We start from the raw sequence: 57671 nt of genomic DNA, 5'->3' as shown, positions 1-57671 counted from the left end.
GCGCGCCGGCCGTACGCTGGCCCTGCGCTGCACCAACGGCAAAGCGGTACGCCTCGTCAACAACCCCACAGAGAACTACGACACCAGCGTGCTGTACGAGTACGTGGCCACGCTGCCGCGCATTCACCACTGGCTGATTGCGGTGCGGCTGTACGAAGGCGGCTATTACCTCTTGGTCGATCAGCAGACCGGCCGGCAGACGGTGGTGTGGAGCCCGCCCTCGGTGTCACCTGACGGCCGCTACTTCATCTGTGGCTCCTCCGACGTGCTGGCCCGCTACGAGCCCAGCGGCCTGCAGGTATGGAGCATGAAAACCGGCCGCCCGCAGCTGCTCTGGGAGCGGCAGACGGAGTGGGGCGTGAGTCAGCCACGCTGGCTGAACGGCCATTCGATTCTGTTCGAGCAGGACTTTATCCACAACGGCGACGTGGATACCCGCATCATGCGCCTGACCCTGCCGGACTAAGAAGCCCGCAAGCACCGGCTCCACCCGCCGTCATTGCGAGGCGCCGCCGAAGCACCCGCAGGAAGACGTAGCCAATCCTTCCTCCAGCAGCACCGCCGCCACAATCCATTCTACCCGAAAACAGCACCGCCCGAAACTGTTCAACGACGGTTTCGGGCGGTGCTCATTTTACGCTTGGCTAGTTGGCCAGGACCGATTGCTTCGCTTTGCTCGCAATGACGACCAGTGCAGCCGTTTGGCATTCCTCATCTCAGCAAAAGCAAAAAAAGCCCCGCCGGACAAATCCGACGGGGCTTTTTCAATCTATGGGCAAAGGGCTAGTCGCCTTGTTTGCCGGGGCCTTTCTGGCTGCGGTCGACCGACATGGGGTGGTTGCCCTGTGGGTTGCTGCGCGGCTTGTTGGAGGCATTCGACCGAATTTCGGCCTGATTGCCACCGGCGGCGTTGCCTTTGATTTCGTTGCCGGCTTCCGTAATGTGGTTGCGGCTCACGTTCTGCACCTTGGTGCCGCCGCTGTTCGACGAGGGCACCTTGCTGTTTTCCAGATTGGAGTTAGGAATCAGGGGCTGTTCTTGGTGGTTATGCTTGTGTGACATGGCTCAGGTGCGTTGTGGGGAAACGATACCTCTTTTACCCCCAAGTCCGTCGCCGGGTTGCCTTAGGCCAGCACTTCTTCCACGCGCACCAGGTCGCCGAACTGCTTTTCGCGCTCCTGAATGTCCTCCTGGGTCAGATTCAGCAGCCGCTCGGTACCGAATTTTTCCACGCAGAACGAGGCCATGGCCGAGCCGTGAATCACGGCGCGCTTCAGGTTCTCGAACGAGCAGTCGTCGGTGGCGGCGATGTGGCCGATGAAGCCGCCCGCGAAGGTGTCGCCGGCGCCGGTCGGGTCGAATACTTCTTCCAGCGGCAGCGCCGGGCAGAAAAACACCTGCTTCTTGTGGAAGAGCAGGGCGCCGTGCTCCCCCTTCTTGATGATGAGGAACTTCGGCCCCAGGGCCAGAATCTTGCGCGCCGCCTTCACCAGCGAGTATTCGCCCGAGAGCTGACGGGCTTCCTCGTCGTTGATGCTGAGCACGTCTACCATCTGAATGGTTTCGAGCAGCTCATCCATGGCCACGTCCATCCAGAAGTTCATCGTGTCCATCACGATGAGCTTGGGGCGGTTGACGAGGCGCTGAATCACCAGACGCTGAATCTGGGGCGTGAGGTTGCCCAGCATCAGGTACTTGCAGTCCTGATAGGAGTCGGGGAGAATGGGGTCGAAATCGGCCAGCACGTTCAGTTCGGTGGCCAGCGTCTCGCGCGAGTTCAGGTCGGTGTTGTACTTGCCGGCCCAGAAAAACGACTTCTCACCCTGCTTGATCTGCAGGCCTTCCACGTCCACGCCGTGCTCCTGCAGCAGCATGATGTCTTTGTCGTGGAAATCGTCGCCGACGACGGAAACGATTTTGACGGGCTTGATGGAGTAGGAAGCGGCCAGCGAAGCAAACGTGGCGGCGCCGCCCACGATTTTGTCGGTTTTGCCGAAAGGCGTTTCGATGGCATCGAAGGCCACGGTACCGATTACGACCAAGCTCATAGCAGGAAAGTCAGAGTGTTACGTTAAAACGACGTTGCGGGCTGTTAACCCCGTTCAGCAAAAAAAAGTCCCCGGAGCGAAAGTTCCGGGGACCTGAGTGGGTAAGTAATGGGGCTCGAACCCACGACCTTCGGAATCACAATCCGACGCTCTAACCAGCTGAGCTATACCTACCGTGTTGGGTTTGGTGCTGCAAAGATAGAACGCCGGCGGTTTCTTCCAAAAAAAATCTGCGTGCGGCCCCGTTTCCCACACTTTAATACTGCTTCATCGACAACTTCTGCAGCTCCTGCCAGTCCACCGAGCCGGCGTTGACGGGCGTGTTGCTGCCGTAGTAATGCCCCTGACGGTCAGTGTACACGTGGTTGTAGCCGGCATCCACCTTCACCCGCTCGCCGGTGCTGGGGTCCGCGTACTTTTCTTTCTCCCGAATGGCATCCACGAAATACTCGTGCTGTTGGTCTTGGCTGTTCGTGCGGGCATCAAAAGCGGCTTTGTCAGCATCCATAGCGGCCATGTGGTCATTGTAGCGGGCGGTGCTGGCCGCGCCCTGGCGCTGGATGTCGGCCATGCGCTGCTCGTGGCCCTGCCGCTGAATCTCGGTCATGCGGCGCTGGGCGGCCAGGTTGTCTTCGCCGGTCTGGTAATTGGCCCGCTGCCCGCGCTGCACCACGTCGTTGTTCAGCTTCACCCAAGTGGGGTTCATGGTGATGGACTCCTGCGCAGCTTTGGCGTGGGCGTAGCTGGCGGCCAGGTCGGCGTTGGTCTGGGTAATGGAAGGTATGACGTTCCAGGCGTAGTACGTTTCGCCGTTGGCCTGCATGGTCTGCTGGCTCAGGCGGCACTCGATGCGGGCGCGGCGCCCATTGCCCAGCTCCCCGTCGACGTAGGCGCTGGTTTTGGTGACCTGATTGGCGGCCTGCTGGGCGGGCAGCACGGTTTCGTTGGTCACGTTGCGCAACACCAGCCCGCGCTGGGCCAGGGTGGGCAGCAGCACGCGCTTGATGTAGGTCAGGGCGGGCATGGGCGGCAGCTCACTTTCCATGCGGGGCATACCCATGCTTTGCATTTGGGCGCGCATGTTTTGCGCCATCGGCCCGTCGGCGTAGGTGTATTCCACGGCCGGCAGGTACTCAATTTGCTGGCTGCCGTCGGGCGAGCGGAACGAGAGGTAGACCTGCGGCGAGGGAATGGCGCCGTTCCACTTGCGCTTGAAGGACTGCTGCACCTGCCAGTCGCGCGGCACTTTCAGGGCAAAGGCCACGATGTTGTTCATGTCCGGGTCGATGACGCCCAGCAGGCGGTACTGCTGGCCCGGGGGCGGGTCGGAGGGGTTCTGAGCTTCGGAGGGCGACATGACGTTGGCCGGTACTATGGTGGGCTGGTTGGGAGTCGACTGAGCCGGTGGCGGTGCGGCTACCGTTTCGTCGCCGACTTCGGTAGCGGCCGTTTTGGGACTTTCGCAGGCGCTCAGGCCGATAGCCAGCACCAGCAGGGAGTAGGCAAAAACACGCATACGCGGGCAGGTTGATTACGACAAAATGTACTATGTTTTTATTTTATAACAACATTTCAATATCAATTATTACACCTCAATTCCTCTCGCCAGTTGCCGCAGCAGGCAGCCGCCCTACGCAAGCGGCGGGAAGCGGTACCTTTGTGGTATGAACGAATCCACCGCGGCCGTTACCTTCGAAGACTTCAAGCTGAATAAGCAACTGCTGAACGCCGTGGCCGAGGCGGGCTTCGAGCGGCCCACTCCGGTGCAGCAGCAGGCCATTCCGCTGCTGCTGGCCGGCCACGACCTGCTCGGCGTGGCCCAGACGGGCACCGGCAAAACCGCCGCGTTCGGCCTGCCGCTGCTGATGAAGGCCAAGTACGCCCAGGGCACGCACCCCCGGGCCCTGATCCTGGCCCCGACGCGGGAGCTGATTCTGCAGATTGAGACGCACCTGAAGAAGCTGGCCGTGTATACCGACCTGCGCATCGTGGCCGTGTACGGCGGCGTGGGCGTGAAAACGCACTCCGACGCCGTGCTCAAGGGCGTGGACGTGCTGCTGGCCACGCCCGGCCGCCTGATGGAACTGTATTCGCGCGGCGACCTGCTGCTGAAGGAAGTGAAGACGCTGGTGCTCGACGAGGCCGACAAGATGATGGACATGGGCTTTATGCCCCAGATCCGCCGCCTGCTCGAAGTGCTGCCGCGCAAGCGCCAGAACATGCTGTTTTCGGCCACCATGCCGGCCAAGGTGGAGGAGTTGAGCGCCGAGTTTCTGGAGTTTCCGGTGAAAATCGAGGTAACGCCGCCGGCGGCCCCGGCCTCCACGGTGACGCAGATGCTGTACCAGGTGCCCAACTTCCTGACCAAGATTCACCTGCTGGAGCACCTGATCAAGGGGCAGGAGGAGACGTTCAACCGGGTTATCATCTTCGCCCGCAGCAAAAGCACGGCCGATAACATCCACCACTTCCTGCAGCGCAAAATCGACAGCGAGGCGCGGGTCATTCACGGCAACAAGGACCAGAATACCCGCCTGAACTCCATGAATGCCTTCCGCGAGGGCAACGTGCGCTTCCTGGTGGCTACCGACGTGGCCGCCCGCGGCATCGACGTGCCGGCCGTGAGCCACGTCATCAACTTCGACGTGCCGGTCATCTACGACGACTACGTGCACCGCATCGGGCGCACCGGTCGGGCCGAGCTGACGGGCGCGGCCATTACCTTCGCCACGCCCGCCGAAATGCCCCACGTGCAGCGCATCGAGGAGCTGATGAAGCAGCCGATTCCGCAGCAGGACATTCCGGCCGAGGTCAAAATCTCGGAAACGCCCTTCGAGGAAGCGCAAAAGATGGCCCGCGAGCTGGACGCGTTGCGCCGCAAGCAAGACCCCAACTTCCAGGGCGCCTTCCACGAAAAGCAGGAGTGGCTGAAAACCGGCGTGACGATGGACAAGCGCACCGGCCAGACCTACGACGGCCCGCAGCGCAGCAAGAAGGGCAGCAAGGTAAACCCCTCCAAAGGGCGGGCTTCGTCGCCCACGGCCAAGGCGGCCAAAGCGGCCGCCGCCAAGAACCGTAATGCCCGGCGGAAGTAGCGCGAAGCTCTGGCTGCCGATGGCCTCACCCCCCGCCCCCGAGGGGGAGCCTGATGTCAGCAATGGTGCGGGGCTGCTCCGCTCGCGCTGCACAGCCCCGCCGCAGACAATTATGATTCTAACCTAAAAACAGCGGCCCCAATGCGCCTGAGCGCATTGGGGCCGCTGCCGTTGCTGATGTTTGGCTCCCCCTCTCCAGGGGAGAGGGGGCCGGGGGGTGAGGCCCTCAGTGCGCGCCGTGGTGGAACAGGTAGCTGAAGCGGATGGCCAGGAAGGCCCCGGCGGCGCCCCAGAGCAGGGCACTCCAGAGCATGTGCAGTAGAATGTGCTGCCGCTTCACGCCGAGCAGCGTGGCAATGACGGCCCCGCCGATGGGCGTAAACAGAATCGGCGTGAGGAAGGCAATGCCGCCGATGCCGAAGCGGCTGAAGATGCGCACGATCTGGCGGCTGCGGCGGGTGAAGACCGGCTGATGGCGCAAGCGGCGGCGGCGCTGCAGGTGGGCCACAAAAGCCCGGCCCACACCCGTAAACACCACGATGCTAGTCATCATGCCGGCCACCGTGAGGGCCCAGATGACCAGAAACGGCAAGCCGGCGGCGGCCCCGGCTAGCGGGCCGCCGAAAAACTTAACCATGCTGAGCAGGAATACCGACGCGTATTTCACTACGTGCGGCATCATGAGCAGGAAGGTACTGGGCATTGCGGTCAAAGCAAACGGGACATAACCGGTATACCCGGCGGCGCGGCGGCAGGTTCCCTAAATCGTGAGCAGCCAAGCCGGTTACAGCTTGCTGCCGTAGGCCAAATCCCCCGCGTCGCCCAGGCCGGGCACAATATACGCGTGTTCGTTGAGGTGGTCGTCCAGAGCGGCCAGCCAGAGCTGGGCTTCGGGCACTTCCTGCATCACGTGCTGCACGCCCTCGGGCGAGGCAATGACGGCGGCAATATGCACCTGCCGGGGCCGGCCGAAGCGCAGCATGGCGCGGTACGTCAGCGCCAGGGACTTGCCGGTAGCCAGCATCGGGTCGGCCAGGATGAGCACGCGGCCGTTCAGGTCCGGGGCCGCGAGGTAGTCCACCTGCACCTCCACCCGCGAGGTAGCCTCGATGCGGTAAGCGGCCACAAAGGCCGAGGGCGACTGGTCGAAGTAGTTCAGGAAGCCCTGGTGGAAGGGCAGGCCGGCGCGCAGCACGGTGGCCAGCACCGGGAAGTCCTCCAGCAGCTCGCCCTCCGACTCGGCCAGCGGGGTCTGCACGGTTTTGTGGCGGTAGTCGAGCTGGGAGCTGATGCGGTAGGCAATGATTTCGCCCAGGCGCTGCAGGTTGCGGCGGAAGCGCAGCGAGTCGCGCTGCACGGTCACGTCGCGCAGCTCGGCGAGGAAATGGTTGGCAATGCTGGGCTCGGCGCACACAATGTGCACGCGGCCGCTTTGGGTCAGCGCATCCAGGTCAGGTACCACGGGCGGGTGGTTTGGGTGAGGGTATAGTACGGCACGGGCCGCGCCCCGAAATTGGCGAAAAACCGCGCAATGCTCGGAATCATGCCGCCCTCGAAGTCCAGCACCAGCCCCGGCGTGCCGGCATAGCGGCGAATGGCCTCGTCGAGCAGCAGCAGCGGGGCAGCGGCTTTCTTGCCCGCCGGGGTAGCGGCAGCGAAGAGATATACGAGCCGGCTACGATAACGAATGAACAGCGCCCCGGCCAGCAATTCCTGGGTATCGGCGGTGTGGGCGTTCAGCAGCAAGGTCTGCCCCTGCGGCCGCAGTACCTCGTGCAGCCGCAGCAGCCGCTGGTAGTACTCCGGCTTCATCCCACCGACTTCAGCGCCTTTCTCCCGCTGAAACAGCCCCAGCAGCGGCGCCAGGTCGGCTGACTCAGCCAGCGTGAGGCCGGCTTTTTCGCGCTGCTGCCGCAGCCGGCGGCGGTAGTCGGCGCAGTAGCCGAGGTGCAGGCTTTCGTAGGGCCGGTCGAGCGGCAGATGATACGTGACGCGCTCGGCCGCTTGCCAGCCGGCGGGCAGCAGCGTGGGCGCGGGGTTTTGGTCGTTCAGCTGCAGATGCAGGCGGGCAAAACGTCCTGCCAGCAGCGCCAGGTACTCCCCCACGTGCCGGTGTTGGCTCTCGGCGGTGGTGAGCAGCCCCAGCTGCTGGGTGAACGGTGGCTGCAGGGCTTCGCGGCCCCACACCCGGCGCTGCGTGGGCACGGAGAATACGCTGAGGTAGCGGCCAGTGGCTTCTTCCAGTTCCACCACCGCATCAAAGCCAGCGGCGTTGGCCGTCAGTAACCACAAGTACTGGGCGTAGGGCACCACTTGCTCGGCGGCAGCCACGCAGTCATCCCAGGCGTCACGGTCGATCAACGAGTGGGTGAGGTAGCGGAGCGGCACGGCGGTAAAGGTAGCAGGGCACCTTGTGCGGGCACAAAAAAAGCCACCCGGGGCGGGTGGCTTTTCGAAGCGGCGCGGGGCAGATCCGGGCCGCAAAGGGGTCAGCAACGCGAACTTTTCTCCCGGACGGGCGGGGCCTGCAATGACGCCCCGCCGCGCCCGAACTCCCCCATTCGCATTGCCGAGAGGGTGCGAAAGCGCCGGCTTAGGCGGCTACTTCCTCTTTTACTTTGGCAAACTGCACGCTGGCCAGCAGCTTCACGTCGTCGCTCACCACGATGGCGCCGGCTTCGGTGATGCCGTTCCAGGTCAGGCCGAAGTCCTTGCGGCTGATTTTGCCGCTCACTTCGAAGCCGGCCTTTTCGTTGCCGTAGAAGTCGGTGGCGGTGCCGCCGTACTCCACGTCCAGGGTCACGGGGCGCGTCACCTCGCGGATGGTCATGTTACCCTCCAGCTTGTACTCGCCCTCGCCCACTTTGCGCAGGCTGGTCGATTCGAACACCAGCTTGGGGTGCTGCTCGGCGTGGAAGAAATCGGCCGACTTCAGGTGCTGGTCGCGCTGCTCCTGGTTGGTGTCGATGCTGTCGATGTCGGCGGCGAAATGCACCTTGGCGTTTTCGAAAGAGTCACCGTCGGTTTCCACCGTGCCCTCAAACTTCTTGAACGAGCCGGTGACGGTCGAAATCACCAGGTGCTTGATTTTGAACTGTACTTCGCTGTGGGTGGGGTCGAGGACCCATTTGGTAGTGGCCATAGTAGTAGGCTGGTGGTTGTGCCGGCCCGGCCGGCGGGTTGATGTCGAAGATGGAGCTGCCTGATTACGTAGGCAACATGACAAAGGTAGAAATCTATGTACGTACATTTGTTACAACTAACCTGCGAGTTACCGGTTACTTCGCCGATACCGTCACGGCTTACTCTCAACTGCCATGTCAACTGCCCAAGCCTGCAATGCCTACCTCCGCCCCCTGCGCGACGCCATGGACGTACTCGGCGGCAAGTGGAAGATTCCCATTATCATGCTGCTCTCCATCAAGGAGCGGCGCTTCAAGGAAATTCAGCGCGAAATCGGGGTGACGGCCAAGGTACTATCGGCCGAGCTGAAAGACCTGGAAAGCCACGAGCTGGTGCGCCGCACGGTGTACGACACGGTGCCCATTTCGGTGGAATACGCCCTGACCGACTACGGCCGCACCCTGGAGCGCGTCATCGGCGAAATTCGCGAGTGGGGCGTGCATCACCGGGAGCGGATTCTGGAGCGCGCCGAGCCGCTGCCCGCCACCGCCCACCAGGCCTGACGCCGGCGGCCGCCATTACCGCAGCAGCCCCAGCGCCACCGGCAGCGTGCGGGTGGCCCACTGGCGCATGTGCGCCCCGGAGTAGTGCAGCCCGTCGGCGGCAAACTGCGCGGGGTCGTCCTTGGCGGCGCGCGTCAGGTCGGTAATATCCACGAAAGCCACGCCGGCGGTGGCGCATTCCTGCCGGGCGGCGCCGTTGAACTGGTCGATTTCCTGGCTGATGCGGGCGCGGTCGTAGCTGCGCCCCATCGGCGACTGGCCCCAGTCGGGAATCGACAGCACCACCACCCGACCGGGCCGGTCGCCGGCGAAGTGAATGGCCGTCTGGAGCAACTGGCGAAACTCGGTGCGGTAGGTGGCCAGCGGCTGCCCTCGAAACTGGTTGTTCACCCCGATCAGCAAGGACACCAGATCGTAGGTTTTTTGGTTGCCGGAGGCCGCAATGGCCTGCTGCAGCTCGGCGGTGGTCCAGCCGGTCTGGGCAATGATGTCAGGGCTCTGAATGCCCGCCGCCCCGCTCAGGCCCGCCAGCTGCACCGGCCACCGCTCGGCCGCCGGCACGCCCTGGCCGATGGTATAAGAGTCGCCAAGGGCGAGGTAGCGCACCGCGCCGCCGCCGGGCGCGGGCGTTGGCGCCGCGCCCGTCACGACGGGCTCGGGCGTGGCTTTGGTGCAGCTGCAGCTGAGCAGGGTGGATAGCAGCAAGGGCAGCAGGAACAGCAAGCGCATAGATGGGGCGGGTGGGCGGTCAACCTATGTACGCAGCTGTGGGCCGGGGCAGATTGAGTCGTTGCCCTTCCCAGGTGCTGGCACACTCGGCCGGGCAGGTTTCGCGCCTATTCCCAGTTACCGTATCGCACCAGCAAGTCTTCGCAGTGGTAAGGCTCCCAGCAGGCGTAATCGTACCAAAGCATCCCCCGAATACCTCTGGTCTTGGACACCACCAGTTTCATCAGCTGCGGCGTGTGGGATGCGTTGCTGCTGTTGCGCACGCTGAACACGTACAACGGATCCAGCTGCTGGCTGTTGAGGATGGCATCGAGCGTTACCCAGCAGACATTGACGCTGCCTTTGATGCGGGTTAAACACGCCCACTCCTCGCCGACCTTTGCGTTGAAGCGCAGAAACACATTCTCCTCAAAGCTTTGAGGCGGTTCAGGAAAAAGGTGAGTATACTCCTGATGAAGCCGTTGGACGGACCGCCGCAACCGCCGGCTCTGCGCAGAATCGGCGTCGGGTGCCCACTCGGTTAGTTCCGGATTGATGGCCAGCCAAACGGTGTCGCCCTGCTGCCGCAGTCTAAAGGCTTCGTAAATCTGCCGGTCGTAATACAGATCGATTTCCCAGTACGTTTTGCCGTTGCGCCGAAGCGGCTCCGGCCCCACGCGGACCTCGCTATCCGTCACCCGCAGTCGACCTGCTTCCGGCAATTCGCCTTTGATAAGGGCTGGCGCAAAGCTTTGACGTGGCCGCATCCGTGGAAACAAGGTCCGGTCTGCCTGCTGCCCAAACGCGGCCAGACAGCAGCCCCAGGCCACAAAAAAGAGCACCAGCCGTAGCCGGTGCTCCTGAAATAGCAGCTTGCTCATCAATTCTTACCGCAGCAGCTTGCTCGTGCGGGCGTCGGTGACTTTAGCCTGCATGTCGCGCACGGCCTGGGCAATGCCGGCGGCGTCGTAGCCGCACTCCTTGTACAGTTCGTCCTGGGAGCCGTGCTCCACCACGCGGTCGGGGATGCCGAGGCGCTTGACGGGCAGCGAGTAGCCGTGGTCGGCCATGAATTCCAGCACGGCCGCGCCGAAGCCGCCGGGCAGGCAGCCGTCTTCCACCGTCACCACGGCCTTATAGCGGCTAAATACCTGGTGCAGCAGCTCCTCGTCGAGGGGCTTGCAGAAGCGCAGGTCGTAATGGCCGGTGTCGAGGCCTTCGGTGAGTAGCTGCTGGGTGGCGCGCACGGCGTAGTTGCCGATGTGGCCGAGGGTAAGAATGGCTACGTCGCCCTGGCCTTCGCGCACGGTGCGGCCGGTGCCCACGGCCACGCGCTGCAGCGGCTTGCGCCACTCCGGCATCACGCCTTCGCCGCGGGGGTAGCGGATGGTGAAGGGGCCGGCATTTTCGGGCAGCGTGGCGGTGTACATCAGGTTGCGCAGCTCCTCCTCGTTCATGGGCGAGGCAATGACCATGTTGGGCACGCAACGCATGTAGGCCAGGTCGTAGGCGCCGTGGTGGGTGGCGCCGTCAGCCCCGGCAAAGCCGGCGCGGTCGAGGCAGAAGACCACGTGCAGGTTCTGCAGGGCCACATCGTGGATGACCTGGTCGTAGGCCCGCTGCATAAACGACGAGTAGATGTTGCAGAACGGCACCAGCCCCTGCGTGGCGAGGCCCGCGGAGAAGGTGACGGCGTGCTGCTCGGCAATGCCCACGTCGAAAGCGCGGTCGGGCATGGCCTTCATCATGATGTTCAAGGAGCAGCCCGAGGGCATAGCCGGCGTCACGCCCATGATTTTGGGGTTCTGCTCGGCCAGCTCCACCATCGTGTGCCCGAACACGTCCTGGTACTTGGGCGGCTGGGGCTTGTCGGGCGTTTTCTTGTAAATCTCCCCGGTGATTTTGTCGAACAGCCCCGGTGCGTGCCACAGCGTCTGGTCTTTCTCGGCCAGCGCGTAGCCCTTGCCTTTGGTCGTCACGCAGTGCAGCAGCTTGGGCCCCGGAATCGACTTCAGGTCCTTCAGAATGGCCGCCAGGTGCTGCACGTCGTGCCCGTCGACGGGGCCGAAGTAGCGGAACTTCAGCGACTCGAACAGGTTGCTCTGCTTCATCAAGGTCGCCTTCATGGCCGACTCGACTTTGCTGGCAATGGCCTGCGGGTTGGGCCCGAACTTGCTGAGCTTGCCGAGCACGTTCCACAGCTCGTCGCGCACGCGGTTGTAGGTGCGCGAGGTGGTGATGTCGGTGAGGTATTCCTTGAGCGCGCCCACGTTGGGGTCAATGCTCATGCAGTTGTCGTTGAGGATAACCAGCAGGTTGGTGTTGGCCACCCCGGCGTGGTTGAGGGCCTCGAAGGCCATGCCGGCCGTCATGGCCCCGTCGCCGATAACGGCAATGTGCTGCCGCTCAAACTCGCCTTTGTAGTCCGAAGCTACGGCCATGCCCAGCGCCGCGCCGATGCTGGTGCTGCTGTGGCCCACCCCGAAGGCATCGTACTCGCTTTCGGAGCGTTTCGGAAAGCCCGACAGGCCCTGGTACTTGCGGTTGGTGTGGAACTGGTTGCGGCGGCCAGTCAGGATTTTGTGGCCATACGCTTGGTGCCCCACGTCCCACACCAGCTGGTCGTAGGGCGTGTTGAACACGTAATGCAGGGCTACCGTCAGCTCCACCACGCCCAGCGAGGCACCGAAGTGCCCGCCGTAGATGGATACCGTATCAATAATGTACTGCCGCAGCTCCTGGCTGACTTGAACCAGCTGGTCCTCGCGCAAGTCTTTCAGATCGGCGGGCGAATTTATCGCAGCCAGCAGGGGTCCAGGTTCGACAATCATCGGGGTTTACTTACGACGGCGAGTGGGAGTAGTCGGCTAACCTGCTTAACTGCCAGATTGTTGCGGGGAGCCAGTAATGTGGCGCAGGCTAGCGGGCAAAGGTACGATATTTTCAGGCCGACGGTTCAAAGTGGGAGGTTGTCATCCGATTACCAAAGTCCCCCGCTTGTCTGCCTGAAAAAGAGAGGCATAGGGTAAGCCGGCTACTTTCCGGGGAAAACCGTTTGATAACGACCCACGGCGAGTCAAGTCCGTACTTTTGCCTGTCACCAACGCTTCCACCGCATGAGCACCACCCAGCAGGACCGCCAGCTGCTCGATAAACTCTCGCCTTCGCGCATGCTGCTACCGGTGGTCATCGGGCTCGGGGTGGTCGGGTTTATGTTCTGGCGCAGCTACCAGCCCGGCGACCTGGCCGCGCTGTCCGATGCCAAACCACTGTGGCTGCTTATCACCCTGCTGGTGCTGCTGGCCCGCGACTTCGGCTACATGTACCGCATCCGCCACATCGCGGAAAAGCAGCTGTCGTGGAAGCAGAGCGTCGACGTGATTATGATCTGGGAGTTTGCCTCCTGCCTGCTGCCCTCAGCGGTGGGCGGCACGGCCATTGCCTCGCTGCTGCTCAACAAAGAGGGCATCCCGCTGGGCAAGTCCTTGGCCTACATCATGGTCACAGCCATGCTCGACAACCTCTACTTCGTGGTGGCCGGGCCGCTGGTGTGGCTGCTGGCCGGCGACTACATCTTCCCCCACGAAACGCTGGGCTCGGGCGGGCTAGTCACCACGCTGAAAGTGGCGTTCTGGGTCAGCTACGTGTTTACGATGGCGTATTCGGCGCTAATGGCCTACGCCCTGTTCGTCAATCCGCACTCGGTGAAGCGCTTTCTGGTGCGCATGTTTTCGCTGAAGGGCCTCCACCGCTGGCGGCGCCGGGCCTACCACCATGGGCTGGAAATGGTGCATGCCTCGGCCGAGCTGCGCGGCAACAGCTTCCGCTACTGGGCCGAAGCCGCCCTGAGCACGGCCTTCGTCTGGACGGCCCGCTACCTGGTCATCGGCTGCCTTATCGCGGCCTTTATTGACGTATCGTGGGGCTCGTTCGGCACCATCTTCGCCCGCAACCTCGTCTACAAAGTCGTGCTGCTGGTTGCCATTACGCCTGGGGGTGCGGGCTTTGCCGAGGGCGCCTTCCCCTCGTTCTTCCGCTCCTTCGCCGGCTCGGCCACCATGACCAACTTCATTCTGCTGCTCTACCGTATCGTCACCTACTACCTCTATCTGGTACTCGGCACCATCTTCCTGCCGCGCTGGGTGGGCCGGGTATTCGGCAAGCAAGCCGTGAAAGAAGTTATGACGTCGTAGGATGACGTGTTGATTACTTCACACAAAAAAGCCCCGCCATTCACGTGGCGGGGCTTTTTTGTGGCTGAATTCGAATTTACTTACTCGGCTTCGAGCTGCAGTTCGGCGCCCTGGGGGCTGCGCAGCGTGAGGCGGTCATCGGTGAGCGTGGCCACATCGAAGGTGTTGGCCATGTTGCCGTTGTCGGGGGTCATGGTAATCTTTTTGCCGGCCTGGTCGAAGGTGTACTTACCGTTAATCGACTCGGTGGGCGAGGACATTACGTACTGGCCGTTGGCGAAGAAGCGGATTTCTTCCTGCTTCTGCTCGGCGGTCTGCTTGACCTTGTCGCCCGAGGCGTCTTCCTCTTTGTGGGTCTTCCATACTTTGCTGTCGGTGCCGTAGAGCATGTTGGCGCCTTCTACCTTGCCTTCCTTGCTGCCGCAGGCGTAGGTGAAGAGCGAGAGCAGCAGCAGCAGGCTGGCCAGGTAATGCAGCGGGGTGTTGAATGGACGTTTCATGGAGCGTGTCTGGAATTAGGGGGATGAAACAAGGACGTGTCGGCAGCGGCCCGCGAACAGGCAGCCGCTGCGGCGTTTCTTACGGGCACGTGGCCAAAGGGTTAAGCCGCAACATTCGCCGCGGCATCCGCGTAGAGCAGGGCTGATCCATTGACCATCCGGTTTTTGACTTCTTTCCCCCACACCTCAACCAAGACACAACCATGGGACTCTTTGATTTCCTGAGCGATAAGGGCGATAAAAAGCCCGTTCAGCCCACGCAGCCGCAAACCGGCAGTGCCTCCGATTTCTTCGGCAATAAAACCCAGCCGGCCACCGGCCAACCCGCTGCCCCCGCCGCCACCCAGGGCGAAACGTACACCGTGGTAAGCGGCGACTCGCTGTCGAAGATTGCCAAGCACCATTACGGCGACGCCGCCAAGTGGCACCAGATTTACGACGCCAACAAGTCCACCATCGGCTCCAACCCCGACCACATCGAGGTGGGCCAGGTGCTGCAGCTGCCGAAGCTGTAAGCTCCCTTTCGCCTCCGAGTACGAAACGCCCCGGGTCCGACCCCCGGGGCGTTTTTTGTGTCCGCAGCATTCGAAGAAAGCGCATCATTCTGCGCCGCATAACGGTCCTCGACGCTGCTGAAAGTCTCATTGCGTCAGTTGTCTTTTAGGCGTGAGCAGGTCCTTAGCGCTGCCTGTAGTGAGGGATGGAAATGTGTGAATGGTCATGCGGGCAGCTTGATCAGGCATATTATTTTCTGCGCTGATCTGCCCGTAGAGGCAGTTTTGATGGGCTTTTCGCCGCCGCAAAAAAACTTTTGGCCGGATTTGCGTTTTACATAACCGGTACTACCTTTGTGCCACCTGCCGCTACCGGCGCAGGATTTTTTTGACGCATTTATTCCGAAGAGGCGAGAGACTAGGCTCCGTGACCCTCTGGCAACCACCAGCAATGCACAAGCTGGCAGGTGCCAAATCCTGCCCCACTGACCAACTCAGGAAGGGGAAAAATAAACCGCGTGCCATGAGCCACTACCCCCTCACGTCCGACCATCATTTGTCACCGCTTCCCGCAGCGGCGCCCGCTACCGGTTTGTCCGTAGCCGCCGAATGCGCCCGAATGCGCCCGCAGCTGGTGCGCGGCGCTATGATGTGTTGTTGCTGTTGTTGGTAGTGCGCCCGGCGGGTCGCTGATGCCCGCCCCCACCCTTCCCCGTTTTCCTGTCTGCTGCCCGCTCACCGGGTGGCGCGTGGCTTAGCCGCACCCGTTTGGAGCTGCTCCGGGTGCTGCGCGGCCCCCTTCGGCGCACGCGGCGTTTTGGCCGTCGTGCGGCCTCCTTGCATCGTTTTCGACGTCCACAACCCTCTTTCTCAGCCTCATCATGTCCACGCAGAACCTGCATTTCGACACCCTGCAACTCCACGCCGGCCAGCAGCCCGACCCTAGCACCGGGGCCCGCGCCGTCCCGATTTTCCAGACGACTTCCTACGTGTTTAAGAACGCGGAGCACGGCGCCAACCTGTTTGCCCTGAAGGAGTTCGGCAACATATATACCCGCCTGATGAACCCGACCACCGACGTGTTCGAGCAGCGCATTGCGGCGCTGGAAGGCGGCGTGGCGGCCCTGGCTACGGCCTCGGGGCAGGCGGCGCAGTTCATTGCCCTGAACAACATCCTGCAGGCCGGCGACAATTTCGTGTCGACCTCGTTCCTCTACGGCGGCACGTACAATCAATTCAAGGTCGCTTTCAAGCGCTTGGGCATCGAGGTGCGCTTCGCCGACGGCGACAACCCGGCGAGCTTCGAGAGCCTGATCGACGAAAATACCAAGGCGCTGTATCTGGAAACCATCGGCAATCCGGGCTTCAACATTCCTGATTTCGAGGCCATTGCCGCTCTGGCCAACAAGTACGACCTGCCGCTGGTGGTCGACAACACCTTCGGGGCGGGCGGCTACCTCTTCAGGCCCCTGGAGCACGGCGCGCACATCGTGGTGGCTTCGGCTACGAAGTGGATCGGCGGGCACGGCACCAGCATCGGCGGCGTGATTGTGGACGGCGGCAAATACGACTTCGGCAACGGCAAGTACCCGCAGTTTACCGAGCCCTCGGAGGGCTACCACGGGCTGGTGTTCAACGACGTATTCGGCAAGAATGGCCCGTTCGGCAACATCGCCTTTGCCATCTGCGCCCGGGTGGAGGGGCTGCGCGACTTCGGCCCTTCGCAGAGCCCGTTCAACAGCTTCCTGCTGCTGCAGGGCCTGGAAACGCTGAGTTTGCGCGTGGACCGCACCGTGCAGAATGCCCAGAAAATTGCCGAGTGGCTGGAGGCGCACCCGCAGGTGGAGGCCGTGAACTACCCCGGCCTGAAGAGCAGCCCCTACCACCAACTGGCTACCAAGTACCTCAAGCGCGGCTTCGGCGGCGTGCTGACGTTTGCCATCAAGGGCTCGAAGGACACGGCCACGCAGTTTATCGACAACCTGCAGCTGATCAGCCACCTGGCCAACGTGGGCGACGCCAAGACGCTCATCATTCAGCCTTCGGCCACCACGCACCAGCAGCTTTCCGAGGAGGAGCAGCGCGCCGCCGGCGTGACGCCCACGCTGCTGCGCATTTCGGTGGGCCTGGAGCACATCGACGACATCAAAGCCGACCTGCAACGCGCCTTCGACGCGGTGCAAGAATCGGCCGACCGCTACCCCGACGAGGAGGAAACGCCCCTCCTCGTGGAGCAACAAGCCGGGCACCCCGCAACGCTGGAAGTTTAACAGGGAGGGAACCTTGCGGAAGCCGGCCCGCTGCCATGGAACCGGCTTCCCATCCAGCTTGCGGGGCGCGGGCGCGGTGTTTCGGGAGAAAGCGCCGCGTCCCACGCTTCGGCCTCTTTGCTTTCCGGCCCCTTCCCAACGGCGGAAGGGGCCGGGAGCAAAGAATAATTTTTCAAATCCTATGAGCAGCAACCCCCAAGTGCTAACCCTGGCCGAGCCGCTGCCGCTGGAATGCGGCGGGCAGCTCGACGGCGTGCAGATTGCCTACCACACCTACGGCACGCTCAACGAAGCCCGCGACAACGTCATCTGGGTGTGCCACGCCCTGACGGCGAATTCCGACGTGCTGAGCTGGTGGCCGGGCCTGTTTGGCACCGGCGACTATTTCGACCCGGCCGACTGGTTTATCGTGTGCGCTAACGTGCTCGGCTCCTGCTACGGCAGCACCGGTCCGCTGACGCCGGTGGCCCCGCGCAACAAGCCGCTCTACGCCGCCTTCCCGCGCCTGACGGTGCGCGACCTGGTGGCGGCCCACGAGCAGCTTCGCCAGCACCTGGGCCTGACCAGGATTCACACCGTCATCGGCGGCTCGTTGGGCGGGCAGCAGGCGGTGGAGTGGGCCATTCAGCAGCCGGCCGTGTTTGAGCACCTTGTGCTGCTGGCCACCAATGCCCAACACTCGCCCTGGGGCATTGCTTTCAACGAGGCCCAGCGCCTGGCCATTCAGGCCGACTGCACCTACGTCGGCGGCGGGCCCGAAGGCGGGCAGCTCGGCCTGCGCGCGGCCCGGGCCATTGCCCTGCTCAGCTACCGCAGCTACGAGGCCTACGGCCACAGCCAGGCCGAAGCCGACGACGAGCTGCCCACGTTTCATCGGGCCAGCAGCTATCAGCAGTACCAGGGCGACAAGCTGACGGCCCGCTTCAACGCCTACAGCTACGTCACGCTCTCGCATATCATGGACGCGCACCACGTGGGCCGCGGGCGCGGCGGCGTGGCGGCGGCCCTAGGGCGGGTGCAGGCCCGCACGCTGGTGCTCGGCATCACCTCCGACGTGCTGTTTCCGCCCGCCGAGCAGCAGCTCCTGGCGCGGCACATTCCGGGGGCCATGTACGCCGAAATGGAGTCGGGCTACGGGCACGACGGCTTCCTGATCGAAACCGCGCAGATAGCGCATTTCCTCGAACGATTTTATGTCCAAACCTTCGCCCACTAACCCCGCGCCGCCGACGCGCATCGGCCTGATTGGCTTCGGCTGCGTGGGGCAGGGCCTGTACGATATTCTGCAGCGCCACCCCGAGGCGGGCTTCACGGTGGCGCGCATTGCGGTGAAAAACCCCACCAAGCTGCGCCCCTTGCCCGCCGGGCGGTTTGAGTTTCACGCCGACGACCTGCTCGACGACCCCACGCTGGATTTGCTGGTGGAAGTCATCGACGACGCCGACGAGGCGTTCCGCCTGGTGAGCCGGGCTCTGCGCCAGGGCCGCCGGGTGGTGACGGCCAACAAGGCCATGGTGGCCCGGCACCTGCCCGAGCTGATTGCGCTGCAGCGCGAATTCGGCGGCACCCTGCTCTACGAAGCGGCCGTGTGCGGCAGCATCCCGGTCGTCCGCACCCTCGACTCGTACTTCGCACAGGAGCCGCTGCTGCAGGTCAGCGGCATCTTCAACGGCTCCTCCAACTACGTGCTGACGCGCATGCGCGAGGCCGATTCCGACTACGCCGAGGCCCTGGCCGAAGCGCAGGCGCAAGGCTTCGCCGAAACCGACCCCACCCTGGACATGGCGGCCTTCGACCCGCGCTCCAAGGCCGTCATCCTCGCCGCCCACGCCTGCGGCCTACTGCTCGACCCCGACGCGGTGCTCAATCTGGGCATCGAAAACGTATCGGCGGCCGATATCCGCTACGCGGCGGAACGGGGCAAAAAGCTCAAGGTGGTAGCCATCCTGCAGCCCCTGCCCGGGGGCGGCGCCACGGTGTACGTCACGCCCCAGTTCGTCGACGCCGACTCGCCGCTGTACGCGGTGGAACGCGAATTCAACGGCGTGGTGGTTGATGCCGAGTTTGCCGGGCAGCACTTCTGGCGGGGCCGCGGCGCGGGTGGCCACCCGACCGGCTCGGCCGTGCTGGCCGATCTGGTAGCCCTGCGCCACGGCTTCCGCTACGCCTACGCCAAGCTGCCCGCCGAAACGGCCCTGACTGCCGAGGTGCCCGACCTGGAGCTGGAAGTGTACCTGCGCTCCGCCCCGGCCGAGCTGCGCCGGGCCCTGGGTTTGACGGACGTGTCGGAGCAGCTCAGCGCCCCGGGCTTCACCTACGATTACGCCGTGGGCTACGTGCGCCTGAGCCAGCTGCACCGCTACCGCGACGCGCTGCGGGCGGGCGGCACCTTCGTGGCGCGAACCGGGCGCGTGCGGCCGGTAGTGGCGCAGCCCGCGCCGCAATTGGAAACGGCTTTGGCAGCTGATTGACAGCAAAACGGACGGCCTCAGTGGCCGTCCGTTTTGCTTTTACTGCAGTATCACGCGCTGGACCGGTAATTCGTCGGCGCGGAGGTAGTAGCTGCCGGCGGGCAGCGCGCCGCGCGGCACGGCCAGGCGCGGCTGGTCCCAGCGAAACCGGCGCACTACCCGGCCGGCGGCGTCGAGCAGCTCGGCCTGGCGCGGGCGGAACGGCGCTGCAGTAGCAGCCTGCAGATAGAAAACATCCTCAGTAGTGGGCACCGGGTACACCTGCGGTGCTTCAGCCTGGTGGCGGGCAACGGCGCTTAGCACCGTGCCGGGCTGACGTAGTAGGGGCCGCAGAAAGTCGCGTACGGTCTGGAAAGTGGTGTCGGTGTAGGCTACCTGCGTGGCGGTAGTACCGTCGTAGGGTACGTGCGGAGCGCCGCGCAGCGTCCGCAGGACGTTTGGAATACCCACCGCGTCGGCGCGGGGCTTGAGCACGCCGCTGCCGTAGATGCGCGGCGAAAACGACTGCCCGAAGGCCCGGCCGATGTTGTAGGGCACCACGGCATCGGCGGTGCCGTGTACGCTGCACAGCGGCACATTGCCGGGCTCCAGCCAGGTCAGGCCGCCCACGGCTCCGCACAGGTTGACGACGGCAGCTATCTGGCTGCTGTAGCCGGGGTTGCCGCTGCTGCCTTCCAGCGTACCCAGCTGCGCCAGGTCGACGTAAGCGGGCACCTCGGCGGGCTTATCGAGGTAGCCGAGCTGCAGGGCCATAAACGCCCCGGCCGACGAGCCACCCGCGAAAACGTAGGCGGGGTGAAGGCGGTACTGGCGCGTGGTGGCCGCGTCGCGGCGGAAAAAGCGCACGGCGGCGCGCATGTCCTGCGAGGCCCGGATGGAGGCCCGGCCGATGTTGGCGCTGTCGAAGGGAAAAAAGCCGAGGCGGTAATCGATGCTGGCCGTGACGTAGCCTAGCTGGGCCAGCCGGGTGCAGATGGCCGTCATGAACTGGTCGTCACGGTTGCCGGTGGCGAAGGCACCTTCGTGGGCCATTATGACCAGGGGCCGGCGGCGCACGGTGTCGCCGGTGGGCTCGTAGAGGTCGAGCAGCAGGGTCTGGTTGCTGCCGGCAATGTTGGTGGCCGCGCCGTAAGCCACTGCCCGCGTCACGGTCACCTGCGAGAAAATCGGGCGACGGTAGCGGCCGCCGGTGGTATCGATCTGGGCCCGGGCCGAGGTCAATAGGAGCAGCAGGGCAAGGGCAGTGAGTAGCAGGTGTTTCATCATACAAGCGCTAGGTGCTGACTTGCTTACGCGAAAAGACGCGGATAGGGCGCCACAAAGATGCGGATGTGAGGTTTCACTTTTCCATATGCTTCGACTAGCAACGCACCCCTGGGCTCAGGGGCGCCGCACGAGCCGGAGCGTGTCGGCGCCCAGACGCAGTAGCAACTGTTGAGGTGAGCGGGCCAGCACGCCGAAGCTTTTGCGCGTGCCCGGCGCGTAGGGATGGTACGGCTGCTGCACCATTTGCACGCGGAAGGTGGTCGGCTCCGCGGGCCGGGGCTGCTGCCAGCGGCGCCAGCCGACACCGGTAATTTCGATGGTTTGCTGGGCTGCCGGCGGTACCAGCGGCAGTTCCGCGTAGCCCTCGGAGTCCGTTTCGGCGGCTGCTACGATGGCGCCCGCCGCGTTGCGTGCCAGTACCGTAAGGCCGGACAGCGGCGCAGGCGGCCCAGCTCCCGCGCGGGCAGTGATGTAGAACTGCTGCCGCTGGTCGGTGGGCGGCAGCGGCGTGCCGGTGGCCTGCGCACGGGCGGTGTCCGGCTGGCCGTTCAGGTGCAACTTCAGGTGGCGGCCCCGCAGACGGTACGTGCCGCTGCCTTCGCGTGCCATGCTCCTGTCATCCGCGTGCAGAAGATACTGCACGTGGCCGTCCGGATATACCACCAGCTCCCGACTGGTGAAGAGCACCGCGTTGGAACGCGTTTCGAGGTATGAGCCGGGCGGCAGGGTCCGGGGAGCGGCACAACTGCAGACGCCGCACAGGCCAAGCAATAATTGAATGGAGGAGCGCATGCGTTGAAGATGTCTTTCAACCCGGCATTCCACACCTCGGGCCCAAATAAGCGTCGCTGACTGCCGGCTTCGGTGTAGGTTTGCGGCGTTATTATGTTTCCGCTCATGCCCACCACGCCCCCCTCCCTTCGTCCCGGCGACCAGGTTGCCATCGTCTGCACCGCCCGCAAAGTCTCGCGCGAGGAACTGCTGCCGGCCATCGGAATCCTGGAAAGCTGGGGCCTGCAGGTGGTGCTGGGCGAATCGGTGACGGCGGCGCACCACCAGTTCGGCGGCGACGACGCGCTGCGGGCCCGCGACTTCCAGCGCCAGCTCGACGACCCGGCCATTCGCGCCATCCTGGTGGCCCGCGGCGGCTACGGCACCCCGCGCATCATCGATCTGATTGATTTTTCGCGCTTCTCCCAGGACCCGAAGTGGGTGGCCGGCTTCTCCGACATTACCACCCTGAACTGCCACCTACTGCGCCTCGGCCACGAAAGCATCCACGGCGTGATGCCCTTCATCTTCGCCCAGGAAGGCGGCGGTGATGCGGTGGAAAGCCTGCGCCGGGCCCTGTTCGGGGAACCGATCAGCTACGCCGTGCCGACGCACCCGCTCAACCGCCCCGGCACGGCCGACGGGGAGCTGGTGGGCGGCAACCTCAGCCTGCTCCAGACGCTCAGCGGCACCCCCTCCGACGTGAGCACCGCCGGCCGACTCCTGTTTCTGGAGGACATCGAGGAATACCTCTACAGCGTCGACCGGATGATGGTGCACCTGGACCGCGCCGGCAAGCTGCGCGACCTGGCCGGCCTCATCGTGGGGCACTTCACCAACCCGCAGGACAACGCCATTCCCTTCGGCCAGACCTGCTACGAAATCATCGACACCTACGCCCGCAAGTACCAGTTTCCGGTGGCCTACGGCTTTCCCGTGGGGCACGAGCCGGCCAACCTGGCCCTGATCTGCGGGCGGCGGGCCCGGCTGGTCGTCGGCGAAATGGGCACCACGCTGGATTACGTGTAGGACCTGCCCGGTCAGGCAGAGCAGAATCAGCGGCTTACTGCTTCAGCAACCGCACCTGCTGCACCGGGCCAGTCGCGTCGCGCAGCAGCAGGTGGTACACGCCCGCCGGGCAGTCCGCCAGCTGCGGCAGGGCCACGTGCGTGGCGCCGGTAGCGGGTGGCACCGGTTGCCGGCTGATGAGCCGCCCCAGCGCGTCGCGCAGCTCCAGCACACCCGCAGCTGTGGCCGGAACCAGCACGGTAGTCGCAGGGCCACTGACCGGGTTGGGGTATACTGTCAGTTGCTCCAAGGCCCCGAAGTACACCGTGCGCGGGCCGTAATATGCCGCCTGCCCGTCGAGGTCGAGCTGGCGCAGGCGGTAATAGCGCAGGCCTTTCTTGCCGGCTTCCTGGTCGCGGAAGCGGTAGCCGACGCGGCCGGTGGTGTTGGGCGCCACGCTCGGCACGAAGCCCAGCTGGCGGAAGGTATGGCCGTCCGTGGAGACTTCCACTTCGTAGCCGGCGCTATTTTCTTCCTGAGCAGTTTCCCAGCGCAGCAGTGCATGGGGGCCCAGTTGCTCAGCTGTGAAGCTGGTCAGCCGCACCGGCAGGGAGGATGTTACGACCAGCAGGGGCCGCAGAAAGTCGCGCACGGTGCGGAAAGTGGTATCCATGTAGGCTACCTGCGTGGCGCTGCTGCCGTTGTAGGGCACGTGGCCGGCCTTGCTGAATCGGTACAGGGTGTTGGGCACGCCCACCGCGTCGGCCCGGGGCTTGATGGCGCCGCTGCCGTTGACCACGTCGCCGGTGAAGGTGGGGCCGGTGCCGTAGGGCACGATGCCGTCGGCGGTGCCGTGCACGCTCACCAGCGGCTCGTCGCCGGCTTCGATCCAGCTCAGGTTGCCAATGGCGCCGCACAGGTTGATGCCCGCCCCGATGGCGCTGCTGTAGCCGGGGTTGCCGCTGCTGCCTTCCAGCCCTGGGGCCACGCCCGGCGCGTTCAGCGCGCTCAGCTCGGCTTCTTTATCCAGATAAGACACGTGCACGGCCGTGATGGCGCCGGCCGACGAGCCACCCGCGAAAATGTAGCCTGAGTTGACGTTGTACTGGTTGGTGGTAGCCGCATCCTGCCGGAAAAACCGCACCGCCGCCCGCATGTCGTGCACGGCGTTGACCACGGCCCGCGCTCCATTGAAGGTAAAAAACGACTCCAGGCGGTAGTCGATGCTGGCCGTGACGTAGCCCAAGCGGGCAAAGCGCCGGCACAGCTCCGACACGTCGAAATCGGTTCGGGCGCCGCTCAAGAAGGCGCCGCCGTGAGCCAGGATGATGAGCGGCCGCGGCGTAGCGGGCCCACCCGCGGGCTGATAGATATCCATCAGCAGCGTTTGGGTGGTGCCGCCGGAGTTGGGCGCGCTGCCGAAGACTACGCCGGTGGTAACGCTGGGCGTGGGGTAAAGCGGTTGGTGAAACTGCCCACCGGTGGTATCAATCTGCGCCGCAGCGGGGCGAATCAGCCCGGCCAGCAGGCTTAGGAGCAGGAAGAAGTGCTTCATCGGCAGGCAGCAGGTCAGTTGCGGGCTTAAGGTACGCGTTTGGCCGGGGCACAGGTTGTGCCGGGCCCGCTCCTACTACTCAGTGCGGCGCGCCTTACCACCGGCCGGCGGCAGCTGCTGCAGAAAGCCCAACACCACTTCATTGAACCGGGTGCGGTCTTCCTGCGGCGCGTAGTGCGTGAGGCCGGGGAAGATGTGCAGCTGGCTGCCCTTGATATTGCTGGCAATCAGCCGCGAGTGAGGCTCCAGGATGACGTCGTTTTCGCCGGCCAGCACCAGCGTGGGCACCTGCACGGCGCCGAGCTGGGCGGGCTGCATCTGCGGGTATTTCAGCAGCAGGGTGCTCAGCCGCCGCGCCCGCCGAAAGTTGGGCTTGAACGGGCCGAGTACCAGGCCCGCGGCGTGAATCAGCCGCACTTCGCGCAGGGTTTTGGCCTCCACGGCGGTTTTGTCGCAGTACAGGTTGGCGCCCATCGTCACCAGGCTCAGCACCCGCGTGGGGTAGCGCGTGGCCAGGCTCAGGCCGGTGTTGCCCCCGTCGCTCCAGCCCACCACGTGCGCCGCTCCGATGCCCAGCGTATCGAGCAGGGCGCGCATGTCGTCGGCAAACAGGTCGTAGGTGTAGGCCCGCTTTTCGTTGCCCGACCGCCCGTGCCCGCGCGTGTCGACGGCAATAACCCGGTAGTGCTCGGCCAGGGCCCCGATCTGGTTGGCAAAGGACTGAATGGATTCGCCGTTGCCGTGCAGCAGCAGCAGCGGCTCGCCCTGCCCGTAGGTTTCGTAATAGAGCTTCACGCCGTTGACGGTGGCGTAGTGGCCGGCGCGGGCATTGCGGCCGTAGCGCACGATGCCGCGGCCGGTTACCCGCAGGATTCGCTGGCCGGGCGCCGTTTCCGCCACTTCGTAGCCAAAACCCACCACCGGCGTTATCGATTTCCAGCCAGTGGGCAGGCCGGTATTGGGGCCGGGGGCACTGTGCTCAAAGCCGGCGTTGCGCAGCTCCACGCGCTGCCACTGGCCCGGCTGCGTTTCCACTTCCAGCTTGAAGTCGTCGTACTCGAACGTGCCGTTGAGGTACTGGATGCCCACTACGCCCACCGAATCCACCTGCTTCGCCAACGGCCCCTGTACGGTGTAAGTCTGCCAGGCAGCGCTGCGCGCGGGCTTGTTGCCCATGTTCAACCCGCCCAGAATGCGCTTTTTTGCATCGAACATCAGCAGCCCGATGCGGGCGTCGCCCCCATCCACTTGTGCCGTATCCACCCGCATGCGTGCCGACAGCCGGCAGGGCTTACCCGCGTAAGCTCGCAGGCTGACCTTTTGCTGAAACATAATCGAGGCGCCCACCACCGGCGACAAAAACTTGGTGGGCTGCGCCCGCAACGGCCGGGCCATTACGAGTAGCACCAGCGTGGGCAGCAGCCAGAGGCAACGAAGCGGCATAGAAGACAACGAGTGACTTGAACAACGAATAAGGGCCGCAATAACGCAAAAAGCCCCGGCTGCGGGCGCAACCGGGGCTTTCCTATCTGTTCCGTGCTACTCCTGGTACAGGGTCTGCAGCACCGTCTGGCCCACCGCTTTCAGGGTGTTGCGGTCGATGATGCTCATGTTGTCCTGGGTGGTGTGGTGGTAGGCGGGGAAAAACTCGTCGCCGTAGGGCACGTGGTCGATGAGGTCGACGGTGCGCACGCCGGCCTGGTTGGTGAACACGTGGTCGTCGGTGATGCCGGGCATGTCTTGGGCAATGAAGTAGTCGGAGTAGCCCAGGCGGCTGGCGTTGTACCAGAGCTTGCCCACTACGTCGTTGGCCTGCTGCCGGCTCAGCTCCTCGCGCGAGAAGCGGGCACCCTTGGCCCCCACCATGTCGAACAGAATGCCGTACTCGGCCTTGTAGCCGGCGGGCACCAGGTTTTTGGCCCAATATTGCGAGCCAAGGCACCAGCTTTCCACGCCCGCGCCGGCCAGCTTGTTTTCCAGGTTGGCCTGGGTCGAAGAGTCGTAGCCGTAGTCTTCGGCGTCAAACAGGATGATGTCGACGCCGACGGCGGGCGTGAGCGAATCGGGCTGAGCGGCCAGCTGCCGGGCAATTTCCAGGGCCACGGCCACGCCCGAGGCGCCGTCGTTGGCCCCGTCGAGCGGGGCGTTGGGCTTGGTTTTGTCCTTGTCGGCGAAGGGGCGGGTATCCCAGTGCGCGAACAGGGCTACCCGGCGGGCCGCCTGCGGAGCGAAGCGGGCAATGATGTTGCGCCCGCGCAACTGCTTGCCGTCGAAAGCCATGGCCGTGAAGGGCTGCTCCTGCACCTGCAGGCCGAGGGCGCGGAACTTGCTGCTAATCCAGTCGCCGCAGTTCACGTGGGCCGGCGTGTTGGGCACCCGCGGCCCGAAGCTCACCTGCTTGGCCGTGAACTGGTAGGCCGAGTCGGCGTTGAAGGCCGGGGCCTTGCGCAGCGGCGTTTCAGCGGCGCTACCCGCGTCCGGGGTTTCGGTGGCCGGTTTCTTATCGGGGCAGGCCGTGAGCAGCACCGTGGCGGCGAGCAGGGCGGCGGGGCGCCACAGCAGGCGCAGGGGGTTGCGGGTCATTGGGAGGAGAAAAGTCGAAAGCAAATCTAAGTAAGAACGTCATGCTGAGCGCAGTCGAAGCATCTCTACGGATAGTAATCTGCTCGTTGAGATTAGTATCAAACGAAGCGGTAGAGATGCTTCGACTGCGCTCAGCATGACGTGCTGTGAAGGCCGCTAAACCGGCGCTGCGTTTACTCTTCGTAGGCCCAGTCGACGCCGGCCTTGGTGTCCTTCACCAGGATGCCCTGTTCCTTGAGGGCGGCCCGGATGGTGTCCACTTTGGCGTAGTCCTTGGCCGACTTGGCCTCGGCGTAGAACTGCAGGGTCAGGCCCAACAGTTCCTCCGCGTTGGCCCGGGGCTCGTCGCGCAGGCCCAGAATGTCGACCACCAGCGTGCGGTAGGCGGCGGTGGCTTCGGCCAGGGCGGCTTCGCCTACCTGCGCCAGCGTGGCCGGCTGGTTGTAGTAGCCGTTGAACTTGCGCAGCAGGTTGAACAGCGAGGCAATGGCGCGGGCCGTGTTCAGGTCGTCGTTCAGGCCCACGTAGCAGTCCTGCACCAGCTTGCGCAGCTCCGCGTCGGCCGCGCTGGTATCGGCGGCGCGCTCGGTGCCCTCGGGCAGGCTGAGCCGCTCGATCTGGCGCAGGCCGTTCATGAGCTTGCGGTAGCCCTTGCTGGCCGCTTTCAGGCCCTCATCGGAGAAGTCGACGGTGCTGCGGTAGTGGGCCTGGAGCAGGAAGAAGCGCACCACCATGGGCGAGTAGGCCTGCGACAGGGACGGGTGCTGCCCGCTGAACAGCTCCGAAATGGTGATGAAGTTGCCGAAGGACTTGCTCATCTTCTGGCCGTTCACCGTAATCATGTTGTTGTGCAGCCACACCCGCGCCTCGTCGGTGTGCGAGTGGCTGGCCTGGCTCTGGGCTATTTCGCACTCGTGGTGCGGAAACATCAAATCCAGCCCGCCGCCGTGGATGTCGGACTCGCGGCCGAGGTACTTGCGGCTCATGGCCGAGCACTCCAGGTGCCAGCCGGGAAATCCTTCGCCCCAGGGCGAGGGCCAGCGCATGAGGTGCCGCTCGTCGGCCTTTTTCCAGAGCGCGAAGTCCAGGGGGCTGCGCTTTTCGTCCTGCCCGGCGAGGTTGTCGCGCGAGCCGCTGAGCAGCTCCTCCGGCACCCGGCCCGAGAGCTTGCCGTAGCCGTTGCCGGCCTCGTTGTACCGGGGCACGTCGAAGTACACCGAGCCGTTGACCTCGTAGGCGAAGCCGTTCTCGATGATTTCCTCGATCATCTGAATCTGCTCGATGATGTGGCCGGTGGCCAGCGGCTCGATGTCGGGCGAAAGGCAGCCCAGCGCCTCCATATGGCGGCGGTAGCGGTTGGCGTAGTCCTGGGCCACCTGCATGGGTTCCAGCTTCTGGGCCCGGGCCATCTTGCTGATTTTGTCCTCGCCCTCGTCGGCGTCGCCCACGAGGTGGCCTACGTCGGTGATGTTGCGCACGTAGCGCACCGAGTAGCCGAGCTGGCGCAGGTAGCGCGTCAGCACGTCGAACACCACCGGGCCCCGGGCGTTGCCCACGTGCGCTTCCGAGTACACCGTCGGGCCGCAGAGGTACACGCCCACGAAGGGCGCGTGCACGGGGACAAACGGTTCTTTCTTGCGCGTAAGCGTGTTGTGGAGCGACAGTGGGTGTTGCATGGGGCAAAGGTAGTGAGTCGGGAGAGTAGATAAAGGTGAGTAAGCGGGTAGATAGGCAGGATGTTTGCTCGCGGGCAACCTTTCTGCTCTACGCTCTACGCATGTGCGCTTTTACTCATCTCAATCGATACTCCGCTTCCACCGGAAAGTGGTCGGAATACGGCATGTCGCGGCGCACGCGGCAGCCCAGCACCCGAAACGGCGGGCCGGCAAACTGCTGGTCGATGCGCAGCAGCGGCAGCTTGCCGTTGTAGGTGGCGCCCACGCCCAGGCCCACCGTGGCCCAGGCGTTCTGCAGGTGGTCGGCCAGCTGGTCGTAGCTATAGCTGTAGGGCAAATCGTTCAGGTCGGCGCAGAGCAGCACCGGGTAGGGGCTGCGCTCGATGCGCCCGACCAGGGTATCGACCTGCACACTGCGCTGCACCATGCCGCGCTTGAAGCGCCGCAGCAGCCCGATACTCTTGGCCTTGAATCCGGCCTTGCTGCTGTAGCTGTCCACGATGTCCTGCTCGGCCATGCTCATGCTCTGCAGATGGGCGTTGAACACGCGCACGGTGTCGCCCTGGGGCAGGCGCAGGTCGGCCCACATGGCGTGGTTCTGGGTGAGGCGCCCGAACTGAATAACCCCCCGGCGCACGATGGGAAAGCGCGAAAAGATGGCCAGCCCGAACTTGGCGCCGAGGCGGTTGGTGAGCGTGGTCGAGACAAACGCCCGCCGGCCGCTGAGCCGGCCGAGCTGCCGCTCGGTGTTGAACACGGTGCCGTCCTGCGTGGGCCGGGGCTCGGTGTAGAATTCCTGCAGGCAGAGCACGTCGGCCGGACTGTCGGCCAGGTAACGGATCATGGTCTTGGTCGAAGCCAAGTCCGGGTCGCGCAGCTGGGGGTACACGTTGAAAATGCGCACGTTGGCGCTGACCATCCGTACCGACACCGAATCGGCGGCCGGGGTGGCGGCGGGCAGGTGCAGGGCCAGCCCGCGCTGCAGGTGCGGCCAGCAGAGCAGCAGCGCGGCCAGGGGCAGCAGAGCCACCGGCCAGCGGCGCAACACCCAGTATGTCAGCCAACCACCATTCACGGCCAGGGCCACCGGCAGCGTGAGGGCCCCGAATGCGGCGGGCCAAAGCAACCTTGTCGGCACTTGCATGCACCCTATGGCCAACACGAGCCAGGCCAGCGTGAGCAGCGTGAGCTTGAATGCAAATGAACGACGCACCGGATACCAACCAAACCTTGAAGCCGCAAACCTACGACGCATTTCGGCGCCAATCACATGATCAGGTGAGCCGGGCACGAACGCGCCTGTTTCGTTGTACCTTCGAAGTAATCCTCTATTAACGTCCCATGTTTCTTTCTACCCTCGGCCGGGTGGCTGCGCTGCTTGGCCTGTTGTCCCTTCCCACCCTGGCGCAGGCCCTCAGTGAGCCGCCCGCCCGCAGCCTGGAGTTCATCGAGAACAAAGGCCAGTGGGACACCCGCGCCCGCTACGCCGCCCCGCTGCCCGCCGGCCGCTTGTTCGTAGAAGCCACCGGCCTGACCTATTCCTTCGTCGATCCGCAGCAGTTGGCGGCCCACCACCACCACGGCAAGGAAGGCGCCGCGGCCACCGACAAGATGCACGGCCACGCCTACAGCATGCGCTTCGTAGGGGCCCGCAGCGGCGCCACCCTGCAGCCCACCGTGCCCACCGGCGAAGTGCGCAACTACCTGCTCGGCAACGACGCCAAGCGCTGGGCCCAGGGCGTGGGCGGCTACCGCGAGCTGCGCTACCAGGGCCTGTGGAACGGCATCGACGCGCACCTCTACGAAAACCGCCAGGGCCAGTTGGAATACGACTTCGAGCTGGCCGCTCGGGCCGACGCGGGCCGCATCCGCCTGCGCTACGACGGCGCCGACCGCCTGCAGCTGCGCCCCGACGGCGTGCTGGAAATCGGCACCTCGGTGGGTACCGTCACGGAGCTGGCTCCGCAGGCTTGGCAGCTCGACGCCAATGGCCGGCAGCAGCCGGTGAGCTGCCGCTACGTGCTGCAGGGCCGCGAAGTGCGCTTCGAGCTGGGCCGCTACGACCATACGCGCCCGCTGACCATCGACCCGACGGTGGTATTTTCCTCGTTTACGGGCTCGACCTCCGACAACTGGGGCTTCACGGCCACCTACGACCAGCAGGGCAACATGTACTCCGGCGGCATTGCCTTCGCCGCCGGCTACCCCACCAGCCCGGGCGCCTTCGATACTTCCTTCGGCGGGGTTATCGACATGGCCATCATCAAGTACAACAGCGCCGCCACCGGCAGCGCCTCGCGCCTGTGGGCCACCTACATCGGCGGCAGCGGCGCCGACGTGCCGCACAGCCTGGTGGTGAACAACCAGGGCGACCTGCTGGTGCTCGGCACCACTTCTTCCGCGAATTATCCGGTGACGGGCAACGGCTTCGACCAGCATTTCGAGGGCGGGCCGAGCTTTGCCCCGCTCAGCGGCCTGAGCTACACCGCGGGCTCCGATATCGTGGTGACGCGCCTGAACAGCAGCGGCTCGGCACTGGTGGGCTCGACCTTCCTCGGCGGTACCAACAACGACGGCCTGCTGACGACCACCGGCTCCTTTAACCAGCTGGTGCACAACTACGGTGACCAGTTCCGCGGCGACATCACGGTGGACAGCGACGACAACGTGTACATTGCCAGCAGCACCGCGTCGACCAACTTTCCGCTGGTGGGGGCGGTGCAGACCAGCCACCGCGGCGGCCTCTACGACGCGGTGGTGGCCCGCCTCTCGCCCACGCTCAGCGCCCTTACGTTTTCCAGCTACTTCGGCGGCTCGGGTGCCGATGCGGCCTACTCCATTCAGATTAACGCGGCCCGGGACATTTACATCGGCGGCGGCACCACCAGCGCCGACTTGGAACCCATCAGCGGCGCTTACCAGACCAGCCTGTTCGGCGGCGTCGACGGCTACATTGCCCGCCTCTCGCCCAACGCAGGCAGCAGCTACCAGGCCCGCCGTGTGACCTACCTGGGCACCGGGCAGCACGACGAGGTGTACTTTCTGCAGCTCGACGGGCTGGGCGGGGTGTACGCCCTGGGCCAGACGCGCGGGCAGTGGCCCATCGTCGGCAACGTGTATTCCAGCGCCAACGGCCGGCAGTTCGTCAACAAGCTGGCGCCCGACCTGGGCAGCGCGGTGCTGAGCACGGCCTTCGGCACCGGCCGCAGCAACCCGGATATTTCGCCCACGGCCTTTCTGGTCGACCAGTGCGAGCGGATTTACATCTGCGGCTGGGGCGGCGACATCAACGGCGGCAGCTACGGCAACGAGGACACCCGCGGCCTGATTACCACCAGCAACGCCATTCAGCGCACCACCGACGGCAACGACTTCTACCTGATGCAGCTGGCGCCCTACGCCACGACGCTGGAATACGCCACCTACTTCGGCGGCAGCGGCGAGGAGCACGTCGACGGCGGCACCTCGCGCTTCGACCGTCGCGGCTTCGTGTACCAGGCCGTATGCGGCGGCTGCGGCGGCTCGTCGAGCTTCCCGATTCCGCCCGGCGCCGGCTCTTACTCCACCCGCAACGGGGCCTCGAACTGCAACAACGCCGCCTTCAAGATTGACTTCGGCATGAACGTGGCCGTGGCCGGCCCGAACCAGAGCGTGTGCGTGGATGCGGGCTCGATGCGCCTGGGCGGCTCGCCCGCGGGCGGCACTTGGGCGGGCACCGGCGTCACGGGCTCGGTGGCTGCGGGCTACACCTTCGCACCGGGCACGGCCGCCGTGGGTACGCACCAACTGACCTACACGGTGGCCAGCACCGGCACCTGCGTCACCACCAGCACCCTGAACATGACGGTGCTGCCCATCACGCCCGTCACCTTCGCCCTGCCCCCGCAGATCTGCCTCTACGAAGCACCCATTCGTCTGACGGCCACCGTCGTCGGCGGTACCTGGAGCGGCCCGGGCGTCACCGGCGACCAGTTCAACCCCCAAGCGGCGGGTCCGGGCACGCACACCATCACCTATAATCTACCCGCGCTGCAGTGTGGCTCGGCTTCGCAGCGCATTCTGGTCAACAACGTGCCCGTCGTGGTAGCGGGCCGCGACACGGCGCTGTGCTCCTTCCAGCGCAGCGGCTACCGCCTGCAGGGCTCCCCCGCGGGCGGCACCTGGAGCGGCCCCGGCTGCACGCCCGACGGGCAGTACACCCCGGTGCCCGGCAGCAGCGGCCCGGTGATGCTCACCTACACTTACCGCGCCACCACCGGCTGCCTGAACGCGTCCCAGCTGCGCGTGATGCTGGTGCCCGAGGACCGTACCAACCAGGTTCTGGAGCTGCCGACCTGCCCGCTGAAGCCCCGTCCTGGCGAAGACATGCCCTTCTACACCGGCATGGCCCCGTTTACGCATACCTTCAATCACGACCTGCTCTTCGCCAACAGATACGAGTGGAATTTTGGCGACGCGGAACGCAGCGACATCGTGCAGAGCACCGAGCAGTTTCCGACGCACGTGTATGCCAAGCCCGGCAAGTACCAGGTGAAGTTCACGGCCTACTACAACTCGTCCTGCTCCTCGACCACGCGCTTCGCCCCGGTGTACGTCGGCGACCCGTTCATTCCGAACATCATCACCCCCAACGGCGACGGGCAGAACGACACGTTTGAGCAGCGCCTAAGCTGCCTGCCGGTGACCATCAAGGTATTCTCGCGCTGGGGCAATCAGGTGTACGAAACCCAGAACTACCAGAACGACTGGGCCGGCGGCCTGAAGGGCGGCGGCAACCTGCCCGACGGTATTTACTATTACCACCTAGTTGATACGGAGGGCCGCACGGCCAAGGGCTGGCTGGAAATCCGCCGCTAACCCGCCATTATCCCTGCCTGACAGACCACCGAATGTGCTACATTCGGTGGTCTGTCCTTTTCCGGCTGTTTGTGGTGCGTCCCTTACTTCTTCTGCTTTTGAGCTTGCTGGCCCTGCGTGCCCCGGCGCGGGCCGCAAAGGCGCCACCTGACCACCTGGAATTCATCGAAAACCGCGGGCAGTGGGCCGCCGCGGTGCGCTACTCCGCCACCGTGCCCGGAGGGCAGCTCTACGCCGAAGCCCGCGGCCTGACGTACGTGCTGACGGAATCCTTCGATCCGCATCGGCACCCGACGGGCACCTCCGGCGAACGGCCGCCGCTACCTGCTCAGGTACGCGGCCACGCCGTGCAGCTGGAATTTATCGGCGCGGCGGCGGCGGCCCTGGAACCCGCCGGGCCCACCGGCGAAGTGCGCAACTACTTCCGCGGCAACAACCCGCGCCGTTGGGCCAGCCAGGTGCCCGGCTACCGTGAGCTGCGCTACCGCCGGCTCTGGCCCGGTATCGATGCGCACCTGTATGAAAATGCGCAGGAGCAGCTAGAATACGACTTTGAGCTGGCCGCCGGAGCCGATGCGGCCGTTATCGGCCTGCGCTACACCGGGGCCGAAGCCCTGCGCCTGCGCCCCGGCGGCTCCCTGCAGCTGCAGACCTCGGTGGGCACCGTCACGGAGCTGGCCCCGCGGGCCTGGCAGCTCGACGCCCGCGGCCGGCGCCAGCCCGTGGCCTGCCACTACGTGCTGCAGGGCCGCGAAGTGCATTTCCGTCTCGGCCGCTACGACCACAACCGCCCGCTGACCATCGACCCGACGGTGGTATTTTCCACCTATACCGGCTCGCGCAAGGACAACTGGGGCTTCACGGCCACCTACGACCAGCAGGGCAACCTGTATTCCGGCGGCATTATTTTCGGGGTGGGCTACCCGGCCTCGCCCGGCGCCTTCCAGGTGCGCCCCGCCGATTCGCTCGACATAGCCATCATCAAGTACAATACCGCCGCCACCGGCCCGGCCGCGCGCGCGTGGGCCACCTACCTCGGCGGCTCCCGGGCCGATTACCCCGAAAGTATGGTGGTCAACAACCAGGGCGAGTTGCTGGTGCTCGGCACTTCCTCCTCGGCCGACTACCCGACCACCCCGGGCGCCTACGACCGCAGCTTCAACCTCGGCACCGCCGTCGACCCGTACTCCTACGGCATGGGCTACCTGATTCCGGCGGGCACCGACATCGTGGTGACGCGCTTCAACGCCAACGGCTCGGCGCTGCTGGGCTCGACCTACCTCGGCGGCAGCGGCAACGACGGCATTCTGGATCCGCAGGGCGCGGCCAGCCCGCTGGCGCATAACTACGGCGACCCGTTTCGCGGCGACATCATCGTCGACGCGGCCGACAACGTGTACCTCGCCTCGAACACCACGTCCGGCAACTTTCCCGTGCCGGGCGGCTTCCAAACCACCTACCGCACCGCTTCCGACGCGGTGGTGTGCAAGCTGAACCCGGGCCTGACCAGTCTGCTCTGGAGCAGTTTCCTGGGCGGCTCGGGCGCCGATGCGGCCTATTCGCTGCAGCTCGGGGCTGCGGGCACCCTGTTCGTGTGCGGCGGCACCACCAGCCTCGATTTCCCCACGCCCGGCACACCCCTGCACGCTACCGCCCGCGGCGGCTCGGCCGATGGCTTTGTAGTACGCATCGGGGCGGGCGGCACCCTGGAACGCGGTACATACTTGGGCACCAGCAGCTACGACCAGGCTTATTTCGTGCAGCTCGACACCGACGGCGACGTGTACCTGCTGGGCCAGAGCCTGGGCAGCTACCCCGTCACGGCGGGTCGCTACGTCAACCCCGGCAGCCACCAGTTCATCCACCAGCTCGACACCAACCTGCAGACCACCGGCTTCTCCACCGTGTTCGGCTCGGGCCGCAGCACCATCGACATTTCGCCCACGGCCTTCCTCGTGGATCAGTGCGACCGGATTTACGTCAGCGGCTGGGGCGGCGAGTTGAACAACCACTTCCCGCCATTCGGCACCAACGGCACCACCCTGGGTTTGCCCGTATCGGCAGGCGCCGTGCAAAGCACCACCGACGGCGGCGACTTTTACCTGCTGGCCCTTTCGCCCGCGGCCCAGGCCCTCGAATACGCCACGTATTACGGCTCTTACGATCTGAACGTGGGGGACCACGTCGACGGCGGCACCTCGCGCTTCGATCCGCGCGGCGTCGTGTATCAATCGGTGTGTTCCTGCGGTTCGGGCCAATGGCCAGTGCCCCCGGGTGCCAATACCTATAGTCCCCTGCAAGGCCCAGGCACCTTTTGCAACAACGCGGCCATCAAGTTCAGCTTCGAAATCAGCGCGGCCGCGGCCGGTGCCGACCGAACCATCTGCGCCACGGCTGCCCCGCTACGCCTGGGCGGCACACCCTTCGGCGGCGTGTGGTCGGGCCCGGGCGTGAGCGGCTCGGTGGCGGCGGGCTTCTTCTTCACGCCCAGCCTGGCGCTGCTCGGGCCGCAACGGCTGACGTATTCTTACCTCGCTCCCGGCCAGAGCCAGTGCTCCAGCCAGGATGATTTGCTGGTGACCGTCACGCCCCCGCCCACAGTCACCTTTGCCGCGCTGCCGCAGAGTGCGTTCTGCCTATCAGCCACTTCGGCGCCGGTTGTCACGCTGCACGCCACCCCGGCGGGCGGCACCTTCACCGGCCCCGGCGTGCGCGATTCTACGTTTTCGGTGGCTCTGGCCGGCGCGGGCACGCACACGCTTACTTATAGCTACAGCCAGAACGGCTGCACCGTGCAAACTACCCGGCAGGTCAATGTTTCGACGCCACCCAACGTGCGACCCGGCCCCGATACGCTGCTCTGCGCGGGCAGCCTCCAGGCCGTGCAGCTGCGGGGTACTCCGGCGGGCGGCACCTGGAGCGGCCCCGGCATCACGCCCGGCGGGGTGTTTACGCCCCCCGCCGTCTTCAATGCCGCCGTTGTACTCACGTACACGGTAACGATGGGCGCCTGCACCGCCTCGGCCACCCGGCGCGTGAGCCCGGCGGCAGCACCCGTCGTGACGGCCACCTGGGCGCGCGTGCAGTGCCCCGAGGACCGTGAAGCCCCGCTGCGGGTGCGCTTCAGCCTGAGCAGCCGCACAACCTTGGCCGCCGCCGATGTACGCTGGGACTTCGGCGACAGCACCGTCGCCACCGGCCTCACGCCCGAGCACGTGTACCGCCATGCGCGGCAGTTTCAGCCCAAGGTCACCGTGGACTACAACGGTGGGCGTTGCAGCATCAGCCAGCCAACACCGCCCGTGGAGGTGCTGGCCGTCCGGCCCGTGCCCAACGTCATTACGCCCAACAACGACCAGCTCAACGACGTGTTTGAAGTCACCCGGGGCTGCCCGCCGCGCCTGCGGGTTTTCTCGCGCTGGGGCAACCAGGTGTACGAATCGGCCGCCTACGCCAACGACTGGAACGGCGGCACCCAGCCCGCCGGCGTGTATTACTATCTGCTCACGTTTCCCGACGGCCGCACCGTGAAGGGCTGGCTGGAAATCGTGCGCTGAGGCCGGGGCTTGCGCTGGGCCCGGCAATGTTGTATCTTTGCCGCACTTACTTCAGTATCACGAGAGGGGACGCCAGTCCCCTCTTTCTTTTCCCACCCATCACCTTGCCCATGAGTTTCGACCGCAACCGCATTCAGCAGATGCTGGACGCCAGCCTGCCGGGCCCCGAGTACTTCGTGGTGAGCCTGACGGTGAGCAATACGGCCGCCCGGCCCAAAATCACCGCCACCATCGACGGCGAAGACGGCATTGGCATCGACGAGCTGAGCAGCACCACTCGCCGCCTGATCCGCCAGATCGACGAAGCCTACGGCGAAGAAGCGGCCTACAACCTGGAAGTCACCACCCCCGGCGCCGACCAGCCCCTGACCGACCCGCGCCAGTACGCCCGCCACGCCGGCCGCACCCTGGCCCTGAAGCTAGCCGACGGCCGCGAGCTGGAAGGCACGCTGGAAGAGACTACGCCCGAAGGCCTCCTGCTCACGGAAGTGGTGAAAGAAAAAAACAAGAAGAAAACCCTGCCCACCGCCCTGTTCCCCTTCGCCGACATCAGCGAAGCCCGCGTGGTCATTTCGTTTAAATAAGGTGATTGTTGAATTGTCAAATTGCTAAATGGCTGGCTTTTCGCCCAGAAAACACAGAACAACCATTTAACAATCAACAATTTAACAGTTTAGCAATTTAACCATTCCCATAATGAACACCCTCAACCTCATCGAGTCATTCTCGGAGTTTGCCAAGTTCAAGAACATCGACCGCCCCACGATGATGAGCATCCTGGAGGAGGTGTTCCGCACCATGATCCGGAAGAAGTTCGACGACGACTCCAACTTCGACGTCATCATCAACCCCGACAACGGGGACCTGGAAATCTGGCGCAACCGCGAAATCGTGGACGATGAGTCGGAGGATATCTGGGACCACGACAAAATTCCGCTGTCCGACGCGCAGAAGATCGAGCCCGATTTCGAGGTAGGCGAGGAAGTATCGGAGCAGGTGAAGCTGGAGGATTTCGGCCGCCGCGCCGTGCTCATGGCCCGCCAGACGCTGATTCAGCGCGTGAAGGACCTGGAGCGCGACAACCTCTACCAGAAATACAAGGACATGGTCGGCGAAATCATTGCCGGCGAAGTGTACCAGGTGTGGGGCCGCGAAACCCTCGTGCTCGACCAGGAAGAAAACGAGCTGAGCCTGCCCAAAACCGAGCAGATTCCCAAGGACCGCTACCGCAAGGGCGACACCATCCGCGCCGTTGTGCACCGCGTCGACGTGCTGAACGGTGCCCCCAAAATCATCCTGTCCCGCGCCGCTCCGGCCTTCCTGGAGCGCCTGATGGAGCAGGAAGTACCGGAAATTGCCGACGGCCTCATCACCATCAAGAACATCGTGCGCGAGCCGGGCGAGCGGGCCAAAGTCGCCGTCGAGAGCTACGACGACCGGATCGACCCCGTTGGTGCCTGCGTAGGTATGAAGGGTAGCCGCATCCACGCCGTGGTGCGGGAGCTGGAGAACGAGAACATCGATATCATCAACTACACCGACAACCTGGAGCTGTACATTCAGCGTGCTTTGTCGCCGGCCCGCATCAGCACGATGAAAATAAATGAACAAACCGGGCGGGTTTCGGTGTTCTTGAAGCCGGACCAGGTTTCACTGGCCATCGGCCGGGGCGGCGCCAACATCAAACTGGCCTCCCGCCTCGTGGGCATGGAAATCGACGTTTTCCGCGAAGCCGATTCCTACGAAGAGGATATCACGCTGGAAGAGTTCAGCGACGAAATCGAGCAGTGGATCATCGACGAGCTGAAGAAAATCGGCCTCGACACCGGCCGCGCCGTATTGGCCGTTAACAAAGCTGATATCGTGCGCCGCACCGAGCTGGAAGAAGAAAACGTGGAGGAAGTTTTCCGCGTCATCCAGGCCGAATTTGACGGCGAAGACGAGGAAGAAACGCCCGCTGCGGAGCCCGCAACGGACGAATCGACCGAGGAGAAAGAGTAACCCGCGGCCCGGCCCTGTACGTAAGGGCCGGAGCCGCTCGGGCACAGTCCGGCGGAAGACCTGCCTGAATAGGTGGGTTTTCCGCCGTTTGGCAATAATTAAATCGTACTTTTGCACCCAACTACGAGTATCGAGCGCAACCCAAGAATGGCGGAAGCAGCAAGCAAACGACTGAAACAAGCGGCCACGGACCTGAACGTCGGGACCCACACTATTGTGGATTTTCTCGCGGCGAAGGGAATTTCTGTTGAAAATAAACCCACCACGAAGCTCTCGGCCGATCAGGTTGCGTTGCTGAATAAGGAGTTTGCTTCGTCGGCCCAGGACAAGGCCGAGGCCGCACGGCGCGGCCAGACCCTGCGCCACACCGAGCTGGAACAGGCCTCCCAGGCCAAAGAAGCCGCGGCGAAAGCCGCCGCCCCCGCCCCAGCTCCCAAACCCGTGGAGCCCGCCAAGCCTGCTGCCCCGCAGCCGGCCCCGGCTCCCGTAGCGCAGGCCCCGGCTCAGCCGGCCGCGCCCCAGGCACCCGTCGCCCCGGTCAGCAACGACCGGCCGGTACCGGGCCTGAAAGTATTAGGCAAGATCGAACTGGACGCCAAGGGCCGTCCGGTGCCGCCGCGCCCGGCTCAGCCGGCCCCCGCGCCGACGCCGGCTCCGGTGGCTACTCCGGCTCCCGCACCAGCTCCAGTGGCGGAAGCCAAGCCAGAACCAGCCCCGGCCCCCACGCCGGCTCCGGTAGCGGAGGCGCCAAAGCTCGCTCCGGCTCCGGTAGCCGAAAAGCCCGCGCAACCCGCGCCCGCTCCGGCACCCACCCCGGCACCCACGCCCACGCCCGCCCCGACTCCGGCTCCCGTGGCTGAAGCTCGTCCGGCGGCGCCCGCAGCTCCGGCTCCCGCTCCTACCCCCGCGCCGCAAGCAGCCCCCGTGACTGAAGCCAAGCCGGCTGCTCCGGTAGCCGGGGCGCCCGCTGCCCCGGCCGCTCCTGCGGCCCCGGAAGCTCCCGCTGCCGGTGGCGAAGGCGACCAGGGCACCATCGTAGCCCGCGGCGAGCAGCTGAAGGGTCTGACGGTACTCGGCAAGATCGAGCTGCCGGTGGACGCCTCGCGTCGTGGCGGTGGCCGTGGTGCCCGCCCGGTAGCGTCTTCGGACGTGCGCAAAGCTGGTATCGGCGATAAGAAAAAGCGTGCCCGTATTGCCGTGCCCGGTCAGGGTCAGCAAGGTGGTGGGCAAGGCCAAGGCCAGCCCGACAACCGTCCTACCGGCACCGGCTACATGGGCAACCGCCCCGGTGGTGGCCCGGGTGGCAACCGTCCGGGTGGCCCCGGCCAGGGTAACCGCCCCGGCGGTGGTCCCGGCGGCAACCGTGGCGGCAACAACCGCCCGGTGACGCCCGCTCAGCCCGGTTCGCCCGAGCAGAACGATAAGCAGATTCAGGACCAGATCAAGGCTACGCTGGCCCGCCTGAGCGGCGGCCGCGGCGGCAACCAGCAGAACCGCGCCAAATACCGCCGCGACAAGCGCGCCGGTATTGCCGAGGCTACCGAGCTAGCCCGTCAGCAGAGCGAACTGGCCTCGAAGACCCTGAAGCTGACCGAGTTCATCTCGGCCAACGACCTGGCTTCGCTGATGAACGTGTCGGTGAACGAGGTTATCAAGGTCTGCCTGAACATGGGCATGTTCGTGTCCATCAACCAGCGCCTCGACGCCGAAGCCATTACCGTCATTGCCGACGAGTTCGGCTTCGACGTGGAATTCCTCTCGGCAGAAGACGAGCAGGATGTGGCCGTGGTGGAAGAAGATGATCCGGACGCACTGCAGGATCGGGCACCGATTGTGACCATCATGGGCCACGTCGACCACGGTAAGACCTCGCTGCTGGACTACATCCGGGATGCGCAGGTGGCCAAGGGCGAAGCCGGCGGTATCACCCAGCACATCGGGGCCTACGAGGTGAAAACGGCTTCGGGCCGCAAAGTCACCTTCCTCGATACCCCGGGTCACGAAGCGTTTACCGCCATGCGTGCCCGTGGTGCCAAGGTGACGGACATTGCCATCATTGTGGTGGCCGCCGACGACTCGGTGATGCCGCAGACCAAGGAAGCCATCAACCACGCGCAAGCAGCTGGTGTGCCGATTGTCATTGCCCTAAACAAGATTGATAAGCCGGGTGCCAACCCCGATAAGGTCCGCGAGGAACTGTCGGCCATCAACATCCTGGTGGAAGAATGGGGCGGTAAGTACCAGTCGCAGGAAGTGTCGGCCAAAACCGGTGCCGGCATCGAGGATCTGCTCGAGAAAGTGCTGCTGGAAGCCGAACTGCTGGAGCTGAAAGCCAACCCCGACCGCCGCGCTGTGGGTACCGTTATCGAAGCCTCGCTCGACAAGGGTCGCGGCTACGTGACGACCATCCTGGTGCAGACGGGTACGCTGGAAGTCGGCGACATCGTGCTGGCTGGTCCGCACCACGGCCGCGTGAAGGCCATGACGGACCACCGCGGCAAGAAGATGAAGACGGCCGGGCCCTCGACCCCGGTGCAGCTGCTCGGTTTGCAGGGTGCCCCGCAGGCCGGTGACAAAATTGTGGTGATGGAAACGGAGCGCGAAGCCCGCGAAATTGCCACCCAGCGTCTGCAGCTGCAGCGCGAGCAGTCGATGCGCACCAAGAAGCACATCACGCTCGACGAGATTGGTCGTCGTCTGGCTATCGGTTCGTTCAAGGAACTGAACATCATCGTGAAGGGCGACGTGGACGGCTCGGTGGAAGCCCTGTCGGACTCGCTGCTCAAGCTCTCGACCGGCGAAGTGGCCGTGAACATCCTCTCCAAAGGGGTGGGCGCCATTTCCGAATCGGACGTGCTGCTGGCTTCGGCCTCCGACGCCATCATCATCGGCTTCCAGGTGCGTCCGTCGCTCAGCGCGCGGAAGCTGGCCGAGCAGGAGCAGATTGACATCCGCCTCTACTCGATCATCTACAACGCCATCAACGAGGTGAAGGACGCCATGGAAGGCATGCTCGCCCCGACGGTGCAGGAAGTGACGGTGGCCACCATCGAGGTGCGCCAGGTGTTCAACATCACCAAAGTCGGCACCATTGCCGGCTGTATGGTGACGGACGGCACCATCACCCGCAACACCAAGGTGCGTCTGGTGCGCGACGGTATCGTGCAGCACACCGGCAACATTCTGGCCCTGAAGCGCTTCAAGGACGACGTCTCGGAAGTACGCCAAGGCTACGAATGCGGTATCTCGCTGAAAGGCTTTGATGATCTGCGCGAAGGCGACATCATCGAGGGCTTCGACGAGAAGGAAGTAAAACGGACGCTGTAAGCCTCGGCTGCGCAGTGCAAATAGAGCCCCGACCGGAAACGGCCGGGGCTTTTTTTGGCCCCGGGCCAACGGTTTTGCCCGTTTTGGGCTCTATGTGGGCAATGTGTTGTATCTTCCTAAGGCGCTCTTTCACCAACCACCGTTCCGCATGAAACACCTGTTACTCCTGCTGGGGAGCTGCTGGCTGCTGGTCGTGGGCGCTGTGGCCGCACCGGGGCCGGTAACGGTGGTGCGCGATACGGCCGCCTGGAACTGGCTGTACCAAGACGCGCAGGTGCTGCCCGCCCCGGCCGGCCTGACGCTGGCCGAGGTGCAATCGGCGCGCTGGGCGGGGCAGTTTCGGGCGCTGCCCAAAGCCGACCTGCCCGCCACCGCCCAGGACCAGTGGATCCGTTGCGCCGTGCAGTCGGGTACCAAAGCAGGTACGCGCTGGCTGCTGCTGGTATCGACGGATTACCTCGACGGGCTGGAAGTGTACCTGCAGCGCCCCGGCGGCCCGTCCCGGCGGCACGTGCTGACCTCGACCGCGCCCTACGCGCAAACCCACGCGCTGCAGCTGCGGCAGTTCAACCTGCAGCTCGACCTGCGCCCCGGTGAACCACTGCTGCTCTATGCCCGACTGCCGGCCCGGCAACGGGCGTACTTTGCTGTCGTCGAGCAGGCGCACGTGCTGCAAACGGCGCGGGAAGGCGACCTGACGATGGGCCCGTACTTCGGCATCCTGCTGGCGCTGCTGGCCTACAACCTGCTGCTGTACTTCTCCGTCCGCGACAAAAGCTACCTGTACTACTCGCTGTACGTGGCCGCGTTTACGGCCGCGCAGCTCGACATGACCGGCTACTGGCGGCAGCTCTGGCCCAGCAACCTGAGCGGGGCAGGGCTGGATCTGCGGCAGAACTTCATCCTGGCCTGCACCATCTTTTTCGGCACCCTCACGGCCCGGGCTTTCCTGGAAACGCCGCGCCTGCTGCCCCGCTTCGACCGGCTGCTGCGCCTGACGCTGCTGCTGGCCTGGCTGCCCGTGCTCAGCTTCCTCACCCCCGACTCGCAGGCGGCCGCGTGGTGGCAGGCTGGCACGGCCCTGTGGACGAGCGTTGTATTGCTGACCGCCGGTACGCTGGCCTTGCGGGCCGGCTACCGCCCGGCGCGGTACTACATGGTGGGCTGGACGCTGCTGCTGGTGGCCGTGGTCAACTATTACCTGAGCCAGGTGGAACTGATTCCGCACTTCGGCTTCTGGTCGACGCACGGCGTGCACGTGGCTTCGGCGGTGGAAATGATTCTGCTGTCCTTGGGCTTGGCCGACCGCATCAACCTGGCCAAGAAGGATAAGCAACGGGCGCAGGAAGAAGTGTTGCGGGCGCTGCAGGCCAAAGAAGCCGCTCAGCGCGAAGCCCTGGCGGCCATGCAGGAAAAGCAGGTGGCCCAGACCCAGGCGCTGGAAGTGTCGCGCGAGAAGGAAGAGCTGCAGCAGCGCTCCAACCAGGAGCTGGCGGCGCGGGCGGCCGAGCTACAGCAGGCCTACCAGGAGCTGCAGGCCAGCATCCGCACCTCGCACCAATTACAGGAGCTGGACGAGCTGAAAACCAAGTTCTTCACCAACATTTCGCACGAGCTGCGCACCCCGCTCACGCTCATCATCAGTCCGCTGGAGCAGCTGCTGAGCGAAACCCGGCAGCGGCACGAGGAGGCCGCGCACCCCGAATACGCCCTGATGCTGCGCAATGCCCGGCGGCTGCTGCGCCTCATCAATCAGCTGCTCGACATTGCCCGCCTCGAAGCCGGGCAAACCCGCCTGGCCGCCGCGCCCGACGACCTCGTGCGGGCCGTACGCACCAACGTGCTGTCGTTTGAACCCCTGGCCGTGGGCAATGAGGTGCAACTACGCTTTGAAAGCCCGCTCGAGGCGCTGGAAGTGTATTTCGACGGCGAGCAGCTCGACAAAATTCTCTACAACCTGCTCGGCAACGCGCTCAAGTTCACCCCGGCCGGCGGGCAGGTGGTGGTCAGCGTGGAACGGCAGGCCGAGCGGGCGGTACTGCGGGTGCGCGACACCGGTCCGGGCATTCCGGCCGAACACCTGCCGCTGATTTTTGACCGGTTTCACCAGGTCGACGACTCGCGCACGCGCCGCCACGAGGGCTCGGGCATCGGCCTGGCGCTGGTGAAAGAGCTGGTGGCCCTGCACCACGGGCACATTCGGGTGTCGAGCGTGCCGGGGCAGGGCACCACGTTTGTGGTGGAGCTGCCGCTGGGCAAGGCGCACCTGCAGCCCGACGAGCTACGGCCCGCCACCGACGCCGCGGATTCTATCGAAGCGGAGCTGCTGACGTTCGAGTTGGACAAGACCACGGACAACTTACCAATTCCGGCAGCGCCGGCCGCCGATGCAGATGCCGACGACGCCCGGCCGCTGGTGCTGGTGGTGGAGGACAACCCCGAAATGCGCGCCTACATCCAGAGCTGCCTGACGGTTGAGTTCCGGGTGCTGACGGCCGACGACGGAGAGCAGGGCTTGGAGCGGGCCATTGCCACGGTGCCCGACCTCGTCGTGTCGGACCTGATGATGCCCCGCCTGGACGGGCTGGAGCTGTGCCGCCGCCTGCGTGCCGACGAGCGAACCAGCCACGTGCCCGTCATCCTGCTCACGGCCCGGGCCGGCGACGAAGCCCGCCTGACCAGCTTCGGCCTCGGCGCCGATGAGTACCTGACCAAGCCTTTCCGCCCCGAGGAGCTGCGGGTGCGCATGCACAACCTCATCCGCCAGCGGGAGCTGCTGCGTCAGCGCTTCAGCCGGGCCGTCACCCTGCAGCCCCGCGACATCAGCATCACCTCGGCCGATGAGGCTTTCCTCAACCGGGCGCTGGGCGTGGTGGAAGAACGCATGGCCGACGCCGACTTCAGCGTGGAGCAGTTTGCCGACCTGATGGCCCTGAGCCGGGTGCAGCTGCACCGTAAGCTCAAGGCCCTTACCGATCAGTCGACCTCGGAGTTTGTGCGCACCGTGCGGCTGCGGCGGGCGGCGGCGCTGCTGCTGGCTCAGGCCGGCAACGTGGCCGAAATAGCCGAGCAGGTTGGCTTCGGCAACCTCTCCTATTTCAGCAAATGTTTCCGGGAACAATACCAGCAAACGCCCTCCGAATACGCCGCCAAGGCCGAGGTTGAGCAATAAATCGTACTACTTAATCATGGTATAGCACGAGCCAATATACCGGCTCGTGCTATTTTTTTACCACTTAACACAAATAAAATACGCTGTATATCAACAATTTACAAGCCTTGACACATAGGTGTCAGGATTTGAAACATGCGTGTTAGCACTTCGCCAAGCTTCAATAGCACCTTTGGGAAGTCGAACGCCAACCAACCTTCGCCACATTAGCTGGCACATTGGTTTGTCGACGCCGGCAGCCCGCCCGGGCACCGGCTCCCACGCAGACTCATTCCCCGACACCTATGCTTGCTCTGAACCGAATCTTAGCGACTGACATCGTTTGGCAATTCAGCAACCGGCTGGGCAACTGGTTGGGTGACTTCGAGGAAGTCGGCATCTCCCCTGCTGCCTCCCGCGACACCTACGGTGCCGACTCGGCGCAGCTTGACCGGAAGGTGGCCATCATGTGCTACCTCTCGGTGTCGGGCTGGCTGACGGCTTACCGCTGCCCCCGCGAGCAGCGCGGCCCGCTCACCGCTTTTCACCTGCGGCAGATGACGCTGGTGACGGTGATATCGGCCGTGGTGGTGCTCATGCAGCTGCTGATGCTGCCCTTCCTAGGCTGGAGTAGCCTGGTGGTGGCGGGCGTTGGGCTGGGGCTGCTGCTGCTGCTGCGCATGATGGGCGTGATGTCCGCCATGAGCGGGCTCTATGAGCCGCTGCCGCTAATCGGCGGCCTGGCCCAGCGCCTGTTTGCCGACCAGTAAACTGCTCAGCCTCCACGCCAGCTGATCGGTACTGGCCCAACGGTTTTCGCCTTCTTCTGACGCCCCGCGTCGCAGTGCTTTCGAGCTGCGATGCGGGGCGTTTCTGCTTTGATCAATCCACTCATTATCAAATAAATACATTATCGTCACATCATCATGCGATTGACGCCAGGGGATGGTAACCGGTAGCTTTGTCCCAGACGATTGGCCCTGCTGCCGCTCGCTGCCCTGGTCCTGTTCTTTTCACACCGTTCCCCTAACACCATGAAAACATTCCGCCTCTCCATCCTGCTCGCCCTGTCGGCCTTCGCGACCATTTCGGCCTCGGCCCAAACGCGCTCCACGGCTTCGACGGCGACTCGCACCACGACAACCAAGCCCGCCAGCAGCACGACCGGTAAAACCACCGCCGCCAAACCCGCCAGCAGCACGGCCAAGCCCGCAACGACGGCCGCTAAACCCGCCGCCAAACCGGCTGCGGCTCCGGCAGTAGAAGAGGCCTCGGCACCCGCTCCGGCCAAAACCACGGCCGCCAAACCGGCAGCCAAGGCAACTGCTACTGGTGGCCACGATTTCGGCGTGGGCAGTACGGCCGCCAACCTGGGCGTAGGCTTCGGCCTGGGCTACGGCTACGGCCTGTTCAGCGGCGTGCACGCTACGCCGGCCCTGAGCCTGTCGGTGGAGCGCGGTATTATCGATAACGTGGGCCCGGGCATTATCGGCGTTGGCGGCATTGTCGGCTACAAAAGCTACGGCTGGAACTCGGGCGGCTTCAAAGCCTCTTGGAAGAACTACATCGTGGCGGCCCGCGGCACCTACCACTATAATATCCTGGAAAACCCCAAGCTGGACACCTACGCCGGCCTGAGTCTGGGGGTCCGCATTGAGTCGTACTCGACCAACTACGATATCTACGGTAACAACTACGGTGGCGTGGCCCTGATGTCGGGCATCTTCATCGGCGGGCGCTATATGCTGACAGACAATCTGGGCGCCTTCGGGGAGCTGGGCTATGATATGTCCTACCTCAAGCTCGGCCTGACGGCCAGGTTCTAAGCCCGCGCCTACCCTCCTCCTCCGCCCTCCGCTCCCGCCCGCCCGTCATGACTGCTCCGCGCCTGCTCGCCTGCTGCCTGCTGCCGCTCCTACTGGGTGCCTGTAGCCACATGCAAAACGCCAGCGAGCCGCCGGTGCCCATACTCAGCGACGCAGAGGCTGCAGTGCCGACGGGGCAACACCAGCCGGTGAGACTTGCGGCGAGTCAGCCCCTGCGCAGCGACACCATTTCACTGCACTATGAAACGCTGCAACGGTTTCTGCCCGAGCACGTGGCGGGGTTCGTGCGCGAGGGCAGCCCGCAGGGCGAATCAGTGCAGTTGGGCGGCATCAGCTACTCCACCTGCGAGCAGCACTACCGCAAGGGCAACCAGCGGCTGAAGGTGCAGCTGGTGGACTACAACGGTGCCCAGGCCCTCTACGCCGGCGCCACCGCCCTGATGAGCACCGACATCTGGCAGGAAAGCGACGAGCAGCTCATGCGCGGCTGCGACCTAGGCCTGCCCGGCGTGCGCGGCTACGAAACCGTGCAGAAGCTGGAGCGCCGCGCCGCCGTGGCCCTGGGCGTCGGCGACCGGTTCTTCGTTTCCGTCGAATCGACCGGGCAGGAAGATACGCGCCTGGTCAAGGCCGTGGCCCGCACCCTGGATTTGCGCGGCCTAGCCGCGCTGTAAGCTCTTTTACCCCTTCCCCGTTCCCGCTATGAAACTTCTCTTCATCCTCAGCGGCCTGCTCCTGAGCCTGCTGCCGCTGACCACGCAAGCCCAGTTTGGCATCCTTACCGGCGCCGTCGACCGGGCCGTGAACCGCGCGGCCGAGCGCGAAATCAACAAAGCCGTGGAGCGCAAGCTCACCGAGAAAACCGGTGAATACTACGCCCAGCTCATGGACAACGGCCGCGTGGTGTCGCACAGCATTGCTTTTGAAGAGGGCTCGGCCACGCTGCTGGCCGATTCGCAGCCCTTCGTGAAGGGCATGGCCGACATGCTGCGCCGCAACCCCGACGTGCGCCTGCGCATCGAAGCGCACACGCTGCTGGCCGGCGAGGCGGCCAACCAGCGCCTCTCGCAGCGCCGCGCCGACGCGGTGCGCGCCGCCCTCATCGGCCTTGGCATCGACGGCACCCGGCTGTCGGCCAAGGGCCTGGGCAGCACCCAGCCGCTCTACTCCGAGCCCGACGACGAGTACGCGCCGCTCAACCAGCGCCTGGAATTCGTCAAGCTCTAAGCCGCCCGCTCTGCCATGACTCACCTGCTCCTGCGGCGCGGCGCTGGCTTGTTGCTGGCGGCGCTGCTGGGCTGGGTACTCAGCCTCGGCTGAACCCGGCCTTTCCCGAAGCAGCATTTCCTTATTCCTCTCTCCGGTCTTTCTTCAGTGCTCAGAGGCGAACGGTGGCTCTGACCCGACATCTGAAGAAGCAAAAAGCCCCGAAGCTTTGCGTCGGGGCTTTTTCTTTGTCTATCTGGCGGAGCCTTACAGGCCCAGGAAATGCCGCTTGGGCTTCTTGTGCTTCAGGGGCTTGCCGGGCGGATCGATGCCGGGCGCGGGGCGCGATTCGCCGCGCTTCTGCATGGCCGTGTTGCGCGCATCGCCGCGGAACTTGCGCACCGTGAAGCCGCCCGACGACCGGTCGTACTGCCGGGCCGTGCCGCTGCTGCTGCCGAGGCTGGTGCTCAGGCCGGCGCGGGCGTCGAGCACTTCCATCTGCTGGTCGCGCTTCACCTCGTCGGGGTTCATGCTCATGCGCTGCTGCATGCGGGCCAGTTCTTCGGCCGAGGGCTGCTTGCGCTTCTTGGTCGTGGCTTCGCGGCGCGGCTTTTGGCCACCGGTGAAGGGCGTTGCGGGGCCCGGCTGGGTTTGAGCCTGAGCCGCGGCAGTCGTCAGCAGCCCGCCGACCAGCAGGGCCGCAGCGGCAACGTAGTTCTTCATGCGCATGGAAATAAGGTGAACGTCGGCAGCCAGGTTGGGTGGTAGCTACGCCGACGCAACGGGTGGAGGGAAAAGTTAGTTCAAGCTGCCGCCGTTTACTGCGCGGCTCGTCCCAAGGTTACTGAAAATAATTTATTCCTACAATGCGCAGACCTACAATAACTTCTTGGCATCACATTAAAGTGTTACCCCAACCGTAATATCCATTCAAGCAGTGCGGCCGGCCCGGCGCTGCCTTGGTAGGCAAGCCGAACCGGCCGCGGCCGTTGTTGCGGGTAAGAGCGTCGAAAAACGCGGATTCAGGGATTAGGCGCGGTTGCGCAGCGCGTCGCGGATTTCCATCAGCAGCACCTGCTCTTTGGAGGGAGCGGGCTCGGAGACGACGGCCACCGGCGCGGGCTTTTTGAAGCGGTTGGCCAGCTTCACCACCCAGAAAATCACGAAGGCAATGACCAGGAAGTAAATGATGGCGTTGATGAAGTTGCCGTAGTTCAGCGTGGCTGCTTTCGCGTCCTGCGCCGCCTTGAGCGTCTCGTAATGGTTTCCATCCAGGGCGAAGAACTTCTCCTTGAAGTCGATGCCGCGGGTGAACAAGCTCAGAATCGGCATGATGATGTCGTCGGTCAGCGAAGCGACGATTTTGCCGAACGAGGCGCCGATGATAACGCCGACGGCCAGGTCGAGCACATTGCCTTTGGAGATGAACTCCTTGAATTCGGAAACAAAGCCCATGGTGACTGGTGTGATTGAGGTGAAAAAAGGAGGTTTCGGGTGGAATATAGGAAGTCTTATATCAGAAACAAGCTTCCTGACTTCCAGCGGCCCACCTGGCCTTGACGGGTGCAAATATGCCGGACGCTATATTCAGGAGCGCCGGACTTCGCCCAACCCGGCCCCATACCCGGCGGAAAGGCCCGCTGCCTCGCCGAAAGGCCCCAAACCTCGGCAGCGCATTGTGGCTATCTTTGCCCACTCCGCAACCTCCGAGCTAACCCTGCCCATGCTTCCCGTACTGGAAAATCTGGCCCTCGACCTAGCCGACAACGGCATCCTGGTCATCACCCTGAACCGCCCCAGCAAGCTCAACGCCCTGAACGCGGCCACCATCGACGAAATCGGCCGGGCCGTGCAGACGGCGCTGGACAACCCGCAGGTGCGCGGCATCATCCTGACCGGCGCGGGCGACAAAGCCTTCGTGGCCGGCGCCGACATTGCCGAGCTGGCCGCCCTCGATGAGCTGCAGGCCCGCCGCGCCGCCGAGCGCGGGCAGGAGGTGTTCTGCATGATCGAAGAAAGCACCAAGCCGGTCATTGCGGCCGTCAACGGCTTTGCCCTGGGCGGTGGCTGCGAGCTGGCCATGGCCTGTCACTTCCGCGTGGCCTCCGACAACGCCCGCTTCGGCCAGCCCGAGGTGAACCTGGGCCTGATTCCGGGCTACGGCGGCACCCAGCGCCTGACCCGGCTCATCGGCAAGGGAAAGGCTCTGGAGCTGATGATGACCGCCGACATCATCAAAGCCGACGAAGCCCTGCGCCTGGGCCTGGTGAATCACGTGGTGCCGCAGGCCGAGCTGCTCGGCTTCTGCCAGCAGCTGCTGGGCCGCATCCTCACCAAAGCGCCGCTGGCCGTGGGCCTGGTTATCGACAGCGTCAACGCCTATTTCGACAAGGAGCGCCACGGCTACCAGACGGAAGCCAACGCCTTCGCCCGCTGCTTCGCCTCCGACGACTTCCGCGAGGGCACGCAGGCCTTCCTGGAGAAGCGCCCGGCCACGTTTACGGGCAAGTAATTTTCGATTTAGAACGTCATGTCGAGCGAAGTCGAGACATCTCGCGTGCTGACTGCTGCAAGTAATTCTCTCGTTGAACGATTGAATTGCTATCGGACATCAGCACGCAAGATGCCTCGACTTCGCTCGACATGACGGCCTACCTTACGCTCCTTTTCCACCTGACTTGATCGAATGAGCATTGCCAAACGTCTGGCTTCCCAGACCGTCGTGTACGGCGTGAGCAGCATCGTGGGGCGGGTGCTCAACTTCCTGCTGACGCCGCTGTACACCGGGCGCTTCGAGGCCGCCGCCTTCGGCATCATCACCGGGCTGTACGCCTACGTGTCGTTTCTGAACGTGCTGTTCACCTACGGCATGGAAACGGCCTACCTGCGCTTCGCCAACCGGCCCGGCACCGACCGGCAGGAGCTCTACAACCGCGTGCTCACCCTGCTCATTATCAGCAGCGTGGGGCTGACGGCCTTGCTGGCCCTGCTGGCGCCCACGCTCATGAGCCTGCTCAGCATCCCGCCCGGCCACGAGCGGTACGCCGTCTGGATTGCGCTGATTCTGGGGCTCGACGCCATTGCGGCCATTCCGTTTGCGCGGCTGCGGCTGGAAAACAAGGCCGTCAAGTTTGCCGCCATCCGCATGGCCAACATCCTGCTGACCGTCGGGCTGAACCTGTTTTTCATCGTCTTCTGCCCCGATGTGCTGGCCGGCAAGTACCTCCCGGGCCTGCAGCCGCTGGTTGAGCGCGTGTACGACCCGAGCATCGGCGTGGGCTACGTATTCCTCTCCAACCTGGCCGCCAGCGCTTTTACCCTGCTGCTGCTGGGCCGGGAGCTGCTGGATTTCCGCCCCCGTCTCGATGCCAGCTACCTCGGCCCGCTGTGGCGCTACGCCTACCCGATTATGCTGATGGGCCTGGCCGGCATGGTCAACGAGACGCTGGACCGCATTCTGCTGCCGCGCTGGCTGCCCGAGGGCTTCTACCCCGGCCGCGACAGTCTGGCGGCGGTGGGCATCTACGGGGCCTGCTACAAGCTTAGCATTTTGATGAGCTTGGTCATTCAGGCCTTCCGCTACGCCGCCGAGCCGTTTTTCTTCGCCCAGAGCGAGGACAAAAACTCGCCCCGCACCTTCGCCCTGGTACTGAAGTGGTTCACCATCTGCTGCGCCCTGCTCTTCGTGGCCGTGAGCGTGAACGTGGACCTGATTGCGCCGCTGTTTCTGCGCAAGCCCGAGTACCTGGAAGGGCTGCCGGTGGTGCCGGTGCTGCTGCTGGCCAACCTGTTTCTGGGCGTCTACTACAACCTCTCGGTGTGGTTTAAGCTCACCGACAAAACCTACTTCGGCACCTACATCAGCTTCGGCGGGGCGGTGCTGACGGTGGCGCTGAACTTCCTGCTGATTCCGCTGCTGGGCTACATGGGCTCGGCCATTGCCACCCTGGCCTGCTACGCCACCATGGCCGCCATCTGCTGGGCCCTGGGCAACCACCATTTCCCCGTGCCCTACCCCGTGGGCCGCTTGCTGCTGTGGATAGCCGCCGCCGCGGCCGTGGTGGCCGGCAGCTGGGCCCTGCCCCCGCTGGGCGGCTGGACGGCCCACGCGGTACACATCCTTATCACCCTGGCTTTCGTGGCGGCGGTGTGGCTGGTGGAGCGCCCCGAGCGGGCCTTCCGCCGGCAGCCCAAAGCGGCCTAAGCTGTTTCCCCTCGTTTCCTCGACCATGCAAGTCGCCGTCATCAACCGCTCCCACCACCCGCTGCCCGCCTACCAGACCGAGCACGCCGCCGGCCTCGATGTGCGCGCCAACCTCGCGGAGCCCGTCACCCTCGGCCCGCTGGAGCGCGCCCTGATTCCAACGGGCCTGTTCTTGGAGATTCCGGCCGGCTACGAAGCCCAGGTGCGCCCCCGCAGCGGCCTGGCCTACAAGCACGGCATCGGCCTGGTCAACAGCCCCGGCACCATCGACGCCGACTACCGCGGCGAGGTGAAAGTGCTGCTGGTAAATCTCAGCAACGAGCCCTTCGTGGTGCAGGACGGGGAGCGGATTGCCCAGCTCGTCTTTGCCCGGCATGAAACGATTCAGTGGCAGGAAGTAGCCGAACTGAGCGAAACCACTCGTGGCGCCGGCGGCTACGGCAGCACTGGCACGCGGTAAGGTCAGCTGGAGCAGGTGAGTGCAGGAAGTTGGTCACCGGGTTTAGTCGTAACTCTGCCCGGGCAGAAGCCGACCGCGTCTTTCCGGCCTTCTGGCTCTCGTGCAAAAAAATCTGCGAAATCAGTAAAATCGGTTAACTCTGCGCCTCAACTTTGCGCGGCACTGATGGCCGAGCTTACGTAAACGCCCCAGAAAACCTTTCCCAATTCACCCTTCTATGAAAATCATCGTCCCGATGGCCGGCATGGGCAAGCGCATGCGCCCGCACACGCTCACCGTTCCCAAGCCGCTGATTCCGATTGCCGGCAAGCCCATCGTGCAGCGCCTGGTCGAAGACATTGCCAAGGTCGTCGGCGAGCCGGTATCGGAAGTCGCCTTTATCGTCGGCCGGTTCGGCTCGGAAGTCGAGCAGAACTTGATCAAGATTGCCGAATCCGTCGGGGCCAAGGGCACCATTCATTACCAGGACGAGCCGCTGGGCACCGCCCACGCCATCCTCTGCGCCCAAAGCGCGCTGACCGGCCCGGTGGTAGTGGCCTTCGCCGACACCTTATTCAAAGCCGATTTCACCCTCGACACCTCCGCCGACGGCACCATCTGGGTGCAGCGCGTGGACGACCCACGTCCCTTCGGCGTGGTGAAGCTCAACGAGCAGGGCCAGATTACGGAGCTGATCGAAAAGCCCCAGGAATTCGTGTCGGACCTGGCCATCATCGGCATCTACTACTTCCGCGACGGCGACTACCTGAAGCGCGAGCTGCAGTACCTGCTCGACAACGACATCAAGGACAAGGGCGAGTACCAGCTCACCAACGCCCTGGAAAACATGAAGAACCAGGGCGCCAAGTTCATTCCCGGCCGCGTGACCGAGTGGCTGGACTGCGGCAACAAGGACGCCACCGTGTACACCAACCAGCGCTACCTGGAATACCTGCAGGAAGCCGGCGAGGACACCGTGGCCAAATCGGCCAAGCTGACCAACAGCATCATCGTGCCGCCGGTGTACATCGGCGAAAACGTGGTGCTCGAAAACAGCATCGTCGGCCCGCACGTGTCGGTGGGCGACGGCTCGGTGGTGAAGCACTCGGTGGTGGCCAACTCCATCATCCAGAAGTCGGCCACGGTGACCAACGCCAACGTCACGAACTCCATGATCGGCAGCCACGCCAGCTTCACCGGCACGCCCTCCGACCTGAGCGTGGGTGATTACAACGCCCTGAAACTGTAAGGCGCAAGGGGTGGTTTCAGGGTTATGCCGTATCTTTTCTCACGATGCGGCGGCACCCTGATGCCACCCTTTTCCTTGCTGCCGCGTCTTGTCCGTATGATTCGTTCCGCTTCTACCCTCTTGCTCGCGTTGGGCCTGCTGGTGGCCGGGCCCGTGTGGGCTCAGCAACAGCCCGCCACGCCCGGCAAACCCGCCGCGGCTGACAAGCCGCGCAAGCTGACGCGCAAGGAGCGAAAGGAAATGCAGCGCCAGGCCGCCCTGGAAGCCGCCAAGGCCCAGCAGCAAAGCCAGATAACCGAAAAAGACCGGGAGCTGAGCGCCGCCTACTTCGTCGACGGGGTGAAGTTCATGCTGCTGGAGGATTACCCCAAGGCCCTGGAGCGCCTGCTCAAGGCTTACCAGCTTGACGCGAACAACGCGGCCATCAACTACAAGATTGCCGAAGCCAACCTGCTCATCGGCAACCTCAAGGACGCGGGCAACTTCGCCCAGGCCGCCGTGCGACTCGACGGCAAAAACGCCTACTACTACCTGATTCTGGCCCAGATTCACGCTTCGCAGAAGCAGTTTACCGAGGCCGCCCAGGTGTATACCAAGCTGATTCAGGACGTTCCGGACTCCAAATCCTACCTCTTCAACCTGGCCGAGTTATACCTGGCCCAGGGCAAGCTCACCGACGCGCTGACCGCCTTTGAGCAGGCCGAGAAGGAGTTTGGGCCCATGGACGAGGTGTCGTTCAAGAAGCAGCAGATTTACCTGAAGCAGAACAACCTCGACAAGGCTCTGCAGGAGGGCGAGGCGCTGATTACGGCCAACCCCGACGAGGTGCGCTACGTGCTGGCCCAGGCCGAAATGTACGCGGCCAACAACCGCTTGCCCGACGCCATCCGCGTGGCCCAGCAGGCCCTGCGCAAGGAGCCCGAAAACCCGCAGGCCCACATGATCCTGGCCGATGCCTACCGGCAGCAGGGTAATGCCACGGAGTCGGAAAAGCAAATCAAGCAGGCCTTTGAGAGCCCCGAGCTGAGCATCGACCAGAAGGTGCGCATCCTCGTGGACTACCTCAAGCAGCTGCCCAACCCGGCCATTCAGCAAACCGCGCTGGAGTTGGCGGATATTACCACCAAGGTACACCCGCGCGAAGCCAAGGCCTTTTCGGTGGCCGGCGACGTGCAGCTGCTGGCCGAGCAGAAGCCCAAGGCCCGCACGAGCTACCTGCAGGCTCTGCGCCTCGACAACTCGCACTACAAGATCTGGCAGCAGGTGGTGCTCATCGACGCGGAGCTGGCCCAATCGGACTCGCTGCTGAAGCATACCAACCAGGCGCTGGAGCTGTTTCCGAATCAGGCCGTGTTCTGGTTCTACAACGGCGTGGGCCACACCTTCGCCAAGCAGCCGACCAAGGCCGTGCGCGCCTTCGAGCAGGGCAAAAAGCTGGCCACCGACAACCCGGAGCTGGCCGCGCAATTTGACACCCAGCTGGGCGACGCTTACAACGAGCTGAAGGAGTACGATAAGTCGGACGCGGCCTACGAGGCGGCGCTGACCTTCGACGCGAATAATGCGCAGGCGCTGAACAATTACAGCTATTACCTGTCGTTACGTGGCAAGAATTTGCCCAAGGCCAAGGACATGGCCGCCAAGCTCGTCAAGCTGTTTCCGGACAACGGCACCTACCTCGATACCTACGGCTGGGTGCTCTACCAACTAAAAGATTACTCGAACGCCCGCCAGTACCTCGAAAAAGCCGTACGTACTTCCCGGGATGGCACCGTGCTGGAGCACTACGGCGACGTATTGTACCAATTGGGCGATGCGGCGGCGGCCGTGGAGCACTGGCAGCAGGCCAAAAAGGCCGGCGGCACCTCCGCGCTTATCGACCGCAAAATCAAAGACCGAAAACTGTATGAATAGACGCTGGCCGCTGCTGCTGGTGCTTATCGGCAGCCTGAGCCTGGGCGCCTGTCACCGCCGCGCCGTTCCCACCAAAACCACCAAGCCGACGCGCCCGCCGGCGCCGGAAGTGCGCGCCCGCAACCTCGATTTCCGCTACCTCTCGGCCAAAGGAAAGGCCCAGATTGACGCCAACGGCGAGAAGTACTCGGTCAACCTGAACGTGCGCATGCGCAAGGACAGCATCATCTGGCTGCAGGCTTCGGTGCTGGGGCTGGGGGTGCGCGCCCGCATCACGCCCGATTCGGTGCAGGTGGTCAACATGCTGGAGAAAACCTACTACGCCGGCAACTTCGACTACCTGCGGCGGCAGTTCAACGTGCCGGTATCCTTCGCACAGCTGCAGGCCATGCTCATCGGCGACTACGTGCCCGCTATGGCCGACACGGCCCTGACGGTGACGGCCGATGGCCCCATGCAGCGCGTGCAGTACCGGCAGACGGGCATTCTGGTGGAGCAGCTGATTGAGCTGAGCCGCGCCCGTTTGCAGAAGCTGAACGTATCGGACCCCGCGTCGCAGAGCACGCTGACGGTGACTTACGCCGATTTTCAACCCATTCAGCCGGGCGAGCAGCAGTTTGCCCACGGCATCCTGGTGCAGGCGCAGCAGCCGGGCCGGCAGCCCGCCACCGTGACTATCAACTACCGCAACGTAGATTTGGACAAGGAACAACTCTCGTTCCCCTTCTCCGTGCCGGCCGAGTATGGGCGTAACAAACGCAAGTAGATTCACCACGCCCCCTTCCTGGCCGACCTGGCTGCTGGCGGCCGCCCTGTTGCTGGCCCTGACGTCTGCGCCCGCCCAGCAGCGGCGTCGCAGCACCGGCAAACCGGCCAAAGAAACGCCCAAAACCAAGGCCCAACTGGAGCGGGAGCGGCGCAACAACCTGCGTCGCATCAAGGAAGCCAGCAAAATCCTGGAGCAGACCCAGCAGAAAAAACAAAGCTCCCTGGGCCAGCTCAACGCCCTGAAGGAGAAGATTACGGTGCAGCAGCAGGTCATCAAGTCGACCTCCTCGCAGCTGCGCTACATCGAAACCGGCGTCAAGAAAACCGCTACCGACGTGCAGCTCACCCAGGCCGAGCTGGCGCGCCTGAAGGCCGAGTACGCCCGCCTGATTTACGCCGCCTCGAAGTCGACCAACGCCTACAACCGGGTGATGTTCCTCTTCGCGGCCGAGTCGTTCAACGAGTTTATGCTGCGCCTGCGCTACGTACGGCAGTACTCCGAAGTGCGCCGCCAGCAGGTCAGCAGCATTTTGCGCACCCAGGAGCAGCTGCACCAGCAGCTCACCACGCTCACCGAGCAGAAGCAGGAGAAAAGCAGCCTGCTGACCACCCAGGTCAGCGAGAGCCGCAACCTGGTGACCATGCGCACCCAGCAGGACCAGGTGGTGCAACAGCTCAGCCAGCAGGAGCAGCAGCTGCAGAAGGAGCTGGCCGAGCGTCAGCAGGCCGTGCGCCAGCTCGATAACCTGATTGCCCAGCGCGTGCGCGAGGAAATTGCCCGTGCCGCCCGGGTGGCCGCGGCCAAGGCCGCTGCCAAAGCCGCCGCCGCCAAAGCCGCCGCCAAAGCC

46 protein-coding genes, 1 tRNA gene and 1 riboswitch (2 of these 48 running past the window's edge) are annotated in these 57671 nt (G+C 64.4%); of the genes, 26 read left to right on the top strand and 21 right to left on the bottom strand.

What is annotated here, in order from left to right:
* On the top strand, window positions 1-466 hold the 3' portion of the coding sequence (locus tag FDY95_RS10000; protein WP_138077278.1) for a hypothetical protein. 380 nt of this gene lie to the left of the window's left edge; the window shows 466 of its 846 coding nt (coding positions 381-846); its start codon lies beyond the left edge, outside the window; its stop codon occupies window positions 464-466.
* 317 nt (window positions 467-783) lie between these two features.
* On the opposite strand, the gene FDY95_RS09995 is transcribed toward FDY95_RS10000, so the two are convergent.
* The 4 genes from FDY95_RS09995 to FDY95_RS09980 form a co-directional block, all read right to left on the bottom strand.
* Window positions 784-1062 carry a hypothetical protein gene (locus FDY95_RS09995; RefSeq protein ID WP_138077276.1) on the bottom strand — a complete coding sequence of 93 codons (279 nt, stop codon included), beginning with the start codon at window positions 1060-1062 and terminating at the stop codon, window positions 784-786.
* A gap of 62 nt (window positions 1063-1124) precedes the next feature.
* Window positions 1125-2048: a PfkB family carbohydrate kinase gene (locus FDY95_RS09990; RefSeq protein WP_138077274.1), complete on the bottom strand. Its 924-nt coding sequence runs from the start codon at window positions 2046-2048 to the stop codon at window positions 1125-1127.
* A 100-nt stretch (window positions 2049-2148) separates the two neighbouring features.
* Window positions 2149-2222: transfer RNA gene (locus FDY95_RS09985), tRNA-His, on the bottom strand.
* An 82-nt stretch (window positions 2223-2304) separates the two neighbouring features.
* Entirely contained in the window at window positions 2305-3564 is a 1260-nt protein-coding gene (locus FDY95_RS09980; protein WP_138077272.1) for a hypothetical protein, read from the bottom strand.
* 148 nt (window positions 3565-3712) lie between these two features.
* On the opposite strand from FDY95_RS09980, the gene FDY95_RS09975 reads away from it, so the two are divergent.
* Window positions 3713-5143 (top strand): DEAD/DEAH box helicase, encoded by a 1431-nt coding sequence (locus FDY95_RS09975; protein ID WP_138077270.1) that lies wholly within the window; start codon window positions 3713-3715, stop codon window positions 5141-5143.
* A gap of 226 nt (window positions 5144-5369) precedes the next feature.
* Here FDY95_RS09975 and FDY95_RS09970 read toward each other — a convergent pair whose 3' ends face one another.
* The 4 genes from FDY95_RS09970 to FDY95_RS09955 all read right to left on the bottom strand — a co-directional run bounded on the left by FDY95_RS09970 (window position 5370) and on the right by FDY95_RS09955 (window position 8285).
* Window positions 5370-5825 carry a hypothetical protein gene (locus tag FDY95_RS09970; RefSeq protein WP_246073979.1) on the bottom strand — a complete coding sequence of 152 codons (456 nt, stop codon included), beginning with the start codon at window positions 5823-5825 and terminating at the stop codon, window positions 5370-5372.
* A 102-nt stretch (window positions 5826-5927) separates the two neighbouring features.
* The gene (upp, locus tag FDY95_RS09965; protein ID WP_138077268.1) at window positions 5928-6605 is read right to left on the bottom strand and encodes a uracil phosphoribosyltransferase; all 678 of its coding nucleotides are present in this window, start codon (window positions 6603-6605) and stop codon (window positions 5928-5930) included.
* Complete coding sequence (locus tag FDY95_RS09960; protein ID WP_171025623.1) at window positions 6581-7531, bottom strand: GNAT family N-acetyltransferase; 951 nt, start codon at window positions 7529-7531, stop codon at window positions 6581-6583. Before FDY95_RS09960 ends, upp begins: the two co-directional genes overlap by 25 nt.
* 205 nt (window positions 7532-7736) lie before the next feature.
* Window positions 7737-8285 carry a YceI family protein gene (locus FDY95_RS09955; protein WP_138077264.1) on the bottom strand — a complete coding sequence of 183 codons (549 nt, stop codon included), beginning with the start codon at window positions 8283-8285 and terminating at the stop codon, window positions 7737-7739.
* A 175-nt stretch (window positions 8286-8460) separates the two neighbouring features.
* Here FDY95_RS09955 and FDY95_RS09950 point away from each other — a divergent pair, with 175 nt between their 5' ends.
* Window positions 8461-8829 carry a winged helix-turn-helix transcriptional regulator gene (locus tag FDY95_RS09950; RefSeq protein ID WP_138077262.1) on the top strand — a complete coding sequence of 123 codons (369 nt, stop codon included), beginning with the start codon at window positions 8461-8463 and terminating at the stop codon, window positions 8827-8829.
* Between the two features lie 15 nt (window positions 8830-8844).
* Here FDY95_RS09950 and FDY95_RS09945 read toward each other — a convergent pair whose 3' ends face one another.
* From FDY95_RS09945 to dxs, 3 genes are all read right to left on the bottom strand, one after another.
* Window positions 8845-9558, bottom strand: coding sequence for an SGNH/GDSL hydrolase family protein (locus FDY95_RS09945; protein WP_138077260.1), 714 nt, complete (start codon window positions 9556-9558; stop codon window positions 8845-8847).
* A 107-nt stretch (window positions 9559-9665) separates the two neighbouring features.
* Window positions 9666-10418 carry a hypothetical protein gene (locus FDY95_RS09940; protein WP_138077258.1) on the bottom strand — a complete coding sequence of 251 codons (753 nt, stop codon included), beginning with the start codon at window positions 10416-10418 and terminating at the stop codon, window positions 9666-9668.
* A 6-nt stretch (window positions 10419-10424) separates the two neighbouring features.
* Entirely contained in the window at window positions 10425-12368 is a 1944-nt protein-coding gene (gene dxs / locus FDY95_RS09935) for a 1-deoxy-D-xylulose-5-phosphate synthase (protein ID WP_138077256.1), read from the bottom strand.
* Window positions 12369-12653: 285 nt separating this feature from the next.
* On the opposite strand from dxs, the gene FDY95_RS09930 reads away from it, so the two are divergent.
* A complete protein-coding gene (locus FDY95_RS09930) occupies window positions 12654-13730 on the top strand; it encodes a lysylphosphatidylglycerol synthase transmembrane domain-containing protein (protein WP_138077254.1) in 1077 nt (358 codons plus the stop codon).
* An 80-nt stretch (window positions 13731-13810) separates the two neighbouring features.
* On the opposite strand, the gene FDY95_RS09925 is transcribed toward FDY95_RS09930, so the two are convergent.
* The gene (locus FDY95_RS09925) at window positions 13811-14230 is read right to left on the bottom strand and encodes a lipocalin family protein (protein WP_138077252.1); all 420 of its coding nucleotides are present in this window, start codon (window positions 14228-14230) and stop codon (window positions 13811-13813) included.
* Between the two features lie 203 nt (window positions 14231-14433).
* On the opposite strand from FDY95_RS09925, the gene FDY95_RS09920 reads away from it, so the two are divergent.
* From FDY95_RS09920 to FDY95_RS09905, 4 genes are all read left to right on the top strand, one after another.
* Window positions 14434-14745, top strand: a complete 312-nt coding sequence (locus FDY95_RS09920; protein ID WP_138077250.1) for a LysM peptidoglycan-binding domain-containing protein — start codon at window positions 14434-14436, stop codon at window positions 14743-14745.
* A 373-nt stretch (window positions 14746-15118) separates the two neighbouring features.
* Window positions 15119-15240: riboswitch (SAM riboswitch) on the top strand.
* Between the two features lie 365 nt (window positions 15241-15605).
* Entirely contained in the window at window positions 15606-16994 is a 1389-nt protein-coding gene (locus FDY95_RS09915) for an O-acetylhomoserine aminocarboxypropyltransferase/cysteine synthase family protein (RefSeq protein ID WP_138077249.1), read from the top strand.
* 181 nt (window positions 16995-17175) lie between these two features.
* Entirely contained in the window at window positions 17176-18210 is a 1035-nt protein-coding gene (locus tag FDY95_RS09910; RefSeq protein WP_138077247.1) for a homoserine O-acetyltransferase family protein, read from the top strand.
* Window positions 18188-19465: a homoserine dehydrogenase gene (locus FDY95_RS09905; RefSeq protein WP_138077245.1), complete on the top strand. Its 1278-nt coding sequence runs from the start codon at window positions 18188-18190 to the stop codon at window positions 19463-19465. The genes FDY95_RS09910 and FDY95_RS09905 overlap by 23 nt, the downstream gene beginning before the upstream one ends.
* Window positions 19466-19504: 39 nt before the next feature.
* On the opposite strand, the gene FDY95_RS09900 is transcribed toward FDY95_RS09905, so the two are convergent.
* Complete coding sequence (locus FDY95_RS09900) at window positions 19505-20728, bottom strand: alpha/beta hydrolase (protein WP_171025622.1); 1224 nt, start codon at window positions 20726-20728, stop codon at window positions 19505-19507.
* A gap of 117 nt (window positions 20729-20845) precedes the next feature.
* Window positions 20846-21523 (bottom strand): carboxypeptidase-like regulatory domain-containing protein, encoded by a 678-nt coding sequence (locus FDY95_RS09895; RefSeq protein WP_138077241.1) that lies wholly within the window; start codon window positions 21521-21523, stop codon window positions 20846-20848.
* Between the two features lie 105 nt (window positions 21524-21628).
* Here FDY95_RS09895 and FDY95_RS09890 point away from each other — a divergent pair, with 105 nt between their 5' ends.
* Complete coding sequence (locus FDY95_RS09890) at window positions 21629-22531, top strand: S66 peptidase family protein (protein WP_138077239.1); 903 nt, start codon at window positions 21629-21631, stop codon at window positions 22529-22531.
* A 34-nt stretch (window positions 22532-22565) separates the two neighbouring features.
* Here the strand turns inward: FDY95_RS09890 and FDY95_RS09885 are convergent, their stop codons facing one another.
* From FDY95_RS09885 to FDY95_RS09865, 5 genes are all read right to left on the bottom strand, one after another.
* Window positions 22566-24065: a carboxylesterase family protein gene (locus tag FDY95_RS09885; RefSeq protein ID WP_138077237.1), complete on the bottom strand. Its 1500-nt coding sequence runs from the start codon at window positions 24063-24065 to the stop codon at window positions 22566-22568.
* A gap of 75 nt (window positions 24066-24140) precedes the next feature.
* The gene (locus FDY95_RS09880; protein WP_138077235.1) at window positions 24141-25508 is read right to left on the bottom strand and encodes an alpha/beta fold hydrolase; all 1368 of its coding nucleotides are present in this window, start codon (window positions 25506-25508) and stop codon (window positions 24141-24143) included.
* Window positions 25509-25604: 96 nt separating this feature from the next.
* Window positions 25605-26648, bottom strand: a complete 1044-nt coding sequence (locus FDY95_RS09875) for a M28 family peptidase (RefSeq protein ID WP_171025621.1) — start codon at window positions 26646-26648, stop codon at window positions 25605-25607.
* A gap of 173 nt (window positions 26649-26821) precedes the next feature.
* Window positions 26822-28324 carry a cysteine--tRNA ligase gene (gene cysS, locus FDY95_RS09870; protein ID WP_138077233.1) on the bottom strand — a complete coding sequence of 501 codons (1503 nt, stop codon included), beginning with the start codon at window positions 28322-28324 and terminating at the stop codon, window positions 26822-26824.
* A 115-nt stretch (window positions 28325-28439) separates the two neighbouring features.
* Window positions 28440-29537 (bottom strand): endonuclease/exonuclease/phosphatase family protein, encoded by a 1098-nt coding sequence (locus FDY95_RS09865; protein ID WP_171025620.1) that lies wholly within the window; start codon window positions 29535-29537, stop codon window positions 28440-28442.
* Window positions 29538-29665: 128 nt separating this feature from the next.
* Between FDY95_RS09865 and FDY95_RS09860 the strand changes: the two genes are divergently transcribed.
* The 10 genes from FDY95_RS09860 to FDY95_RS09815 all read left to right on the top strand — a co-directional run bounded on the left by FDY95_RS09860 (window position 29666) and on the right by FDY95_RS09815 (window position 48270).
* Window positions 29666-33181, top strand: a complete 3516-nt coding sequence (locus tag FDY95_RS09860; RefSeq protein WP_138077229.1) for a DUF7948 domain-containing protein — start codon at window positions 29666-29668, stop codon at window positions 33179-33181.
* 98 nt (window positions 33182-33279) lie between these two features.
* Window positions 33280-36738 carry a DUF7948 domain-containing protein gene (locus tag FDY95_RS09855; protein ID WP_171025619.1) on the top strand — a complete coding sequence of 1153 codons (3459 nt, stop codon included), beginning with the start codon at window positions 33280-33282 and terminating at the stop codon, window positions 36736-36738.
* A 110-nt stretch (window positions 36739-36848) separates the two neighbouring features.
* The gene (locus tag FDY95_RS09850; protein ID WP_246073978.1) at window positions 36849-37322 is read left to right on the top strand and encodes a ribosome maturation factor RimP; all 474 of its coding nucleotides are present in this window, start codon (window positions 36849-36851) and stop codon (window positions 37320-37322) included.
* Window positions 37323-37434: 112 nt separating this feature from the next.
* Window positions 37435-38739, top strand: coding sequence for a transcription termination factor NusA (gene nusA, locus FDY95_RS09845; RefSeq protein WP_138077225.1), 1305 nt, complete (start codon window positions 37435-37437; stop codon window positions 38737-38739).
* Window positions 38740-38886: 147 nt separating this feature from the next.
* Complete coding sequence (gene infB / locus FDY95_RS09840) at window positions 38887-42066, top strand: translation initiation factor IF-2 (RefSeq protein ID WP_138077223.1); 3180 nt, start codon at window positions 38887-38889, stop codon at window positions 42064-42066.
* Window positions 42067-42214: 148 nt separating this feature from the next.
* Window positions 42215-45238, top strand: coding sequence for a 7TM diverse intracellular signaling domain-containing protein (locus FDY95_RS09835; protein WP_138077221.1), 3024 nt, complete (start codon window positions 42215-42217; stop codon window positions 45236-45238).
* A 284-nt stretch (window positions 45239-45522) separates the two neighbouring features.
* Window positions 45523-45987, top strand: coding sequence for a hypothetical protein (locus FDY95_RS09830; RefSeq protein ID WP_138077219.1), 465 nt, complete (start codon window positions 45523-45525; stop codon window positions 45985-45987).
* A 264-nt stretch (window positions 45988-46251) separates the two neighbouring features.
* On the top strand, window positions 46252-47043 hold the full coding sequence (locus FDY95_RS26285; RefSeq protein WP_171025578.1) for a hypothetical protein: 792 nt from the start codon (window positions 46252-46254) through the stop codon (window positions 47041-47043).
* 47 nt (window positions 47044-47090) lie between these two features.
* Window positions 47091-47717 carry a hypothetical protein gene (locus FDY95_RS09820; RefSeq protein ID WP_138077217.1) on the top strand — a complete coding sequence of 209 codons (627 nt, stop codon included), beginning with the start codon at window positions 47091-47093 and terminating at the stop codon, window positions 47715-47717.
* 28 nt (window positions 47718-47745) lie between these two features.
* On the top strand, window positions 47746-48270 hold the full coding sequence (locus FDY95_RS09815; protein ID WP_138077216.1) for an OmpA family protein: 525 nt from the start codon (window positions 47746-47748) through the stop codon (window positions 48268-48270).
* A gap of 246 nt (window positions 48271-48516) precedes the next feature.
* On the opposite strand, the gene FDY95_RS09810 is transcribed toward FDY95_RS09815, so the two are convergent.
* Both FDY95_RS09810 and mscL read right to left on the bottom strand, forming a co-directional pair.
* Window positions 48517-48972, bottom strand: coding sequence for a hypothetical protein (locus FDY95_RS09810; protein WP_138077214.1), 456 nt, complete (start codon window positions 48970-48972; stop codon window positions 48517-48519).
* A 306-nt stretch (window positions 48973-49278) separates the two neighbouring features.
* On the bottom strand, window positions 49279-49704 hold the full coding sequence (gene mscL, locus FDY95_RS09805) for a large conductance mechanosensitive channel protein MscL (protein ID WP_138077212.1): 426 nt from the start codon (window positions 49702-49704) through the stop codon (window positions 49279-49281).
* 268 nt (window positions 49705-49972) lie between these two features.
* Here mscL and FDY95_RS09800 point away from each other — a divergent pair, with 268 nt between their 5' ends.
* The 7 genes from FDY95_RS09800 to FDY95_RS09770 all read left to right on the top strand — a co-directional run.
* Window positions 49973-50761 (top strand): enoyl-CoA hydratase/isomerase family protein, encoded by a 789-nt coding sequence (locus FDY95_RS09800; protein WP_138077210.1) that lies wholly within the window; start codon window positions 49973-49975, stop codon window positions 50759-50761.
* Window positions 50762-50935: 174 nt separating this feature from the next.
* Window positions 50936-52453 (top strand): lipopolysaccharide biosynthesis protein, encoded by a 1518-nt coding sequence (locus FDY95_RS09795; protein ID WP_138077208.1) that lies wholly within the window; start codon window positions 50936-50938, stop codon window positions 52451-52453.
* Window positions 52454-52478: 25 nt separating this feature from the next.
* A complete protein-coding gene (gene dut, locus FDY95_RS09790) occupies window positions 52479-52913 on the top strand; it encodes a dUTP diphosphatase (RefSeq protein WP_138077206.1) in 435 nt (144 codons plus the stop codon).
* 217 nt (window positions 52914-53130) lie between these two features.
* Entirely contained in the window at window positions 53131-54141 is a 1011-nt protein-coding gene (locus FDY95_RS09785; RefSeq protein WP_138077204.1) for a sugar phosphate nucleotidyltransferase, read from the top strand.
* 96 nt (window positions 54142-54237) lie between these two features.
* Window positions 54238-56055, top strand: coding sequence for a tetratricopeptide repeat protein (locus FDY95_RS09780; RefSeq protein WP_246073977.1), 1818 nt, complete (start codon window positions 54238-54240; stop codon window positions 56053-56055).
* Entirely contained in the window at window positions 56048-56821 is a 774-nt protein-coding gene (locus FDY95_RS09775; protein ID WP_171025618.1) for a DUF4292 domain-containing protein, read from the top strand. Before FDY95_RS09780 ends, FDY95_RS09775 begins: the two co-directional genes overlap by 8 nt.
* Window positions 56799-57671 carry the 5' portion of a murein hydrolase activator EnvC family protein gene (locus tag FDY95_RS09770; protein ID WP_138077198.1) on the top strand. It continues 585 nt past the right edge of the window, so only the first 873 of its 1458 coding nucleotides appear in the window; it begins with the start codon at window positions 56799-56801; its stop codon lies off the right edge, out of view. The genes FDY95_RS09775 and FDY95_RS09770 overlap by 23 nt, the downstream gene beginning before the upstream one ends.

The sequence above is a fragment of the Hymenobacter jeollabukensis genome (assembly GCF_005771675.1).
Lineage (GTDB): Bacteria > Bacteroidota > Bacteroidia > Cytophagales > Hymenobacteraceae > Solirubrum > Solirubrum jeollabukense.
This window is presented reverse-complemented; position numbering and strand designations above follow the sequence as displayed.

Bases quoted from the DNA above. Each gene is read 5' to 3' on its own strand.
- FDY95_RS09995 (WP_138077276.1), bottom strand. From the start codon at position 1,062: ATGTCACACAAGCATAACCACCAAGAACAGCCCCTGATTCCTAACTCC.
- FDY95_RS09990 (WP_138077274.1), bottom strand. From the start codon at position 2,048: ATGAGCTTGGTCGTAATCGGTACCGTGGCCTTCGATGCCATCGAAACG.
- FDY95_RS09980 (WP_138077272.1), bottom strand. From the start codon at position 3,564: ATGCGTGTTTTTGCCTACTCCCTGCTGGTGCTGGCTATCGGCCTGAGC.
- FDY95_RS09975 (WP_138077270.1), top strand. From the start codon at position 3,713: ATGAACGAATCCACCGCGGCCGTTACCTTCGAAGACTTCAAGCTGAAT.
- FDY95_RS09970 (WP_246073979.1), bottom strand. From the start codon at position 5,825: ATGATGCCGCACGTAGTGAAATACGCGTCGGTATTCCTGCTCAGCATG.
- FDY95_RS09955 (WP_138077264.1), bottom strand. From the start codon at position 8,285: ATGGCCACTACCAAATGGGTCCTCGACCCCACCCACAGCGAAGTACAG.
- FDY95_RS09950 (WP_138077262.1), top strand. From the start codon at position 8,461: ATGTCAACTGCCCAAGCCTGCAATGCCTACCTCCGCCCCCTGCGCGAC.
- FDY95_RS09945 (WP_138077260.1), bottom strand. From the start codon at position 9,558: ATGCGCTTGCTGTTCCTGCTGCCCTTGCTGCTATCCACCCTGCTCAGC.
- FDY95_RS09940 (WP_138077258.1), bottom strand. From the start codon at position 10,418: ATGAGCAAGCTGCTATTTCAGGAGCACCGGCTACGGCTGGTGCTCTTT.
- dxs (WP_138077256.1), bottom strand. From the start codon at position 12,368: ATGATTGTCGAACCTGGACCCCTGCTGGCTGCGATAAATTCGCCCGCC.
- FDY95_RS09930 (WP_138077254.1), top strand. From the start codon at position 12,654: ATGAGCACCACCCAGCAGGACCGCCAGCTGCTCGATAAACTCTCGCCT.
- FDY95_RS09925 (WP_138077252.1), bottom strand. From the start codon at position 14,230: ATGAAACGTCCATTCAACACCCCGCTGCATTACCTGGCCAGCCTGCTG.
- FDY95_RS09920 (WP_138077250.1), top strand. From the start codon at position 14,434: ATGGGACTCTTTGATTTCCTGAGCGATAAGGGCGATAAAAAGCCCGTT.
- FDY95_RS09915 (WP_138077249.1), top strand. From the start codon at position 15,606: ATGTCCACGCAGAACCTGCATTTCGACACCCTGCAACTCCACGCCGGC.
- FDY95_RS09910 (WP_138077247.1), top strand. From the start codon at position 17,176: ATGAGCAGCAACCCCCAAGTGCTAACCCTGGCCGAGCCGCTGCCGCTG.
- FDY95_RS09905 (WP_138077245.1), top strand. From the start codon at position 18,188: ATGTCCAAACCTTCGCCCACTAACCCCGCGCCGCCGACGCGCATCGGC.
- FDY95_RS09900 (WP_171025622.1), bottom strand. From the start codon at position 20,728: ATGAAACACCTGCTACTCACTGCCCTTGCCCTGCTGCTCCTATTGACC.
- FDY95_RS09895 (WP_138077241.1), bottom strand. From the start codon at position 21,523: ATGCGCTCCTCCATTCAATTATTGCTTGGCCTGTGCGGCGTCTGCAGT.
- FDY95_RS09890 (WP_138077239.1), top strand. From the start codon at position 21,629: ATGCCCACCACGCCCCCCTCCCTTCGTCCCGGCGACCAGGTTGCCATC.
- FDY95_RS09885 (WP_138077237.1), bottom strand. From the start codon at position 24,065: ATGAAGCACTTCTTCCTGCTCCTAAGCCTGCTGGCCGGGCTGATTCGC.
- FDY95_RS09880 (WP_138077235.1), bottom strand. From the start codon at position 25,508: ATGCCGCTTCGTTGCCTCTGGCTGCTGCCCACGCTGGTGCTACTCGTA.
- FDY95_RS09875 (WP_171025621.1), bottom strand. From the start codon at position 26,648: ATGACCCGCAACCCCCTGCGCCTGCTGTGGCGCCCCGCCGCCCTGCTC.
- cysS (WP_138077233.1), bottom strand. From the start codon at position 28,324: ATGCAACACCCACTGTCGCTCCACAACACGCTTACGCGCAAGAAAGAA.
- FDY95_RS09860 (WP_138077229.1), top strand. From the start codon at position 29,666: ATGTTTCTTTCTACCCTCGGCCGGGTGGCTGCGCTGCTTGGCCTGTTG.
- FDY95_RS09850 (WP_246073978.1), top strand. From the start codon at position 36,849: ATGAGTTTCGACCGCAACCGCATTCAGCAGATGCTGGACGCCAGCCTG.
- nusA (WP_138077225.1), top strand. From the start codon at position 37,435: ATGAACACCCTCAACCTCATCGAGTCATTCTCGGAGTTTGCCAAGTTC.
- infB (WP_138077223.1), top strand. From the start codon at position 38,887: ATGGCGGAAGCAGCAAGCAAACGACTGAAACAAGCGGCCACGGACCTG.
- FDY95_RS09835 (WP_138077221.1), top strand. From the start codon at position 42,215: ATGAAACACCTGTTACTCCTGCTGGGGAGCTGCTGGCTGCTGGTCGTG.
- FDY95_RS09830 (WP_138077219.1), top strand. From the start codon at position 45,523: ATGCTTGCTCTGAACCGAATCTTAGCGACTGACATCGTTTGGCAATTC.
- FDY95_RS26285 (WP_171025578.1), top strand. From the start codon at position 46,252: ATGAAAACATTCCGCCTCTCCATCCTGCTCGCCCTGTCGGCCTTCGCG.
- FDY95_RS09820 (WP_138077217.1), top strand. From the start codon at position 47,091: ATGACTGCTCCGCGCCTGCTCGCCTGCTGCCTGCTGCCGCTCCTACTG.
- FDY95_RS09815 (WP_138077216.1), top strand. From the start codon at position 47,746: ATGAAACTTCTCTTCATCCTCAGCGGCCTGCTCCTGAGCCTGCTGCCG.
- FDY95_RS09810 (WP_138077214.1), bottom strand. From the start codon at position 48,972: ATGAAGAACTACGTTGCCGCTGCGGCCCTGCTGGTCGGCGGGCTGCTG.
- mscL (WP_138077212.1), bottom strand. From the start codon at position 49,704: ATGGGCTTTGTTTCCGAATTCAAGGAGTTCATCTCCAAAGGCAATGTG.
- FDY95_RS09800 (WP_138077210.1), top strand. From the start codon at position 49,973: ATGCTTCCCGTACTGGAAAATCTGGCCCTCGACCTAGCCGACAACGGC.
- FDY95_RS09795 (WP_138077208.1), top strand. From the start codon at position 50,936: ATGAGCATTGCCAAACGTCTGGCTTCCCAGACCGTCGTGTACGGCGTG.
- dut (WP_138077206.1), top strand. From the start codon at position 52,479: ATGCAAGTCGCCGTCATCAACCGCTCCCACCACCCGCTGCCCGCCTAC.
- FDY95_RS09785 (WP_138077204.1), top strand. From the start codon at position 53,131: ATGAAAATCATCGTCCCGATGGCCGGCATGGGCAAGCGCATGCGCCCG.
- FDY95_RS09780 (WP_246073977.1), top strand. From the start codon at position 54,238: ATGATTCGTTCCGCTTCTACCCTCTTGCTCGCGTTGGGCCTGCTGGTG.
- FDY95_RS09775 (WP_171025618.1), top strand. From the start codon at position 56,048: ATGAATAGACGCTGGCCGCTGCTGCTGGTGCTTATCGGCAGCCTGAGC.